Here is a 56,834-nt window from a genome sequence, read left to right as displayed (position 1 = left end):
GCGCGCAATTTGCCGGCGCGGCGCTGGGTTTCGCTGCTGGTGTCGCTGGTCACCATGGCAAGGTTGCTCATGACTTCGTTCAGGCAGGCCAGCAGGGAGCGCGGCATGTCGGCGCGCAGGATCAGCAGCTCGGCCACGCGCTCGGGCTTGATGACGTCGCGGTAGACCTTGCGGTAAACCTCAAAGCCCGAAACGCTGCGCAGGATGGCGCTCCAGTGGTAGAAGTCGTATTCCTGGTCTTTCTCACCGGCCATGCCGAGGAAGTCGTTCTGCACGGCGTGAAACTTCACGTCCACCAGCCGCGCGGTGTTGTCGGCGCGCTCGAGGAAGGTGCCCAGCCGCAGGAAGTGAAAGGCTTCGTCCTGCAGCATGGTGCCCAGGGTCACGCCGCGCGACAGGTGCGAACGGAACTTGACCCATTCAAAGAACTGGCCCGGGTCGCGCTCGAAGTCGCCGCTGCGCAACATGCGGATGACTTCCAGGTAAGTCTGGTTCTGCGTTTCCCATACTTCGGTGGTCAGCGTGCCGCGCACGGCCCGGGCGTTTTCACGGGCGTTCTGCAGGCATGAAATGATGCTGGACGAGTTTTTCTCATCGCGCACCATGAAGTCCATCACATCGCGCGGGTTGATGGTGTCGCCGTACTTGGCGGCAAACGAGGGCTTGAGCTCACTGATGCTGAGCAGGCCCTGCCAGCCGGCCTGTACCAGCGCATCGGACTGCGGCAGCAACGAGGTCTGGTAGTTCACATCCAGCATACGCGCTGTATTCTCCGCCCGCTCGGTATAGCGCGACATCCAGAAGAGGTGGTCTGCAGTGCGTGACAACATGATTACATTCCTCCCCGGGATTGCGACTGCGATTGGGACTGGTACTGCATGGACGAGCCGTCCTGCAATATCCAGGTGTCTTTGGTGCCGCCGCCCTGCGACGAATTGACCACCAGCGAGCCGTCTTTGAGCGCCACGCGCGTGAGGCCGCCCGGCACCATCTGCACTTCCTTGCCGCTCAGCACAAAGGGCCGCAAGTCGATATGGCGCGGTGCAATGCCGCTTTCCACATACGTGGGGCAGGTTGAAAGGCTGAGGGTGGGCTGCGCAATGTAGCCCGACGGATTGGCCAGCAAGGCCGCACGGAACTCTTCGATCTCGGCCTTGGTGGCAGCTGGCCCCACCAGCATGCCGTAGCCGCCGGCGCCGTGCACTTCCTTGACGACCAGGTCTTTCAGGTTGGCCAGGGTGTACTGCAAATCCTCATTGTTGCGGCACATGTAGGTCGGCACGTTTTTCAGGATGGGCTTTTCGCCGAGGTAGAACTCGATCATCTTGGGCACGTAAGGGTAGATCGACTTGTCGTCTGCCACGCCGGTGCCGATGGCGTTGCACAGCGAGACATTGCCGCTGCGGTACACATTGAGCAGGCCCGCGCAGCCCAGGGTGGAATTGGGGCGGAAGGCCAGCGGGTCGAGGAAGTCGTCGTCGACACGGCGGTAGATCACGTCGACGCGTTTGGGGCCGCGCGTGGTGCGCATGTAGACGAAGTTGTCCTTGACGAAGAGGTCTTGCCCCTCGACCAGCTCGACGCCCATTTGCTGCGCCAGGAAGGCGTGTTCAAAATAGGCCGAGTTGTACATGCCGGGCGTCAGCACCACCACCGTGGGCTCGGCCGTGGCCGGCGGCGCCATGCCGCGCAGGGTTTCGAGGAGAAGGTCGGGGTAATGCGCCACGGGCGCAACGCGGTTTTCGCTGAAAAGCTCGGGAAAGAGCCGCATCATCATCTTGCGGTCTTCCAGCATGTAGCTCACGCCGCTGGGCACGCGCAGGTTGTCTTCGAGCACGTAGTACTCGCCATTGCCCTGCGCATCGGGTGCACGGACGATGTCGATGCCGCTGATGTGCGAATAGATATTGCCGGGTACATCAACGCCCATCATTTCGGGGCGGAACTGCGCATTCTGGAAGATCTGCTCGGACGGCACCACGCCGGCCTTGATGATTTCCTGGCCGTGGTACACGTCGTGGATGAAGCGGTTGAGCGCGGTGACGCGTTGTACCAGGCCTTTTTCCATGCTGGCCCATTCGTGGGCGGGGATGATGCGGGGAATCAGGTCAAAGGGAATCAGGCGTTCGGTGCCGGCGCCGTCTTCGTCCTTGGCACCGTAAACCGCAAAAGTGATGCCGACCCGGCGGAAAATCATTTCAGCTTCGGCGCGGCGGGCCTGCATCACGTCGGCAGGCTGCCGGGCCAGCCAACGCTGGTAACCCTGGTAATGCTCACGGACGCTGGACTCCGTGGCGTTCATTTCGTCGAACATCGGTCGGCTCATTGGCTTGATCTCCAGCAAGTTATGCGCATGGCAATTGTTTTAACGTAGCTTAGCAAGTTATGCGCCAAGGCGGTGCGTCCGCCAATATTTTTAGCGTTCAGGCACATGATGCCAGTAGCGCCTGCCCTGCTCCCGCTGGCACAAAATCTCCCCGGGGCGAAGGCTTCGCCAGGTGGCAGCCCCGCACTGCGGCGACTTCACCAGGCGTATGCCGCGCTCCTCATAGCGCGCCACCACGGACTCCACCGGGTGGCCAAAACGGTTTCGGTAACCCGACTGCACCACCGCCCACTGCGGCCTGACGGCATCGAGGAACACCGCGCTGGACGATGTTTTGCTGCCGTGGTGGGGTACCAGCAGAAAGTCAGCCTTGAGGCTGGCCGGAACGCTGGTTGCCAGCCGGAGTTCCTGCGGCGATTCGATGTCGCCGACCAGCAGGGCTGTGCGGCTGCCGCCAGGGACGCTGGTGGAGATGCGCAACACGCAGCTCATGGCATTTGACTTGCTGGCAGCGTCGTAATCGGCGGCCACGGGGTGCAGCACCTCAAATGCCACGCCGTCCCATTCCCAGCGCTGGCCGGCCACGCAGCGGCTGGCTTTGCGCAGCGTTTGCAGCGGATGCGCGTCTTCAATTGAACTCAGCAGGCTGGCTTGCGGCTGCATGGCCAGCACAGCCTGCGCGCCGCCAATGTGGTCAATGTCCCGGTGGCTGATCATGAGCATGTCCAGCCGCTCCCCCAACGCGCGCAGCAGCGGCACCAGCACGCGGTGCCCGGCATCACTTTCGCGCGAAAAGCGCGGGCCGGCGTCATACAGCAGCGTGTGGCTTGCCGTGCGCACCAGCACGGAATTGCCCTGCCCGATGTCCGCGGCCAGCAGCTCGAACTGCCCCGGTGCCACGCGGGCCGGTTGCCACAACAGCACCGGCAGCAACAGCGGAAGGCCCAGCGCTCGAAAATGAAACGGCAGGCGCGTGGCCAACAGGCCGCCGCCCGCCACGCCGGCGACAGCACACCACAGCGGCGCCGCCGCCACGCTGACCGAGGCCAGCGGCCAGCTCGCCAGCCATTGCAAAAATATCGCCAGCCCGCCGACCGACCATGCCGCCAGCGACCACACCGGCGCCCACGCCACGCCCAGCAAAGCCAGCGGCGTGATGACCAGCGTCACCACCGGAATGGCCACGGCATTGGCCAGCAGGCCGACCAGCGAAACCTGGTTGAACAGCAGCAGCGACAGGGGCGTGAGCGCCAGCGTGACGACCCATTGCTCCCGCATGGCGCGGGCAACGCCGTCCAGCCACCTGGGCCGGCGCAGCCACCAGCGCTCGTTCTCAGGCTGATTTTTTGAGTCAAATTGGGCTGCAGCCCTTTCCCCCCGTGCGCGAGCAGCTCCTGAATCTGTAGCAAACAAAACACCCACCGCGACAAAAGATAGCCAGAATCCGGCTTGCATCAACGCCCATGGGTCCAGCGCCACCACCACGGCCATGGCCAGCAGCCAGGTCTGCAGCCAGGGCCATTGCCTGCCGCCTTGCCGAAGCAGGATCACGGTGGCCAGCATCCAGATGGTTCGCTGCGCGGGCACGCCCCAGCCGGAAAACAATGCATACAGGGTGGCAAGCAGCAAGCCGCCCAAAGCACCTGCAGCGGCTGCCGGCAACACCAGGCACAACCGCGGCGTGAAACGCGCTGATCGCCGCCACAGCGCGCCGATCAGCAGTGAGGCAGCCCAGGCAAACATCGTTATATGAAGGCCTGAAATACTCATCAAGTGAGCTACGCCCGTGGCACGAAACACATCCCAGTCGGCACGTTCGATGGCGGCCTGGTCGCCGACCACCAGCGCGGCAATGACGCCTGCCAGCTGCCGGTTTTCAATGCGCCCAAAAATCGCTTCGCGCACGGCTTGCCGGGCCTGCTCAATGGGGTGTTGCCAGCTGCTGGAGAGTTTTGCCGGCGGTGCGTCGCGCGGGCCGGCACGCACATAGCCCGTGGCCTGTATGCCCTGCTCCCACAGCCAGAGTTCGTAGTCAAAACCAAACGGGTTGCTGTTGCCGTGCGGCGCCTTGAGCCGCACCGTCATTTGCCAGCGTTCTCCGGCGCGCAGGGCTTGCGGCTGGCGCTGCAAGGCCAGCGCTATCTCGAATGGGTCGGCGTCCTGCGCCGGCACGGTGGGCTCGCGCCCGGCAAAGCCCGAATACCAGCCCAGCATGATGTGCGGCGGCAAGGCGACTGTGCCGCCATTGAGGCGCGCGGATTCCACGGCAAGGCGGAAACGCAGGCCGTCTTCCCCGGGTTGCGGCATGGCCAGCACCTGGCCTGTGACCTCGATATCGCGGCCCTCCAGCGCCGGATTGAGCGCCGCAGACAGAAAGACGCCGGCACGCCAGCCCGTGAGGCCCACGCCGAGCAAGGCAGCAAGGGCAAAGGCCGAAACCACCCGGCCCCATGAAGGAAGGCCCTGTCTGCCAAAGCGCAGGTACAGGCCAGCCAGGATGCAGGCCAGCAGGGCCATGGCGGCATAAACCTGTTGCGGCCACAAGGCGGACTGCTGCAACTGCAAGGCAACACCCGCAATAAAACCGGCAAACACCGGCCCCGGGCTTGCCGCATACAGCCGTGCCCCGGCCGATACAGGTCGATTCAAACCCCGCCTCCCCTTTGAACTGTTTTTATGCGCTGACCGCTTTGAGCTTAACGGGAAAGCGCGGCAGGTAAACAACAAACAGCGCCAAACAGCCGGTTCACACTCAAGAGACCACGTGGCGCAGCTCTTGCTTTCAGAAATGCCACCAAATCCGGGTAAGCTGTTTACACGGCGTTCCTGAGACCGCAAGATGTGGCGGTCTGTTGAGCGTATTTTCCTGAGGGCGTGATTGCACGCCCTCTCCTTTAAAAGCGAGGTTGCCTTGTCCATCCACGTCGCCCTGAGCCACATCACGCATTACAAATACGACCGCCTGGTCAAACTCGGCCCCCAGGTCGTCCGCCTGCGGCCTGCGCCGCATAGCCGCACACAGGTACTGTCGTATTCCCTCAGGGTTGAGCCCGCCGGCCACTTCATCAACTGGCAGCAGGACCCGTTTGCCAATTACCAGGCCCGGCTGGTGTTTCCCGAGCCGACGCGCGAGTTCAAGGTCACGGTGGACCTGGTGGTGGAAATGGCGGTGTTCAACCCGTTTGACTTCTTCCTGGAACCGGCTGCCGAGGAATTCCCGTTTACCTACAACGCATTGCAGGCCCGCGAACTGGCGCCCTACCTGGCCACCCAGCCGGCCACACCGCTGCTCAAGCGCTACCTCGAAAAAATCGACCGCACGCCCAAGCGCACCATCGACTTCCTGGTGGGCCTGAACCAGGGCCTGCAGTCGGACATCAAATACTCCATTCGCATGGAGCCCGGCGTGCAGACGCCTGAAGAAACCCTGCGCCTGGCCTGCGGCTCCTGCCGCGACACCGGCTGGCTGCTGGTGCAGTTACTGCGGCACATGGGCCTGGCCGCGCGCTTTGTCTCGGGCTATTTGATCCAGCTGAAAGCCGACGTCAAATCCATCGACGGCCCCAGCGGTGCGGAAGCCGATTTCACCGACCTGCACGCCTGGTGCGAGGTGTTTTTGCCCGGCGCCGGCTGGGTCGGCCTGGACCCGACGTCCGGCCTGATGGCCGGCGAAGGCCACATCCCGCTGGCGTGCACGCCCGAGCCATCCAGTGCCGCCCCGGTCGAAGGCGGCGTCGACAAATCCGAAGTCGAGTTCGAGCACCACATGGCGGTGCAGCGCATTTACGAATCGCCGCGCGTGACCAAGCCCTACACCGAGGAGCAATGGCAAGCGGTGCTGGCATTGGGCGAAAAGGTCGATAAAGACCTGGCGGCCGGCGACGTGCGCCTGACCATGGGCGGCGAACCGACCTTTGTGGCCACCACCGACCGAGACGCGGCCGAATGGAACATCGACGCACTGGGCCCGACCAAACGCGGCTATGCGACCGAGCTCGTGCAAAAGCTGCGCGCCGAATATGGCGAAGGCGGCTTCCTGCATTTCGGCCAGGGCAAGTGGTACCCGGGCGAGCAATTGCCGCGCTGGGCACTCAGCATTTTCTGGCGCAAGGATGGCCAGCCGATCTGGCAAAACCCGAGCCTCTTCGCCGACGAGCGCCAGCCCTGCAACTACACCAGCGCCGACGCGCAGCGTTTTGTGCAGACACTAGCGGGCAAGCTGGGCCTGGCCACCACCTACATCACGCCAGGCTATGAAGATACCTGGTACTACCTCTGGCGCGAACGCCGGCTGCCAGTCAATGTCGACCCATTTGATTCGAAGCTGGACGACGCCATGGAGCGCGAACGCCTGCGCCGCGTCTTCATGCAGGGCCTGGATTCCGTCGTGGGCTATGTGCTGCCGCTGCAAACCAAGGAGCAACTCAAGCAACGAAACGCAGGCGCCTCGCCCGCGCTGAGTGGGCCCAAATGGACCACCGGCCCCTGGTTCTTCCGCGAAGAGCGCATGTATCTCATGCCGGGCGATTCGCCCATGGGTTATCGCCTGCCGCTGGATTCGGTGCCCTGGGTGTCCAAGACCGACTACCCTTACATGATCGAGTCCGATCCATTTGCGCCGCGACAGGACCTGCCGGCGGCTTCCTCACTGGCGGCGCGCTACAACGGCAGCTTCAGCGCGCCCAGTGGTGCCATACCGGCAGCCCCTTCGGCAGGCGGCAGCGCCAGTTCGCTGGCGCAATACATGGCGCGCTACATGACGGGCAATACCGCGCTGTCGCAAGCCAGCCGCATCCTGCAGTTCCGTCCGCTGGGAAACAACGGAACGAACGGTACGGACGGGTTGAATGGCAAGCCAGCCGCAGAGGAAACGACGCCTGCCGACGATCGCGCGCCCAAGCCCTTTGAATCGGCCGCCTGGCTCACGCGCACCGCGCTCTGCGTGGAAGTACGAGACCCATCCCGCGCCAATGGCCCCAAAGACAAACCGAAGGCCGACCCGGACAGCAAAGCCAACAAGTCGGGCCGCGGCGAAGTGGGTGCGATCTATGTCTTTATGCCGCCGATGGAGCGGCTGGAAGACTACCTCGATCTGCTGGCCGCAGTGGAAGCCACGGCGCAGTCGCTGCGTGTGAGCATCGTGCTTGAAGGCTACCCGCCGCCACGCGACCCGCGCCTGAAAATGCTGCAGGTCACGCCTGACCCAGGGGTCATCGAAGTCAACATCCACCCAGCCTACAACTGGGGCGAACTGGTGGAACACACCGAGTTTCTCTACCAGATCGCACACGAGACGCGCCTGTCGGCCGAGAAGTTCATGACCGATGGCCGGCACACCGGCACAGGCGGCGGCAACCACTTTGTGCTGGGTGGCGCGACGCCCGCCGACAGCCCCTTCCTGCGCAAGCCCGAGGTGCTGGGCAGCCTGATCGCCTACTGGCACAACCACCCGTCGCTGAGCTATCTGTTCTCGGGCATGTTCATCGGCCCGACCAGCCAGGCACCGCGTGTGGACGAGGCCCGCAACGACCAGCTGTACGAACTGGAAATCGCCCTGCGCGAGATCGAGAACAACCGCAAAAAATACGGCGCCGACATGCCGCCCTGGCTGGTGGACCGCACGCTGCGCAACATCCTGGTCGACGTCACCGGCAACACACACCGCAGCGAGTTCTGCATCGACAAGATGTATTCGCCCGACTCCGCCACCGGGCGCCTGGGCCTGCTGGAGTTGCGCGCGTTTGAAATGCCGCCACATGCGCGCATGAGCATTGCCCAGCAATTGCTGCTGCGCGCGCTGGTATCGCGCTTCTGGAACAAGCCCTACCACGGCCGTGTCACACGCTGGGGCACCGAACTGCACGACCGCTTCCTGCTGCCGGGCTTTATCCGCATGGATTTTGAAGACGTGCTGACCGAGCTGCGCGAAGCCGGCTACGCCTTCGACATGGCCTGGTTCGAACCTCACTTCGAGTTCCGCTTCCCGCTAATCGGGCAGGTCAAGTCCAACAGCATCGAACTCACGCTGCGCAGCGCGCTGGAGCCCTGGCACGTGATGGGCGAAGAAGGCTCGGCCGGTGGCACGGTGCGTTACGTGGATTCATCGCTGGAGCGCGTCGAAGTGCATGTGACGGGCCTGAACGACAACCGCTATGTCGTCACCGTCAACGGCCGGGCATTGCCGCTGCAAAGCACCGGCCGCGTCGGCGAATATGTGGCCGGTGTGCGCTACAAGGCCTGGAACCCGCCGTCGGCCCTGCACCCTTCCATCGGTGTGCATGCACCGCTCACGTTTGACATCGTCGACACCTGGATGGAACGCTCGCTGGGCGGCTGCCAGTACCATGTGGCGCACCCAGGCGGGCGCAGCTACGACACGCTGCCGGTCAATTCGTACGAGGCTGAAAGCCGCCGGCTCACGCGCTTTTTCCGCATGGGCCATACACCCGGCAAGATGCGCGTGGCGCCGGCGCAGCCGAGCCGGGAGTTCCCGTTCACACTCGATCTGCGCTGAATCCGTGCCTGCGGCAGCGGCCCGGGGCTTGAAACCCCGGGCGAAGCGCCTCCCCGTACCGTCAACGGCTGTCTTATGGCTGCAACATTTGCATGCACAGGCGGCATAAATAGCCATTTGGCCGCGCATTGAACCCGCCTTGAGCCTTGCAGGGGATGGGCCGCAGGCATACTTGCACCCACGTGGAAAATAACACCCAGTCACTTTTTGCCGCCCAGTCGCTTGAATCCCCCTGCGCACTGGCTGCCGCGCTGGCGCCTCATGCGGCAGCGGGGCATTTCGATGAGTTGCGGGGCCGTGTGTCCGAAGGCCCCGCGCCCGCTGAAGCGGCCGCGCCGGCACAGCCCGCGCTGCGGGCCGCGGGCAGCCCCCCTGAAACAGCCCCGGCCCGGCCCGAAGCCCCGGCGGCCGGGATGGACGACGCCCTGTCGCCCGACTGGACACGCTTTTTCAATTTCCTCGGCAGCGACGGTTTTTACGACCTGAACCACCGCACCGCCAACCTGCGCCGCCAGATCCGCGACAACGGCGTGACCTACAACGTCTACGCCGACGCCAACGGCCCGCAGCGGCCCTGGTCGCTGGACCTGTTCCCCATGATGGTTTCGCCCGCCGACTGGGCGCAGATCGAGGCCGGTATCCAGCAGCGCGCCCGCCTGCTGGACCGCGTGATGGCCGACATCTACGGCCCGCAGGAGCTGCTCTCCAAGGGCCTGCTGCCCAGCGCGCTGGTGCATGCCCACCCGGGTTACCTGCGCGGCATGCAGGGCGTGCAGCCGGCCGGCGGCACCTATCTGCACATTGCCGCCTTCGACATCGCGCACGGCCCCGACGGCCGCTGGTCGGTGGTGTCGCAGCGCACGCAGGCGCCTTCGGGCCTGGGCTACCTGCTCGAAAACCGCCTGACGATTTCACTGCTGTTCCCCGAAGCCTTCCGCGAAATGAAGGTCGAGCGGCTGGCCGCGTCGTACAAGGCGCTGGTGGATGGCCTCAAGGCCATGAGCCCGACGGACAGCAACGAGGAAAGCCGCGTGGTGCTGCTGACGCCCGGCCCCTACAACGAAACCTATTTCGAGCATGCCTACCTGGCGCGCTTCCTGGGCCTGACACTGGTCGAGGGCAGCGACCTGCTGGTGCGCGATGACAAGCTTTACCTGAAAACCCTGCGCGGCCTGGAGCGTGTGCACGGGCTGCTCAAGCGCCTGGACGACCAATTTCTCGATCCGCTGGAACTGCGCTCGGACTCCACACTGGGCGTGCCCGGCCTGCTACAGGTGATACGCGCGGGCAATGTGCTGGTGGTCAACACGCCGGGCTCGGCCTTCCTCGAATCCAGCGCGCTGCTCGGCTTTCTTCCCGCGCTCTCCGAGCACCTGCTCGGTGAAACGCTGGCCCTGCCCTCGCTGGCCACCTGGTGGTGCGGCGAGCAGGCGGTGATGCAGGACGTGCTGAGCCAGCTCAAGACCTGCGTGATCAAGCCGACCTATCCGGGCACCGGCATGGAATCCGTCATCGGCCATACCCTGTCGCGCCGCGCGCTGGACGAATGGGCCGGCCGCATTGTTCGCCGGGGCGAAGACTTCACCGTGCAGGCCTACCTGCCGCTGCCGCAAACGCCAACCTGGCAGGGCGAGCGGATTTCCCCGCGCTCGGCCATGCTGCGCGTGTTTGCGGTGGCCGACGGCAACGGCTCCTGGCAGGTGCTGCCGGGCGGGCTGGCACGGCTGGCGGGCAAGAACGAAAACATGTCGTCGATGCAGCACGGCGGCAGCAGTGCCGACGTGTGGGTGCTGGGCGACCCCTCGGCAACCAAGGCGGCGGCCGAACACACCACCGCATCGCGCACCGAGCAGCCGGCGCCTGTCTGGGCCGCAGCGCCGCTGCGCCACCGTCCGCCAGTAACCAGCCGCGCGGCCGAAAATCTTTTCTGGCTGGGCCGCTACACCGAGCGTGCCGAAAACTCTACGCGCCTGGCGCAGATCACGCTGCAGTGCCTGGGCGGCGAAGACCAGACGTCGCAGCCGCTGCTGGCCTGGCTGACCAGCATGGCCGTCGGCAATGCGCTGGTGCTGGACACCGTGCCGCCGGCCACGCATGCGCGCCGCGTCTTCGAACGCGCCCTGATCGCCAACCTGGCCGACACCGAACAGGCCGCCAGCGTAGGCTTTAACCTGCGGGCGCTCAAGAGCGCCGCATCTGCCGTGCGCGAACGCCTGTCGCAGGAACAGTGGCACATGATCGTGCGCACCGAGACCGACTTCTTCCAGCGCTGCTCATCGTTCAGCGCCGTGGGCCAGACCCAAAGCCAGGGCGGGCAAAGCCAGAGCCAATCCAGCCAATATCTGCTCGAATACTCTTCCGTCGAGGCGCTGCGGGCGCTGGAATCGGCCAGTGGTTTCCTCTCAGCCATGACGGGTGCACAAACCGACCGCATGACACGCGACGACGGCTGGCGCCTCCTGAGCGTAGGCCGGCTGATTGAACGGCTCAATACCCTGGCCGGCGCGCTGGTGCGCGGTTTCGAAACCGGATCGGTCTTTGAAGAAGGCGGCTTCAACGCCATGGTGGCGCTGTTCGACAGCACCATCACCTTCCACGCGCAGTACCAGCAGCGCCGCGACATCCCGGCCCTGCTCGACCTGCTGGTGCTGGACCGCGACAACCCGCGCTCCCTCGGCTGGGTGGTGCAGACCCTGCGCGGGCGCCTTGCCAAGCTGGCGGGCAGCGCGCCGGGCGACATGCCCGACCTGGCGATGGAACTGCCCGACCCCGGCAGCTGGGCCCTGGCTGATTTGTGCCAGGACGCCCAGGCCAGCACCGGCGATGGCGAAGATGAAAACGGCGGGCAACATGACGGGCGGCTGGTGCAGTTGCTCGAGCAGTGCTGCGATGCCGCGCTGGAGCTGTCAGACACGCTGAGCCGCCGCTACTTCAGCCACGCGGCTTCCGCCAGCCAGAGCCTGGGCGCCTGAGCCCTAGGAGTTTTTCCGTGCTGCTTCACGTCGTTCACGAAACCCGTTACCGCTATGCCCCGGTGGTGGAAAACGCGCACCATGTGGTGCACCTCAAGCCCGCCAGCCGAAATGGCCAGACCCTGCTGGACTATGCGCTGCGGGTTGACCCCGAACCGGTCCAGCTGCGCGAAACCGAAGACGTCTACGGCAACACGCGCACCTACTTTTCCCTGCAGGCGGCGCATGAGAGCCTGACCGTCGTGGCCGACAGCATCGTCTCCACGTCGGCCCTCAACCCGCTGCAATCAGAAGCGACCCTGTCCGCCGGCAAGCCTGCATCCCCCGCCTGGGAGCAGGTGCGCGAACAGTTCCGTTACCGTGCCGGCGCAGCTTACGACAGCGCCTCCGAATTCCTCTTCGCCTCGCCCTATGTGCCGCGCGACGATGCCTTCATTGAATTTGCCCGCCCCAGCTTCCTGCCGGGCAGGCCGCTGCCCGAGGCAGCGCGCGACCTGATGGAACGCATTCACAGCACCATGACCTACGAGAGCGAAAGCACCGAAGTCAACACGCCGGCGCTCGAAGCGCTCAAGCTGGGCAAAGGCGTGTGCCAGGATTTCGCGCACATCATGGTGGCCTGCTGCCGCGCCATGGGCCTGCCGGCGCGTTATGTCAGCGGCTACCTTCTCACCACGCCACCGCCCGGCCAGCCGCGGCTGGTGGGCAGCGACGCTTCGCATGCCTGGGCTTCGGTGTACTGCCCCGGCCTGGGCGCCTGGCTCGACTTCGACCCCACCAACAACCGTGCACCGGGTGAAGATTACGTCACGCTGGCCATCGGCCGCGACTTCCTCGATGTATCGCCCATGCGCGGTGTGATCCGCGGCGGCGCGCAGCACATCCTCGACGTGGCCGTTACGGTGGAGCCGGTGGCAAGCGCCGGCGATTGAGCGGCTTCGGCGGCGCTGGCAGCTCTTCCAGCAGCGAACCCTCCGGCAGGCTGCGTGCCAGGCAGCGCCGGCACAGGCTCACAAATTCCTGCGCGGCGCCCGACTGGGCCTGGCGCGGCTTGAAAGCCAGCAAGGCCCGGAACGACACATCCGCCGCCAGCGGGACGCTGCGCAGGCCCAGCGCTACATATTCACGCGCCACCAGCGGATTGGTAACGGCCAGCCCGGCCCCGGCCAGCACCAGCGAACACTGCGTTGCGCTGTAAGGCGTTTCAATCACAAAGCGAGGTTGCACACCCGCCTGTGCAAACGCGGCTTCCAGCCGGCGCTGGGCGGTATCCGAGGCAGACAGGCCCACCAGCGGCACTTCTGCGAGATCCCCGGGCTGCAGGACCTGCTTGCGAGCCAGTGGGTGGGCTGCAGGCATGATGCACACCGCTGGCACCTGGTAAAAAAGCGAGGACACCAGGCCGCTGGTGTCCGCCTCATCGCCCAGGAAGGCCAAGTCCACAGCGCCCTGGAACAGGGCCTCGCGCAGCACTTTCGAGCTGTCGACCAGCAGCAGGCAACGCGTGCGCGGATAACTGCGCTGGAACTCCGCCAGCGCCCAGGGCATCACGCTGGCCGCCATGGCGTGCAGCGAACCAATGCGCAGCACGGTGTCTTCATGCGACTGCAGGGCCACGATTTTTCGCTGCACGGCTTCCAGGCCTTCGTAGACCCGCTCGACTTCTTCCATCAAAGCGTGCGCCTCCGGTGTGGGCGTGAGCTTGCCTTTGGGCCGGTCAAACAGCTTGAGCCCGGCGCGCGCTTCGAGCTGCTGCAGCAGTTGCGTGACCGCCGGCTGGCTCACGTGCAGCGCTGCAGCCGCGCGGTTGGCGGTGCCCAGCCGCATGACCATGCGGAACACCTCAATCTGACGTGCACTGGCTTCGGCCATGGCAGCCTCCTATAAGTTTTACTTATTTTAAATCGCAAACAAGTGATGCAGAGAAGCCCATGGTCTACCTACCATCTGCCCATGAACCCTGTTTTCCCCGAATCCCTTCCAAACTCTGCGGCATGGAACGCCATCAGCCGCAATCCCCGGCTGACCGGGCTGCGCTGCATCCTCTGCGCCCGTGAATACCCGCTGCAGGATTTGCCCACCGGCTGCCCGCACTGCGCGGCGCAAGGCACGCCCGCCAGCCTGGAAGCCGTTTACACCGGGCTGCCCCAAGCGCTGAAAACTGCCAGCACAGGTTATAAGTGGGGCGACTGGCTGCCTTACACCCATGGCGTGTCTCTGGGTGAGGGCGACACGCCCTGCCTGGACCTGCCGCGCCTGGCGCGCGAGCTTGGCCTGCGCCAGCTCAGCGCCAAGCACGAGGGCATGAACCCCACCGGCTCGCACAAAGACCGCATGTCGGCGCAAGCCGTCAGCCGGGCGCTGGACGCAGGCGCGCAGACGGTGGTGCTGGCCTCCAGCGGCAACGCAGCGGTGTCGGCAGCAGCCTATTGCGCCGCGGCCGGGCTGCCTTGCGAAATCGCCACCTACCGCGACATGCCGGCACCTTTCGCGCGGGCCCTCCATCACCTGGGCGCCCGGCGCGTGATGTTCGACCATGGCTTTGACCGCTGGAGCCATGTACGCCGGCGGGTCGAGCAGGACGGCGCATTTGCGCTCACCAACTACAGCGTGCCCGCGGTCGGCAGCCCGGCCTTTGGCGTGGAAGGCTACCGCGCGGTGGCGCTCGAATTTGTCGCCGGCGGCTGCGTGCCGGACCACGTGCTGGTGCCCACCGCCCGCGGCGACCTGCTCTGGGGCATTTACAGCGCACTGCGTGATTTGCACCAGGCGGGGCTCATCGGGCACATGCCCAGGCTGTGGGCCGTTGAGCCCTTCCCCCGCCTTTCCCGCGTGCTCGAGGGCGCGCCGCTGCAGTCGGAATTCAACGGCCAGACGACGCAGTTTTCGACAGGCGGCAGCACCGTCACGCTGCAACAGCAACTGGCCGTGCGGCAGTCGGGCGGCGGCGCCGTGGTCATTGATGATGCCGGCGCCATTGAGGGCAGCGCCCGACTCGCGGCGCAAGGCCTGTGGGTGGAGCTTTGCGCCGGCGCCTGTCTCAGTGCGCTGGCCCGCCTATGCGCACTTGGCCAGGTGCAGGCATCAGAACACGCGTTGCTCCTGCTCACGGCCAAAGGCGACCGCGACACCTTTAACCCCGTCCCCTGACCACACGCCCCCTTTTTCTTCAGCCCGCAAAGGAATTTTCACCATGAAGACCCGACTGCTCACCGCCCTGCTTCTGACCTGCGCCACCCTCGCAGGAACTGCCCATGCCGCCTACCCCGACAAACCCATCCGCCTGATCGTGCCCTGGGCACCCGGCGGCAGCACCGACGCCATCGCCCGCGCGATTGCCCAGCGCATGGGCGAAACCATGGGGCAAAGCGTGGTGGTCGACAACCGCTCCGGCGCCTCCGGGCGCATCGGCACCGAAGCCGCAGCCAGGGCCGCGCCCGACGGCTACACCTTCGCCATCGTCGAGCTGCCGCATGCGATTGCGCCGGCCGTGTTCAACAAGATGCCTTACGACCTGTTGCGCGACTTCACGCCGGTGTCCATGGTCGGCACCTCTCCGCTGCTGCTGTTTGCCAGCAGCGCACAGTACAAGAATGGCGACATCAAGGGCTTCCTCAAAAACTACCGGAGCAGCAAGGTGCCGCTGGCGCTGGCCCACAGCGGCAACGGTTCAATCAGCCACCTCTCCAGCGAACTATTCTCCAGCGCCACCGGGATCAAGGTCAACGCCATTCCCTATCGCGGCTCCGCGCCCGCGCTCACCGACGTCGCGGCCGGCCAGGTGGACGCACATTTCGCCACGCTGGCCAGCGGCAGTTCGCTGCTGGGCGCGAACAGGATCTCTGCCTTGATGGTGACCGGCAATGCGCGCCTGGCTACCCTGCCCGGCGTGCCGACCGCGCGCGAAACCGGCATTGAGGGCATGCAGTTCAACCAGTGGTGGGCGCTGGTGGCGCCGGCCACCACGCCGATCGAGATCGTCGAACGGCTGCGCAGCGAAGCAGTGGCGGCGCTGGCGCATCCCTCCACACGCGAACGCCTCACCACCCTGGGCATTGACCTGAAAGGCTCGACACGCGACGAACTGCGTGCCTTCATGCGCAACGAAGTGGACCGCTGGGGTGCAGTGGTGCGCAAGGCCGGCATCAAGCCCGAGTGACGCCGGCATGTGGAACGGTGAAAGGGGCGCGGAACAAGCCGCGCGGGCCCTGCGCCGTTCCATCATTTCCTTTCATGACCCCAAAGGCCTCCGGAACCCGGGCACCGTCCTACAATTCCCTGCACTGCCAGCCGGCCGCGCAGCTTTCTTCGCTATCAAAAACATAGCTGCTAGCGCTCGTTCCCATTGGGCTGGAACCATTTTTCTTAACCAAAGGACCACCATGAGCGCCTACGACAAGCTGAAAGCACTGAACATCACCCTGCCAACCGTGGCAACGCCCCTGGCTGCTTACCTGCCCTTCGTGCAGACCGGCAACCTGGTGTTCCTGAGCGGCCATATCGCCAAGAAGGACGGCAAGCCCCTCGTCGGCCAGCTCGGCAAGAACATGACGACAGAAGAAGGCAAGGCCGCCGCACGCTCGGTCGCCATCGACCTGATGGGCACGCTCGAAGCCGCCGTCGGCCTGGGCAAGGTCAAGCGCATCGTCAAGCTCATGAGCCTGGTCAACTCCACCGGTGACTACACCGAACAGCACCTGGTGACCAACGGCGCAAGCGAGCTGTTCGCTGAAATCTTCGGCGACGCCGGCAAGCATGCACGCAGCGCGTTTGGCGTGGCGCAGGTTCCCATGGGCGCCTGTGTGGAGATTGACCTGGTGGCTGAAGTCGAATAAGCCGGCTACACAGCACCCGCAATGACTGTGGGGCCGACGCGCGGGCGACAAGCGCTATCCGGCAGCCCGGCTTAAACTCATAGCGCCCGGCCATTTCGCCGGGCAGCGTTCTCAGGGCGGGGTGAAATTCCCCACCGGCGGTGTTTGCAGGCAACTGCATCAGCCCGCGAGCGTCTGGTTGCCGTGCTTCATACGGCAACCAGGGTCAGCAGATTCGGTTCAACTCCGAAGCCGACGGTCACAGTCCGGATGAAAGAGAGCGCGATGTTTACGGCTGTGCCGTGGGCGACGATGGCTGGTGCGGACTCTCCGCGCGGGCTGTTCGCGCGTCCATGGGCTGGCCGCAGGCTCGTGCGCCCTGATTCTGGTAACACCTAATAAGAGGCTTCCATGAGTCAGACAGATATTTCCCCACCTTCGGCTTCCCGTTCGGGCGGCACACCCACCAAGGCACGTTTCGCCTTTATCCAGTCGTCCTGGCACGAAGACATCGTGGACCAGGGCCGCGGTGCCTTCCTGGCCGAGATGGCCCGGCAAGGCACAGGCCCCGAATCCATCGACACGTTTGAAGTGCCCGGCGCGTTCGAGATTCCGCTCCACGCCAAAAAGCTCGCGCAATCGGGCCGTTATGCAGGTGTCGTCTGCTGCGGGCTGGTCGTGGACGGCGGCATTTACCGCCATGAGTTTGTGGCCGACGCGGTCATCAGCGCGCTGATGGGCATTCAGCTGGAAACCGGCGTGCCGGTGTTTTCAGCGGTGCTGACGCCGCAGCATTTTCATGAACATGAGGAACACCGCAAATTCTTCACGGAACATTTCCTGACCAAGGGCAAGGAAGTGGCGCAAGCCTGCCTGGAGACGGTGGCAAGCCTGAAAAAGCTTGATCTGTTGCTGGCAGCTTGATTGCTGAATAGCTGAATAGCTGGCCAGACCGGCGAGCGCAGCATATTGCTATCAAATCAATAGCTGCTTGCACCCGCCAGTTATGGCTTTCAGTCAGTTTTACTCAACGCGGCTGATGCCGGTGGGTTTGAAACCCAGGTCGGCCGCCTTGCCCTTGCGCGCACGCGCCGCACGGGCATTGTTCAGGCTGCGGATTTCCAGCGTTTCCTCGCGCGCCTTGCCGCCGCGGCCAATACCTTCGATCTTCACACTGCGCGTGTAAGCGGCTGCACCGGCCAAAGTGTCTTTGGCTTCAAGGTCGATCAGCATCAGGCCGCGCCCGCCGGCGGCCTGCATCTTGAGTTCGCCAATCTCGAACGTCAGGATGCGGCCGCCGGTCGAGGCGCAAGCCACATGCGTGGCCGGCACCAAAGGCGCGGCGCCGCTGTTGAAGGCGGCATGCGACGGCCTGCAAATGGTTTCGCCTTCGGCGCAGCTGATAAAGGCCTTGCCGGCTTTGAGGCGCGACGTCATGTTCTCGACCGTGGCGAGGAAGCCGTAGCCGCCGCTGGCGCTCAGCAGCAATGCGGCGTTGGCCGGGCCCGCGAAGTAATGCACCAGCTGCGTGCCGGACTCCAGGTCGATCAGGGTGGTGAGCGGCTGGCCGTCGCCACGCGCGCCGGGCAGCAATGACACCGGCACCGAATAAATGCGGCCGCGTGAGCCGAAGGCCAGCAGCGTGTCGATGGTGCGGCACTCAAAGGTACCGTAAAGCCCGTCGCCCGCCTTGAAGGCGAAGCCCGCCGCGTCGTGGCCGTGGCCGCTGCGCGCACGCACCCAGCCTTTGTCACTGATGACCACCGTCACCGGTTCGTCGAGCACCTTGACTTCGAGTACGGCCTTTTTCTCGGCCTGAATCAGCGTGCGGCGCGCATCGGCGAACTGCTTGGCGTCGGCCTCAATTTCCTTGACCAGCAGGCGGCGTAAGGCGGCCGGGCTGCCGAGGATTTCCTCGAGCTTGCCCTGCTCTTCACGCAGGGTCTTGAGCTCCTGCTCGATCTTGATGGCTTCGAGCCGTGCGAGCTGGCGCAGGCGGATGTCGAGAATGTCATCGGCCTGGATATCGGTGAGCTTGAAGCGCGCAATCAGCGCAGCCTTGGGTTCATCCGACTGGCGGATGATGGCAATCACCTCGTCGATGTTGAGCAGCACCAGCTGCCGGCCTTCCAGGATATGGATGCGGGCCAGCACCTTGTCGAGCCGGTATTGCGAGCGCCGCTGCACCGTCGTCTGGCGAAACTCGATCCACTCGGTCAGCATCTGCCGCAGGTTTTTCTGCGTCGGCCTGCCGTCCAGCCCGACCATGGTCAGGTTGATGGACGAGGAACTTTCCAGGCTGGTGTTGGCCAACAGCGTGTTGATGAGTTCGGACTGGCTGATCTTGCTGGTCTTGGGCTCGAACACCAGGCGCACGGCGGCATCCTTGCTGGATTCGTCGCGCACCACGTCGAGCACGGCCAGGATGGTCTGCTTGAGCTGCACCTGGTCCTGGCTCAGGGCCTTTTTCCCGGTCTTGATCTTGGGATTGGTCAGCTCTTCGATTTCCTCCAGCACGCGCTGGGTGCTGACGCCGGGCGGCAGTTCCTGCACCACCAGTTGCCACTGGCCGCGCGCCAGTTCTTCAATCTTCCAGCGGGCGCGCACCTTGAGCGAACCGCGGCCCGTTTTGTAAGCCGCTGCGATTTCCGCGCTGCTCGAAATAATCTGGCCGCCGCCCGGGTAATCGGGCCCGGCGATCAGCGTGTACAACTCCTCGTCGCTGAGCTTGGGCGTCTTGATGAGTGCCACGCAGGCGTCGGCCACTTCGCGCAGGTTGTGACTGGGGATTTCGGTAGCCAGGCCTACGGCAATGCCGCTGGCACCGTTGAGCAACGCAAACGGCAGGCGTGCCGGCAGCAGCTTGGGTTCCTCCGTCGTGCCGTCATAGTTCGGCATGAAATTGACGGTGCCCTCGTCAATTTCGTCAAGCAGCAGGCGCGCGATCGGACTGAGGCGCGCTTCGGTATAGCGCATGGCGGCCGCACCGTCGCCGTCACGGCTGCCGAAATTTCCCTGGCCGTCGATCAGCGGATAGCGCAGGCTGAAATCCTGCGCCATCCGCACCAGCGCATCGTAAGCAGCAGTATCTCCATGCGGGTGGAAATTGCCCAGCACATCGCCGACCACCTTGGCGCTTTTGCGCGCCTTCGGACCCGCAGGCGCAGCGTTGGTGAACGACAGGCCCATCCGGTGCATCGCGTACAGGATGCGGCGCTGCACCGGCTTCTGGCCGTCGCAAATGTCAGGCAAGGCGCGGCCCTTGACAACGCTGAGCGCATATTCAAGGTAAGCCCGCTGCGCGTACGCAGCCAGCGAATCCTGGTCGGCGGGTTCGGGAATAGGGGCTACGGCGTCCGGTGTAAAGAGATCCATCTTGAGTTTGGCTTGGCGGGTAAGGTGGCGTGACGCATGCCGGCACACGCGGGTGCGGCTGGCACAGGGTTACAAAAGGAATGCCGTTTTTCAGGCTGCCGGGCTGAACACACGGCGCATTGTGACCTCAGTTCTGCTCGGGCTGGGCCTCTGCCGTAGCGGTGGAGACCACAGTGGGCGACACCATGTTGCTGCGGCCGGTTGCGCCGCCCATCATTTCCATGCGGACACGGCCGGACGACGCCATCATGCTGGGAGGCTTGAGGTGGTTATAAAGCTGCATCACGGTTTTGACGTAGTTTTTGGTTTCGGGGTAATTGGGGATCTTGTTGCCGGCACGCTGCACGGCGCCCTCGCCGGCGTTATAGGCCGCGACCGCGAGTTCAAGCTGGCCGGGGAACATGGCAATCAGGTCGCTGAGGTAGCTGGAGCCCGCCCGGATATTGGTCTTGGGGTCGGTGAGCTTTTTGTGGATGGTGGAATCCTTGGTGGCCCGCACGCCGTAGCGCTCCGCTGTCGGCGGAATCAGCTGCATCAGCCCGACCGCGCCCTTGGGCGAAACGGCCTGGGTGTTGAACCCGGATTCGGTGGCGATCAGGGCCTGCAGCAGTTCGTAGTCGATGCCATGCTTGGCAGAAGCCTCGCGGAGCAGGTGCTTGACGGCCTTGTAGTTGGGAGACACATCAAAGTAAGCCAGCAGCTTGGGCGGCGCGTTGGCCACACCGGTGGCCCGGTTGGCGCCGTTACCGACGGCTTTGCCGCTTTTGGCAACATTGTCCCCTGCGCTGAAACTTTCAGCGCCACGAAAGAAAAGTTCATAACGCTCATCCAGCCGCACAGCCGAAAAATGCGCAATGCCGTCTTTGTCCACATAACCCCAGATGTCGGCCCGGGCCGGCGCCGCGAACAGCGTAGCCAGCCCAAGGACGGCCAGGGGCAGGGCCAGCGCGCGTAACAGGCGAGCAAGGCGCGGCAAGGCTGAATACAACGTCAAAAAAGAATCCATCAAATATCTATTTCCACGGCGTCACCGTGCAACTCCATCAGTTCGCGGCGCGCAGCGGCCTCGCCTTTGCCCATCAGCTTGGTGATGAGCGTCTCGGTTTGCAGAAAATCCTGGTTGCCCAGTTGCACGGGCAACAGGCGGCGGGTGTCAGGATTGAGTGTGGTTTCCCATAATTGTTCCGCATTCATCTCGCCCAGGCCCTTGAAGCGGCTGATGCTCCAGGCCCCCTCCTTTACGCCATCCTTGCGTAACTTGTCCAATATGGCGGTCAGTTCGCCTTCATCAAGGGCATACACCTTGGATGCCGGCTTTTTGCCGCGGGCCGGCGCGTCCACCCGGAACAGCGGGGGACGGGCCACATACACATTACCCGATTCGATCAATTTGGGGAAGTGGCGGAAAAAGAGGGTCAACAGCAGCACCTGGATGTGCGAGCCGTCCACATCGGCGTCGCTCAGGATGCAAACCTTGCCGTAGCGCAGGCCGGAGAGGTCGGGCGTGTCGTTCGGGCCGTGCGGATCAACGCCGATAGCGACGGCGATGTCGTGGATTTCGGTGTTGGCGAACAGGCGGTCGCGCTCGACCTCCCAGGTATTAAGCACCTTGCCGCGCAGCGGCAGGATGGCCTGGCTTTCCTTGTCGCGGCCCATCTTGGCGCTGCCGCCGGCCGAATCGCCCTCGACCAGGAAGACTTCGTTGTGCGCCAGGTCCCGGCTTTCGCAGTCGGTGAGCTTGCCGGGCAGCACGGCGACACCGGAGCCCTTGCGTTTTTCGACCTTCTGGCCGGCTTTCTGCCGGGTTTGGGCAGCCTTGATGGCCAGTTCGGCCAGTTTGCGGCCGTAATCGACGTGCTGGTTAAGCCAAAGCTCCAGCGTGGGCCGCACAAAGCTGGACACCAGCCGCACCGCGTCGCGTGAATTGAGGCGCTCCTTGATCTGGCCCTGGAACTGCGGATCCAGCACCTTGGCGCTCAGAACATAGCTGGCGCGGGCAAAAACGTCTTCCGGCAAGAGCTTGACGCCCTTGGGCAGCAGCGAATGCAGGTCGACAAAGCTCTTGACGGCATTGAAGAGGCCATCGCGCAGGCCGCTTTCGTGCGTGCCGCCGGCGCTGGTGGGAATCAGGTTGACGTAGCTTTCGCGCACCGGCTGGCCTTCTTCGGTGAAGGCCACGCACCACTGCGCACCCTCGCCTTCGGCAAAACTCTCGTGCGAGGCATCGGCAAAACCTTCGCCCTCGAACATCGGGATCACCGGGTCGCCGGTCAGCGTCTGCATCAGGTAGTCACGCAGGCCGCCTTTGTACAGCCAGGTTTGGGTGTCTTTGGTTTTCTCGTTGGTCAGCGTCACCGTGACGCCGGGCATCAGCACCGCCTTGCTGCGCAGCAGGTGCGTGAGCTCGGCCATGGGCAGCGCGGCCGATTCAAAGTATTTGGCATCGGGCCAGGCGCGGACGGTAGTGCCCGTCTTGCGGTCGCCCTCGCCGTTTTTGCGCAGGTGCAGCTTTTCAATGACATCGCCGCCCGAGAACACCAGGTGGGCAACCATACCTTCACGATAAGAGGTGACTTCCAGGCGCTTGGACAGCGCATTGGTCACGCTCACGCCGACGCCATGCAGGCCACCCGAGAAGCTGTAGGCGCCGCCTTTGCCTTTGTCGAACTTGCCGCCCGCGTGCAGCCGGGTGTAGACGATCTCGATGACCGGCACCTTTTCTTCCGGGTGCAGGCCGAAAGGAACGCCACGGCCGTCGTCATCCACGCTGACCGAGCCGTCGGTATGCAGCGTGACCTTGATCTTCTTGCCGTAGCCGGCCAGGGCCTCGTCGGCGGAGTTGTCCAGCACTTCCTGGATGATGTGCAAGGGGTTGTCGGTGCGCGTATACATGCCCGGCCGTTGCTTGACGGGCTCCAGGCCCTTGAGCACGCGGATCGAGCCTTCGGAATATTCGGTGGGTAGTTTGTCAGCCATGGCAGATGAAAGAATTGCCGCAATTGTAGTCGGGGCCGGCAAAGTCACTGTATAAACATACAGCCAACCTGGCTTGAGACACGGAACGAAGTGCGGCCCGGGCAGTGTTTTGCCATTTTCGTTACAGTCGACAGACAGCGCGTTTTCCGCTCCAGACCTTTCTTTTTTCGCCGCTTGCGGCGGCCCGTCCATGACCACCGAAACCAAAAAACTCTCCATGCTGCAGGTGCTGATCTGCGGCGCCACCATCGTCACGCTGTCCATGGGCATTCGTCATGGTTTTGGCCTCTGGCTGCAGCCCATCACCCAGGCGCAGGGCTGGACGCGCGAGACTTTTGCCTTTGCGCTGGCGGTGCAAAACCTGTCCTGGGGGGTGTTCGGCATCTTCGCCGGCATGGCCGCCGACCGCTTTGGCGCCTTCCGCGTGATCGTGGGCGGTGCCCTGCTGTACGGGCTGGGCCTGGTGGGCATGGCCTTGTCGCCCACCGGTTTCCTGTTCACCCTGACAGCCGGCGTGCTGATTGGCGCCGCACAGGCCGGAACCACGTATGCCGTGATTTACGGCGTGATCGGGCGCAATATTTCGGCCGACAAACGCTCGTGGGCCATGGGCGTGGCCGCGGCGGCGGGCTCATTCGGCCAGTTCCTGATGGTGCCGACCGAAGGTTTGCTGATCAGCAGCCTGGGCTGGAAAGAGGCTTTGCTGGTGCTGAGCGGCGCGGTGCTGCTGATTGCGCCGCTGGCATTGGGCCTGCGCGAAGGCGGTTTTACCGGCGGGCAGCCTGCCAAACGCGAGCAGACCATTGTCCAGGCGCTGCGCGAAGCCTTCAAGTACCCGAGCTTTCAATTATTGATGGCGGGCTATTTTGTCTGCGGCTTCCAGGTGGTGTTCATCGGCGTGCACATGCCCAGCTACCTCAAGGACAAGGGCCTGTCTCCCCAGGTGGCCAGTTATGCGCTGGCGCTGATCGGCCTCTTTAATGTGTTCGGCACCTATATTGCGGGCTCGCTGGGCCAGAAAATTGCCAAGCGCAAGATCCTGGCGACGATTTATTTATCCCGCGCCATCGTGATCGCCGTGTTCCTGGCGGCGCCGCTCAGCCCCCTGAGCGTTTACATCTTTGCCAGCCTGATGGGCCTGCTGTGGCTGTCGACCATCCCGCCGACCAACGCCGTCGTGGCGCAGATCTTCGGCATCCAGCACTTGTCGATGCTGGGCGGCTTTATCTTCTTCAGCCACCAGATCGGCTCCTTCCTGGGCGTCTGGCTGGGCGGCTACTTATATGACCGCACGGGCAGCTACGACATCGTCTGGTACATCGCGATTGCATTGGGCGTGTTTGCCGCGCTGGTGAACCTGCCGGTGCGTGAATCACCGATTGCACGCGCGGCCGTGCCCCAAGGGGCCTGACATGGCCAAAAGGATCGGCCTGTGGGCGCTCGCAATCATCGCGTCGCTGGGGGTGTTTGCCCTCTACACACGGCCTGATTTCCTGTTCACACTCGCCAACCAGGTCTGGGCCTGCTTCTAGCGCAAGGCCCTGCCCAGGGGTTTTATCTGTGTTTTGGGCTGCGGCCCAATCAGGACGGGCGCAAGCAGCTATGAAAACAATAGTAATTACCGGAGCCTCTGACGGCATAGGCGCTGAAATGGCGCGGCAATTGGCCAAAACCCACGGCGCCGGCGTGGCGCTGGTGCTGGCCGCGCGCAATGAAGCACTGCTCAATGAGGTTGCGGGCCAATGCGTTGCCCATGGGGCGTTGACCCTGGCCGTCAAAACCGATGTATCGCAAGAAGACCAATGCCGCCAGCTGGTGGCCGCCGCCATCGGACGGTTCGGGCAAATCGATGCCTTGATCAACAACGCAGGCATGTCGGCGCAAGCCCTTTTTGAAGACGTCAAGGCCCAGGACCTGGCCTGGTACGAACAGTTGATGCGCATCAACCTCTGGGGCAGCGTCTGGTGCACCCATGCCGCCCTGCCTTACTTAAAAGTGCGCCACGGCAGCATCGTGGCTGTCTCCAGCCTGGCAGGCCTGATCGGCGTGCCGGGCCGCACAGCCTACAGCGCCACCAAATTCGCCATGACGGGCTTCTTCGAGGCATTGCGCGCCGAGCTGAAAACGGCCGGCGTCAGCGTAACAACGGCCTATCCGGGCGTGGTGGCCACCCGCATCCGCTACCGCGGCTTCAACGCGGCCGGTGAGGCAGCCGGTGCCAGCGGCCTGAAAGAAGACGACGCCATGAGCGTGGAAGAATGCGCACGGCTGATCGTGCAGGGTATGGAGCGCCGCGACCGCGAAGTCGTCATGACGGCCAAGGGCAAGCTGGGCCGCTGGCTCAAGCTGATCGCACCCGGCCGGGTTGAAGCGATGGCGCTGGCAGCGCTCAAAGATGACGTAAAACCCTACTGATGGAGAACAATACGCACGGCATGGAACCGCCCTCCGCCTGGGTGCAGCGCTGGTCGCACCTGGTGCCAGAGCGTGGCGTGGTGCTGGACGTGGCCTGCGGCTACGGCCGCCATGCCCGCTGGTTTTATGAACGAAATCACCCTCTGGCCCTTGTGGATCGTGCGCAAGCAGCTATCGAATTTATAGCAACCGCCCTTCCAGCGCGCTCAACCCAAACCGTTGAAGCCGTGGTGGCCGACATTGAGGAAGGCCCCTGGCCCTTTGAAGGACGACAGTTTGAGGCAGTCATCGTCACCAATTACCTGTGGCGGCCGCTCCTGCCCACGCTACTGGCCAGCCTGGCGCCGGGTGGCGTGCTGATTTACGAAACTTTTACGCAGGGCAATGAAACGGTAGGCAAACCCTCGCGCCCCGACTTTTTGCTGCGTCCCGGTGAATTGCTGCAGGTCTGCCAGGGCCTGAAGGTGGTGGCCTTCGAGGAGGGTTTTGAGGAGCGTCCGCCGCGCTTTGTCCAGCGCATCACCGCCGTCCGCGAATCAGCCGCGACTGCGGGTTTATCCGCCCCCCTTCATACCGCAGAGGGGGGTCCACCCCGCTATAGACTGACCTAGGCTCTGGGTAGAATGCAGGATTGGCCTTTTCCGGGGCCGGCTTGAAGCTGTTCAGGCCGGAACACCCCAGATACCTGCATGGCCGCGAACGTTTACAAGCAGAGCATGAAACCCATTACTGGCAGCATCGTTGCATTGGCAACGCCCTTGCACGAAGACGGCAGCGTAGATTACCCCACCCTGCGCAAGCTGGTTGACTGGCACATTGCCGAAGGGACCGACTGCATCGGTGTGGTCGGCACAACCGGCGAATCCCCAACCGTCAATGTCGAAGAACATTGCGAAATCATCCGGGTGTCGGTTGAGCAGGCCAAAAAGCGCGTGCCGATCATGGCCGGCTGCGGCGCCAACTCAACGGCCGAAGCCATTGAGCTTGCCAAATTTGCCAAAGGCGTCGGCGCGGACTGCCAGTTGCAGGTCGTTCCCTATTACAACAAGCCCACCCAGGAAGGCCAGTACCGGCACTTCAAGGCGATTGCGGAAGCGGTTGGCGACCTCCCCACCGTGCTTTACAACGTGCCCGGCCGCACCGTCGCCGATATGGCGCACGCCACCGTGCTGCGCCTGGCCCAGGTGCCCGGCATTGTCGGCATCAAGGAAGCCACCGGCAACATCGAGCGTGCCCAGTGGCTGATCAAGGAAGTGCCCAAGGGCTTTGCCGTGTATTCAGGCGACGACCCGACCGCCGTAGCGCTGATGCTTTGCGGCGGCCAGGGCAATGTCAGCGTGACAGCCAACGTAGCGCCCCGCCTCATGCACGAGCTGTGCGTGGCCGCCGTGGCCGGCGATGCCCGCCGCGCCATGGAGCTGCAACTTAAATTGCTGCCGCTGCATCGAAACCTGTTTGTCGAAGCCAACCCCATTCCCGTCAAGTGGGCCATGGCCCGGATGGGCCTTTGCGGCGGCACACTGCGCCTGCCGATGACGCCGCTGGAAACATCGAACGAAGCCGCCGTGGAAAGCGCCTTGCGCATCTGCGGCCTGGTCTGATTTGCCTGATCTGATTTTTAAGGGAACCCAAGTGAAGATATTGCCAACACATCCTGCATTTTCCAAAGCCCGGAGCGCCGCAACCGTGTCTGCACTGGTTGCCCTCGGTCTGCTCGCCGGCTGCTCCTCCATCAGGGATGTGATGGAAGGCGAACGCGTCGACTACAAAAGCAGCGGCGCCAAAGCTCCTTCCCTGGCGGTCCCTCCCGACCTGACACAACTGAGCCGCGAAACCCGTTATGTGGTGCCCGGCACCGCGGTGTCCGCCAGCAGCTACCAGGTGGGCCAGCCAACCCAGGCCGTGCAGACAGCCGCAGTGACCGTGGGCGACGTTCGCATCGAGCGCGCAGGTACCCAGCGCTGGCTGGTGGTGAACCGGCCGGCAGACAAGCTCTGGACACCCGTGCGTGATTTCTGGCTGGAGAGCGGCTTCCTGCTGTCCCAGGATCAGGAAAACCTCGGCATCATGGAAACCGATTACGCTGAAAACCGCGCCAAGCTCCCGCAGGATTTCATCCGCAACACCATCGGCAAAGTATTCGACAGCCTGTACTCCACCGGTGAGCGCGACAAATTCCGCACACGGCTGGAGCGCCGCGCTGATGGCGGCACGGAAATCTATGTCAGCCACCGCGGCATGGTCGAGGTGCTGACGGGCGTCAAGGCCGGCTCTTCCGGCGGCGACAGCACCATGTGGCAACCCCGCCCTGCCGACCCGGAACTGGAAGCCGAATTCCTGCGCCGCCTGATGGTCAAGCTGGGTGTCACGCAAGAGCAATCGAAGGCCCTGGTGGCCGCCGGTGCGAACAAACAAACCTCGCGGATCGCCACTGTCAACAGCCAGCCCGTCGTGCAGATCGACGAGGGCTTTGAACGTGCATGGCGCCGCGTCGGCCTGGCGCTGGACCGCACCGGCTTCACGGTTGAAGACCGCGACCGCAGCCAGGGGACCTACTTCGTGCGCTACGTCGAGCCTATCGTGAACAAAACCGAGCCCGGCTTCTTCAGCAAGCTGTTCAGCGGCTCGCCAGCCGCTGTGCCGCCGTTGAAGTACCGCATCGCCGTCAAGAGCCAGGGTGAAAGCACCACGGTGTCGGTTCTCAATGCCCAGGGTGCGCCTGAAGCGTCGGCCAATGCCCAGCGCATCATCCAGGTGATTGCCGACGATCTGAGGTAAATCCCGGTTCGTGACCCTGTTCATCCCGACTGACGATTCCATACCGGTGTGTTGAGGTTCAAAAGCCTGGGCAGTGGCAGTTCAGGCAATGCCACACTGGTTGAAGCGTCGGGAATCACGCCGCTTCGCATTCTTGTCGACTGCGGGCTGGGGCTCAAGCACCTGCTCTACAGGCTCGGTGAGGCGGGCCTGCAACCCGAAGACATCCATGCCGTGTTCATCACCCATGAGCACGGTGACCACATCGGCTGCGCCCGGTCACTGTCGCTTCGCTACCGGATCCCGGTCTGGATGAGCCATGGCACCCACGCAGGCATAGGGGCACCGGATTTTGACGGGCTACTGCACAAGGCGCGCGACGGGAAGGCCATTGACCTCGGCGGCATGCAGCTGACGCCTTTTACGGTGCCCCACGACGCCCGGGAACCTCTGCAACTGAGCTGCACCGACGGATCGGCAAAGCTGGGCATCCTCACTGATCTCGGTCATGCCACTTCGCATGTCCTGGAACACCTGGACGGCTGCAATGCCCTGATGCTGGAGTGCAACCACGATTCCGACATGCTCGCCCAATCGTCCTACCCCGCGTTCCTGAAGCGGCGTGTAGGCGGTCAATATGGACATCTCTCCAATACGGCCGCTGCGGATGTCGCCCGCGGCGTCATGCATCACGGGCTACGCCACCTGGTGGCAGCCCATCTCAGCGCGCAAAACAACCGGCCGGAGCTGGTGCAAGAGCTGATAGCCGCAGCCGTGGGTTGGGACGCGGAAGACATCATTGTGGCCAGGCCCGACGTCGGCACACGCTGGATCCATATCTGAAAAAGCGTCGTGGACCCTGCAGCGCGGGTGCATGCCGGCCATGGCGGCAAACAAGCGCCCATAAAAAAAGCCGCCTCACGGCGGCTTTTTTCGACTCGCTGAAGATTTACTTCGCAGCGCTGGCTGGAGCGGCGGTAGCAGCGGCTGCAGCGGCAGCGGCGTCAGCAGCAGGTGCCGATGCTGGTGCGGATGCGGCAGCGGCAGGAGCCGATGCGTCAGCAGCAGGAGCTGGAGCTGGTGCAGCAACTGGAGCTGGTGCCGGTGCTGGAGCTTCTTCTTTCTTGCCGCAAGCAGCCAGAGCAACAGCGGCAACGATAGCTGCCAAAACGAGTGACTTGTTCATTTTTACGATCCTTGATGATATTTAAGAAAACAATTTCCGGAAATTGCCAAAAGAAAACCCAAACCGGAATTCAAGTTATTTTTGACCGGGGAAAGGACTCGAGCTCTTTCTACCCAGCTTTAAATTATATGCCGGATATTACAAATGGGAACGCAAGCCGGAAAACCCTAAGCCAGCCTTTACAGGCCTGTAGCGCCCTCAGACGCAAAAATGCCCGCCTCAAAGCCCCAGCGTAGTGGCGGGGAACGACGGCGAACTTTTCAGCAAACGCTCATTGACTCGCTCCCTCAACGCCACCCGCCTGGCAACCTCAGAGCCGGCAATGCCAGTGCAGCGCTGCACATCCAGCCGCTCAAAGACCCAGCCGGGGCCGAGCAAGGCGCTGGGCATATCGTCCGCTGCGCCCGATGTATTAGCGCGGCATTCCACAATGTGCGCCCAGGTACGCCGCCAGGTGACGAACCGGGCGTGCCGCCTGACCACTTCATCGTAGTTTTTGGCCAGCATCGTGAATTTCCGGCCCGTCATGGACCAATCATTCAGCGCCTGAACGACTGCACGTTCTCCCAGGGGCCAGTCTTCGAAATCGGGATCGCACACGATGATTTCGCGCCAACCCTGTGCGGCTGCCGCTGAAAGCGACTGCCTGATCAACTCTGTGAAATCGCTGCGGCCGGTAAACCGGCCTTCCAGCAAGGCGGGCGGCAGGGCAGAACTGGTTTTTTCCGTATCCATAAAACGTCTCCAGGCTGTTTGGCAAGCAGGTCAGTCGTCTCGTGCAGGCAGCGTCTGCCGCAGCCAGCCCGCGTCATGCCAGTCGCCCAGCAGCGCGATGGCCGATGCGCCAGCCTTGCGCAGCTCCCGGGGGGCCAGGCTGCGCTGATCGGCCAGACGGTGCATCAGGGCAGCATCGGCGCCTTTGGCGCGATAACTTTCGCCATTGATAAACACATGGTCGCTGTCATACATCATCCGCGTGCGTGTGTCGAGATGCACGCCGGCACTCCCCTGCCGCGCCGCATCGGCATCCCACTCGCCCTCCGCCTCGTCGAACCATACCGAGGGCTTGGGTTCGGTCATATATTCGCCCAGAGCGCAAGCCACGGCCAGGGGATCTTTCAACGCGTCCAGAACCGCCTGGCCGGCAAAGGCGGTGAGCTCTACCGGCATGGCCGCCGGCGTGGGGGTGGCCAGCTGGCCCGCATCACGGTACAAGCGGGGCGGAGCCTGGCGGCGGCCCACTTCGCCCGCAGCAGATTCGTCGCCGTCATGGCTGTCGTCCTCCGTGAATTCGGCCAGACGATGCAGCAGTTCCGCGGCCAGCTCGCCCTGCGCAGGCGCCCTGAACCCAATGGAATACGTCATGCAGTCTGCCGGTTTCCCGTCGCCCTGCACCGACGCTTCGGCAATGCCGTCGTGGGCATAGCGCGGAGGCAGGTAGAGCATGTCGCCCGCTTCCAGCACAAACTCTTCTTCAGGAACAAAATTCTGGAGGATTTTCAGCGGTACGCCTTCCTGCAGCATCAGGTCTTTCTGCCGACCGATCTTCCAGCGCCGCCGGCCGCTGGCCTGCAACAGGAACACGTCATAGCTGTCAAAGTGCGGCCCAACGCCGCCGCCGGGCGTGGCAAACGAAATCATCAGGTCGTCGAGCCGGGCGTCGGGCACAAAGCGGAACTTCTGCAACAGCGCATGCGCGCCGGCGTCATGCAGGTCCACCCCCTGCACCAGCAAGGTCCAGGCTTTCTGGCCCAGCGGCGGGAGGCTTCGCGCGGCAAAAGGCCCCTGTTTCATCCGCCATCCCTTGGGCTGCTGGACGATCAGCCGGGACTCGACTTGCTCACGCGCCGCGAGCCTGAACAGTGCTGCGCGGCTGAGCACAGGTTGCAGCCCCGGCAGCGCCTGGCGGATGAGAAGCGGCTTTTTTTGCCAGTGCCGGCGCATGAATTGCGCCGGGCTCAGGCCGGCGAGGAGCTCTAGAGATTGATTTACATCCATGGGACAATTGTCGGATGAAAATCACCCCGCAATGCGTCGTAGCCCTGACATGGACGCTGAAAGACACTCTGGGCGATGTGCTGGACGAGCTGGACGAACCCATCGAGTTTTTACTCGGCGGCGATGACCTCCTCGCGAAGATCGAGGAGGCACTGCAAGGCCATGAAGCCGGAGAGAAGCTTGAGCTGCACCTTGAGCCCGAAAACGCCTTCGGTGACTACGACGAGAACCTGGTTTTCCTCGAACCCCGCAAGATTTTTCCCGCCGAACTGGAAGAAGGCATGACCTTCGACGGCATGGCCCTTCCGCCAGGAAGCAGCGGGCAAGCGCCTCATGATCATATTTACACGGTGACCGAGATCTACCCCGATCACGTCGTACTCGATGGCAACCATCCCCTTGCGGGCATCGCCATCCGGTTGAACCTCAGGGTTGAAGCCGTGCGCGAAGCCAGCGAAGAGGAAATCGGCCAGGGATCGCTTGGCACCGGTTTTTTCAAACTCGAACCGATCACACCGGGAAGCGGCACGCTGCACTGAGACGCGTGCAATTCCAGGCGTAAAAAAGCCGGCCATCCCCTGCGGGAGTAGCCGGCTCTTCAAATGCGGAGGAACCGCAGCTTTACATGATCCGGTTGATCTGGCCGTTTTCAATCTTCACGCGGTCTCCCACGCGAAGGTTGCCGTAACTGGGGACGTCGTAGGCGCGTGAGCTGCCATTGTCCAGTTGCACCGAGACGCGATAGCTCTCACGAATGGTCGCGTTGCGGTTCTTTTCAATGGCGTTACCGGCCACCGCACCGCCCACTGCACCCACCACGGTTGCCGCATCCTTGCCGCTGCCGCCACCGATCTGGTGACCCACCACAGCACCCGCCACACCGCCCAGGACAGCACCGACGCCTGAGCCGCGGCCTTTTTCCGTAGTCTGGATGGCTTCCACATTGATAACCCGTCCGTACTCAACGTAAGCATTCTGCTGATTGGCAGGGTAGGACGAAGAAGCGGGATAGGTTGAAGTGGTGGCCGGGTAGGACGAATCGCCGCTGGGGCTCATGGGCGCGCAAGCAGCCAAGCCCACCAGTGCCAGCACAGCGGAAGCCGAGGAAATAAAGCGGAATGTGTTTTGCATGAGTCTCTCCTGTTAATAAGTTCATGAGATCCCCGGTCTGGCATCGGCTTCTCGCTAACGGGAAGCCGATACCAGGAGCGCGGAGACTCCCATGACCCATTAAGGGCATGCAGCAGCAAATACAGAGTGGGGTTTGAAGCTGTCGCGGCGTGGGAGCCGTGTTGCAAGGGCTGTAGGAAAACACCCTCCCCTGTTCGATTCCGCTACCTGCCAGCGCGGCAGCAGTTTCAGGCTTTTCCCGTGGAGCCGTACCCGCCTTCGCCACGCTCACTGGCGGGAAATTCCGCCACTACATTGAACTGCGCCTGCACCACGGGCACGATCATCAGTTGGGCGATCCGCTCCATCGGCTCAATGGTGAACGGTACGTCGCTGCGGTTCCAGGCACTGACCATCAGTTGCCCCTGGTAATCACTGTCGATCAGGCCCACCAGATTGCCCAGCACGATGCCGTGCTTGTGGCCCAGCCCCGAGCGCGGCAGGATGAGCGCGGCATAGCCGGGGTTGTGCAGGTAAATGGCAATGCCGGTCGGTACCAGTTGCCAGGCGTTGGCGGCCAGCGTGAGCGGCGTGTCGAGACAGGCACGCAGGTCCAGGCCGGCGCTGCCGGGCGTTGCGTAGGCGGGAAGGTTGCCCTGAAGGCGGGGGTCGAGAATTTTGACGTCGATTTGCATGAACTATTTTTTCTTGGGTAGTTGATTTTTCCGGGCTTCTTCGGCTGCTTGCCGGGCGAGCTCACGCAGGCGCTGCACCAGTGCGCCGGATGAATGACGGTTGGCCTGGAAGACCGCCCACGCCCCGTACACCAGCAGCGCGGGCAGAAACAGGAACCCGGCGCCGGGCACCACCTCGGACAGCACCTGCGTTGCGATCCACAGGATGACGACCCATTTGACGTGGGTTAGAAAGGCGGCGCCGGTGGCCACGACGGCCACGGGTTTGGACGGGGGCGTCGCGGTGCTCGCCGAAGACGGGGCGCGGAGCGAAATCTTGTCTTGCGGCTCAAGCCGGTCTTTATGGACGCCTGGCGCGTTCGCGTTTGTCAGGCGTTCCACATAGCTGACGAAATCGCCGTCAGGCGGCGTGTTCGAGGGAAGGTTCATGGTGCAGCCGCTTTCCCGCTGGAGGGCGCCGCCATCCGGGTTGCGATCTCTGCCACCAGCTGGCGCGCCAGCGAGAGCTTGGAGGCCCGGGGCAGCGCGGTGCTGCCCTGCGCATCTACCAGCAACAGCGCATTGTGGTCCTGCCCGAACGTGTCGGGGCCGATGTTTCCGACCAGCAGCGGCACTTTTTTGCGCAGCCTCTTGGCCCCGGCGTTGCCGGCCAGGTCATGGCTTTCAGCCGCAAAGCCCACGCAAAACAGCCGGCCGGCCTGGGCGGCCGGTGATTGCGCGACAGTGGCCAGGATGTCCGTGTTTTCGGTAAACACCAGCTGCGGCGTCTGGCCGGAGCCGTCTTTCTTGATCTTCTGCGTTGAAGGCGCTGCCGGCCGCCAGTCGGCGACGGCCGCCGTTGCTATAAAAATAGTAGCTGCCTGCGCACGTCCTGTAACGGTTTCGAGCATATTTTGTGCGGATTTGACGTCGATGCGAGTGACCCCGCGTGGCGTGGGCAGCCCGACCGGACCCGCAACAAGGGTGACCTCAGCCCCTGCTTCGTGCGCAGCCCGCGCAATGGCAAAACCCATTTTCCCGCTCGACAGGTTGGTGATGCCGCGCACGGGATCTATGGCCTCATAGGTCGGGCCGGCCGTGACCAGCACATGCTGCCCGGCCAGGACCTTGGGCGCAAAGAAGGCAATCAGGTCTTCGAGAATCTGCTCAGGCTCCAGCATGCGTCCGTCGCCGGTCTCGCCGCAAGCCTGGAAACCACTCCCCACGCCCAGCACCGTGGCGCCATCACCGGCCAGCTGCACAAAATTGCGCTGGGTCGCCGGGTGCGCATACATCTCACGGTTCATGGCCGGCGCCACCAGCAACGGAACCTTGTCGATAGGCCGGGCCAGGCACATCAGGCTCAGCAGGTCGTCGGCGCGCCCATGAAGCAGCTTGGCCATGAAATCGGCGCTCATGGGCGCAACCAGGATCGCATCGGATTCGCGCGACAGGTTGATGTGCGCCATGTTGTTCGCTTCACGGCTGTCCCACTGGCTGGTGTAGACCGGCCGTCCGCTCAGGGCCTGCATGGTGACGGGCGTGATGAACTGCTCGGCAGCTTCGGTCATGACCACCTGCACCGTGGCACCCGCCTTGATCAGCGCCCGGCACAGTTCAGCGGCCTTGTAGCAGGCAATGCCGCCCGACAGGCCCAGCACGATGTGTTTGCCGGCCAGGTCCAGGGCTTCATTGCCGTTCGGGCCGCTTCCCATGGAATTCACTTGATTCGTCATGTTCCGCAATGTATCTCAGTTGGAGGAAAGGCCCCCACGCTTTTCGCTTCGCGTAATGCGCTGCCCCCCGAGGGGGCCGCTGCGCCTGCGGCCCGGCAAAGCCGGTTCCGCGGCCCCTGCTTGCTTGGTCAACACCGGCCGGCCTTACGTGGGCTGCGAGCCACCGTGCAAGCCCGAACAGCTTTGGGCTGAAATTCAGTATCCCCTGCAAGAGGTAACCCGGCGGGCAACCCGTATAATCTCCGTTTACCACCTCTACGAACTTGCGGTTCGTACCTGACATGACCAAATTTGTCTTCGTCACCGGCGGTGTGGTGTCTTCCCTGGGCAAGGGAATCGCCTCAGCCTCCTTAGCTGCGATCCTCGAATCGCGAGGCCTCAAAGTCACTTTAATCAAGCTCGATCCCTACCTGAATGTGGATCCGGGCACCATGTCGCCCTTTCAGCATGGCGAGGTTTTTGTCACCGACGACGGCGCCGAAACCGACCTGGATCTCGGCCACTATGAGCGCTTCATCGAAACGCGCATGCGCAAGGCCAACAACTTCACGACCGGCCAGATCTACAAAAGCGTGCTTGAGAAAGAACGCCGTGGCGACTACCTGGGCAAGACCGTGCAGGTCATCCCGCACGTCACCAACGAAATCCAGGAATTCGTCAAGCGCGGCGCCGGCTATGAAACGGCAGACGCGGTCGACGTCGCGATCGTGGAAATCGGCGGTACCGTCGGCGACATCGAGTCCCTGCCCTTCCTGGAAGCCGTGCGCCAGATGAGCCTGCGCCTGGGTGCCAACAACACCGCCTTCGTTCACCTGAGCTATGTGCCCTGGATCGCGGCAGCCGGCGAACTCAAAACCAAGCCGACCCAGCACACCGCCAAGCAATTGCGTGAAATCGGCATCCAGGCCGACGTGCTGCTGTGCCGTGCCGACCGCCGCATTCCCAACGAAGAGCGCGAAAAAATCTCGCTGTTCTCCAACGTTCCCGAGTGGGGCGTGATCTCGATGTGGGACGTCGACACCATTTACAAAGTGCCCCGCATGCTGCACGAACAGGGCCTGGACGGCCTGATCTGCGACAAGCTGCGCCTGAACACGCCACCGGCCAACCTCAAGCGCTGGGACGACCTGGTCTACGAGACCGAGCATCCGCAGACCGAAGTGCATATCGCCATGGTCGGCAAGTACGTCGACCTCTCCGACAGCTACAAGTCGCTCAACGAAGCCCTGCGCCACGCCGGCATGAAAAACCATGCCAAGGTAGTCATCGAATATGTCGACTCCGAAACCATCACGCCGGACAACGTCTCGCGCCTGGCCCGCTTTGACGGCATCCTGGTGCCCGGCGGTTTCGGCATTCGCGGTGTCGAAGGCAAGATCTGCGCGGCCCGCTTCGCCCGTGAGCAAAAGATGCCCTACCTCGGCATCTGCCTGGGCATGCAGGTAGCGACCATCGAATTCGCGCGCCACGTTGCCGGCCTCAAGGATGCCAACAGCACCGAGTTCGACCCCGCCACCCCGCACCCGGTGATCGCGCTGATCACCGAGTGGAAAGACGCCGACGGCACGATCAAGACACGCAATGCCAAATCCGACCTGGGCGGCACCATGCGCCTGGGCGCGCAAAGCTCGGACGTCGCAGCCGGCACGCTGGCCCACAAGATTTATGGTGACGTGGTGACGGAGCGCCATCGCCACCGCTATGAAGCCAACGTCAACTACCTCGACGCCCTGCGTGCGTCGGGCCTGGTCATCTCCGCGCTGACCCAACGCGAGCAACTCACCGAGATCGTCGAGCTGCCGCAGGACGTCCACCCCTGGTTTGTCGGCGTGCAGTTCCACCCCGAGTTCAAGTCCACGCCCTGGGACGGCCACCCGCTGTTCAATGCCTATATCGCGGCCGTACTCAAACAGCGCGCCACGGCAGGCCAGGACCCGAAAGCTGCCGCCAAGCCTCTCAAGGCGGTAGCCTGACCATGAAACTCTGCGGATTTGATATTGGCCTGAACCAACCTTTCTTCCTCATCGCCGGCCCTTGCGTGGTGGAGTCCGAGCAGTTGCAGATGGACACTGCCGGCACGCTGAGGGAAATTACCGCTTCGCTGGGCATTCCCTTCATCTTCAAAAGCAGCTTCGACAAGGCCAATCGCACCAGCGAGACGGCCTTTCGCGGACTGGGCACTGAGAAAGGACTGGAGATTCTGGCCAAGGTCAAAAAAGAAATTGGCGTGCCGGTACTGACCGACATCCACTCCGAAGACCAGATCGCCCAGGTCGCCAAGGTGGTCGATGTGCTGCAAACACCGGCCCTGCTGTGCCGCCAGACCGACTTCATCCACGCCGTCGCGCTGTCCGGTCTGCCGGTCAATATCAAGAAGGGCCAGTTCATGGCCCCGGGCGACATGAAGAACGTCATCACCAAGGCGCGCGCGGCCGTCAAGGCGGCCGGTCTGCCGGAAGACAACTTCATGGCCTGCGAACGCGGCGCCAGCTTTGGCTACAACAACCTGGTCAGCGACATGCGTAGCCTGGCCATCATGCGCGAGACCAACGCGCCGGTCGTGTTTGACGCGACCCACTCGGTGCAGCTGCCCGGCGGCCAGGGCACCAGCAGCGGCGGGGTACGCGAGATGGTGCCGGTGCTGGCGCGTGCCGCGGTGGCCGTCGGCGTCTCTGGCCTGTTCATGGAAACCCACCCGGACCCGGCCAAGGCCTTGTGCGACGGCCCCAACGCCGTGCCGCTCAAGCACATGAAGGCCTTGCTGGAAACGCTGCTCGAACTGGACCGCGTCACCAAGAAAAACGGCTTCCTCGAAAACAGCTTCAGCGCCTGAACCAATACTCAACCACGAACACCAGACAAGCCATGACACCCGCCTACATCATCGTCGACATGAAGATCACCGATCCCGAGCAGTACAAGCAGTACATGGCTGCCGCGCCCGCCACGGTGGCGGCCGCTGGGGGCGAATATCTGGTGCGCGGGGGTAAGTTTGAGACGCTGGAAGGCAACTGGCAACCTGCACGCATCGCCATGCTGCGCTTCCCCAGCTACGAGAAGGCCAAGGCCTTTTACGACGACGAGATGTACCGTGCCGTACGTGCCAAGCGTGCTGGCGCCACCGAGTTTTTCAATATGGTGCTGGTCGAAGGCGTTGCCGCCCCGGTCTGACCCCTCTCTCCACAAAAAAGGAACCTAATGAGCGCAATTGTTGATATCGTCGGCCGCGAAATTCTCGACAGCCGTGGCAACCCTACCGTTGAGTGCGACGTGCTGCTGGAATCCGGCGTCATGGGCCGTGCTGCAGTGCCTTCGGGCGCGTCCACCGGTTCGCGTGAAGCCATCGAGCTGCGCGACGGCGACAAGTCGCGCTACCTCGGCAAGGGCGTGCTCAAGGCCGTCGAACACATCAACACCGAAATCTCCGAAGCCGTGCTGGGCCTGGACGCCAGCGAACAGGCCTTCCTGGACCGCACGCTGATCGACCTGGACGGCACCGACAACAAATCGCGCCTGGGCGCCAACGCCACGCTGGCTGTCAGCATGGCCGTGGCACGCGCGGCGGCTGAAGAAGCCGGCCTGCCCCTGTATCGTTATTTCGGTGGCAGCGGCGCCATGCAGATGCCCGTTCCCATGATGAACGTGGTCAACGGCGGTGCGCACGCCAACAACAACCTGGACCTGCAGGAGCTGATGATCATTCCTGTCGGCGCGCCCAGCTTTCGCGAAGCCGTGCGTTACGGTGCCGAAGTCTTCCATGCCCTCAAGAAAATTCTGCACGACAAGGGCATGAGCGTGGCCGTCGGCGACGAAGGCGGCTTTGCACCCAATGTGGCCAACCACGAATCGGCCATCCAGATGATCCTGGAGGCCATCGACGCCGCTGGTTATGTGGCCGGTGAGCAAATTGCCCTGGGCCTCGATTGCGCAGCGTCGGAGTTCTACAAAGACGGTAAATACGTCCTGGGTGCCGAAGGCCTGAGCCTGGACGCCACCGAATGGACCAACATCCTGGCCACCTGGGTCGACAAATACCCCATCATCAGCATCGAAGACGGCATGGCCGAAGGCGACTGGGACGGCTGGAAGACCCTGACCGAACGCCTGGGTAAAAAAGTGCAACTGGTCGGCGACGACCTGTTTGTCACCAACACCAAGATCCTCAAGGAAGGCATCGACAAGCAGATTGCCAACTCCATCCTGATCAAGATCAACCAGATCGGCACGCTGACCGAGACCTTTGCCGCCATCGAGATGGCCAAACGCGCCGGCTACACCGCCGTCATCAGCCACCGCTCGGGCGAAACCGAAGACTCCACCATCGCCGACATCGCCGTGGGCACCAATGCCGGCCAGATCAAGACGGGCTCGCTCTCGCGTTCGGACCGCATGGCCAAGTACAACCAGCTGCTGCGCATCGAAGAAGACTTGGGCGACATCGCGTCCTACCCAGGCCGCGCGGCCTTTTACAATCTCCGCTAAAGGCCTGCCTGCACGTGGGAACCCGACTCGTCCCCGCCATCCTGATTGCGCTCCTGGCCATATTCCACGCGCAACTCTGGATCGGCCGGGGCAGCATTCCCAGCGTGCGCGACATGCAGCACCGGCTGACCGAACAGCTAGCCAAAAACACCCAGGCACAGGCCGCCAATGACCAGCTTTCAGCAGAAGTCCGGGATCTCAAGGAAGGCCTCGAAATGGTCGAAGAAAAAGCCCGGATCGAGCTCGGAATGGTCAAGCCGAATGAAATCTTCGTGCAGGTGACCAAGTAAGCCCTGGTATCCAGCCTGCGAAAGTGTCCGTGCTGAAAATTGCCGTTACCGGCGCCCCACTTACCGGAAAGAGGCAGCTTGCCGCTGCGCTGGACTGCGCCCTGAAAATCTCGGGGCACGAAGCCACCGTAGCCGTGACCGATGCCGCGTCCCTTCCTGCCGACCTCCCCAGCTTTGGGCTGACGCTGCTCATGGGACTGGAAGAAGCGCAGGCGACCACAACGGCCGATGAACGCCGGCAACATCAACACAGCGCCGACCAGTCGATTCGTGCAGCCCTGTCGCACGCGGGCATTCCCTATCGCGTCATGTACGGAACCGCAGAGCAGCGCCTTGCCCGGGCGCTGGAGGCCGCGCAAAGCCTGCGGCCCCGTGCCCCGACTTTCACCCGAAGCACGCCCGGCGCGACACCAAGCCCCCAAAAAAGCAGGAAGGCCTGGGTGTGGGTCTGCGAAAAGTGCAGCGATCCTGCTTGTGAGCACCGCCTGCTCAGCGACCTGCTGGCGGAGCGCGCTGCAGCAACCGCTTGAGGCATTGCCCTGCCGCAGCGCGGCCCACGAAACTATTGCACGGTGGACGTGGGTGGCTGCTGGTTGGTCTGGCTGGTGAAAAGCTGCGCCGCATCCACCGGGTCAAATTCATACTGTGCGCCGCAAAATTCGCACCCAACCGCGACCTTGCCGCGTTCGGAAATGATGCTTTCGATTTCGTCTGTACCCAGACTGCGCAGCATGTTGCCCACACGGTCGCGCGAACAGCTGCAGGCAAAACTGGGGGTGGCGGGTTCAAACCGGGTGACCTGCTCTTCCCAGAAAAGGCGACGCAGGATCGTGTCGGCATCGAGGGTTAAAAGCTCTTCGCGCTTGAGCGTGCCGGCCAGCATGGCAATACGTTTGTAGTCTTCATTGACGCCGATCTGGTCTTCATTGGCGTCCCGATCAATCTGGCCTTCAAGGTTCCCCTGGCCTTTGACCGGCAGCCGCTGGATCAGCAGGCCGGTAGCCACCTTGCCGTCGGCGGCAAGAATCAGTTTGGTGTCGAGCTGCTCACTTTGCAGCATGTAATGCTCAAGCACTTCCGCCAGGTTCTCAATCTTCTCGCGCTGATCGCCAAAAAGCGGCACCACACCCTGATAAGCCTGCTGTCCCGGCAACTTGTCCTTGGGGTCCAGCGTGATCGCGCAGCGCCCCTGGTTGCTCACGTTGACCAGCTGGCTCAGTGAGCTGCCCGCATCGACCGTACCCGTCACCGTGGCGGTGGCGCGCAAGCTCAGGTCGGGCTGAACCTCGGCCACGGCCAGTTTGACCGGGCCGTCGCCGAAGATTTGGAGAATGAGCGCACCGTTGAACTTGATGTTGCTCTGCATCAGTGCACCTGCGGCGGTCATTTCTCCCAGCAGCTGCATGACCTCGGCCGGGTAGCCGCCGGCCGCCTGTCTGCGCTTGAGGATTTCCTGCCAGGAGTCGGTCAGGCGAACCAGCATGCCGCGCACCGGCAGGCCTTCAAAGATGAATTTATGCAACTCAGACATTAAACAGGCCCCCACGGTCGCTCACTTCGTGTAGCTCCCTGCCCCCCGAGGGGGCCGCTGCGCCTGCGGCCTGGCGAAGCCAGTTCCGCGGCCCCAGCTGGAAGGGGAGCCCTGACGTTAGCGCTCTGCATGTATTGGGTAGTTTGGTCATTCTGGGTGCTCAGGCGATTTTCTTGAGCCCGGCCTTGTAGCGCTGGGCATTGTCTATATAGTGCTTCGCGATCATTTTTAAACCCTCGATCTGCTCGGGGGAAAGCTGCCGCACCGCTTTGGCCGGGCTGCCGATGATCAGGGAGCCATCCGGGAATTCCTTGCCTTCGGTGACCACGGAGCCCGCGCCTACGAGGCAGTTCTTGCCGATCTTTGCGTGATTGAGCACAACCGCCTGAATGCCGATCAGCGAGCCATCGCCGATGGTACAGCCGTGCAGCATGACCTGGTGGCCCACCGTGACATCTTCCCCGAGGGTGAGGGGCACGCCCATGTCGGCATGCAGCACGCTGTTGTCCTGGACATTGGTGCCCCGGCCCACCGTGATGGTTTCAGTGTCGCCCCGGATCACCACGCCAAACCAGACGCTGCAGTCTTCGCCAAGCCGCACATCGCCAATCACCTGGGCGTTGTCAGCCACCCAGGCAGAGGCGGGAACGGTGGGGGTCAGCTTGTCCAATTGGTAAATAGCCATGCGTTCTCACTCAAAATTAAAGCCAAAGGCCACAGGCAGAAAAGAGCGTGGCAGCCGTGCACTGATTGTAAGGAAGCATCCCCCTGCCATCCAGCGCAAGCCGCCGGCAGCCATTCCGGACATCCCCAAGGTATCAACGACAATGGATTCATGACGGACCTACCGGCCCCTGCAGAACTGCGCCAGCAAGCGCTGCAGGCACTGCTCGCCAAAAATCCAGAGCAAAAAGTACACCTGACCCAACAGGTACGGGCGCAAGCAGCTACTATTTTGATAGCATCTGAGCTGCAAATTCCGGCGCTGCCTGGCGTGCCCGGTTGCCCGGAACGGCCCGAGCTGCGGTCCTACCTCGACGTCCCCAAGCGTTCACCTTTCACCCACGAAGGATTGGCGGCTCTGCTCCACGCCGTCACCCATATTGAGTTCAACGCGATCAACCTCGCCCTGGACGCCATCTGGCGTTTTGCCGGCATGCCGCGGGCCTATTACCTTGACTGGCTGCAGGTAGCCGCCGAAGAAGCCCGCCATTTCAGCCTGCTGCGCGCCCATCTAAAGGCCATGGGTTACGACTACGGCGATTTCCCATCGCACACAGGGCTATGGGACATGACCGCCAAAACCGAAGGCGATGTGCTGGCGCGCATGGCGCTGGTGCCGCGCACCCTGGAGGCCCGCGGCCTGGACGCCACCCCGCCCATGCAGGCGAAACTGCGCAAGGTCGGTTCTCCCGAAGCGCTTCGGGCCGTCGACATCCTGGACATCATCCTCGCCGACGAGATCGGCCACGTCGCCATCGGCAACCACTGGTATCGCCACCTGTGCGCCCAGCGGGGGCTGGACCCGGTGGCGACCTATCCGGTGCTGGCCAGGCAGTATGGGGCGCCTCGCCTGAAGGGCCCGCTGAACCTGGACGCCCGCCGGCGGGCTGGTTTTGACGAGGTGGAACTGGCGCTTCTGGTCTAGGAACAGACTCCAGGACGCGGCGAATTCCTACACATACAGTCACGGCAGGGATTTTCGAACAGCGCTAGACTGCAAAACTCTTGAAAAGGAGTTTGCGCATGATCCGGCATCTCGTTCCAGACATCCCTTCGCAAATGCCGGGCTTGCCCGCGGACATCGCCTTGCAGCTGCCGCAGGGCCAGCGTCTCGGAGAGCCTAACGCCCCCGTCAAGCTCGCGTTTTCGCACTGGTCTTCCATCGCCCGCCTCAAGGCCGGCCAGATCGGCGCCTTGGCAGAGGACTACGTCGAAGGCAAACTCCAGCTCGAGGGCGCCATGCGCGACGTGATGCGCGCCGTCACCAAACTGCTCCCCGGCAACCCGGTGCAAAGCGACACCGGCTGGTGGTCCGGCCTGCTGCATCGCGCCAAGTCCCTGGCCGCCCACACCCAAAGCCGGGATGCAGCGCAAATCCAGTTCCACTATGACGTGTCCGACGCCTTCTATGCGCTCTGGCTCGACCCCCGGCGGGTGTATTCATGCGCCTACTACAGCGACAACGCCATGACATTGGCCCAGGCCCAGGAAGCCAAGCTCGACCACATCTGCCGCAAGCTCATGCTCAAGCCCGGCGAACGTTTCCTGGACATAGGTGCCGGCTGGGGCGCGTTGCTGATGTGGGCGGCCGAGCATTACGGCGTCGACGCCACCGGCATCACCCTGTCGAAAAACCAGCACGCGCACGTGCAGCGGCTGATTCAGGAAAAAGGCCTGGAGGGGCGCGTGCGCATGGAGCTGCGCGACTACCGCGACATGCCGGAAGACCAGCCCTTCGACAAGGTATCGTCTGTTGGCATGTTTGAACATGTGGGCCATGCCAACATGACGGGCTACTTCCAGAAGATCATGCGCCTGCTGGCCCCGGGCGGGCTGGTCATGAACCACGGCATCACGGCCGGCGGCCTGGAGAATCGCCAGCTCGGTGCCGGCATGGGCGAATTCATCGAGAAGTACATCTTCCCCGGCGGAGAGCTGATGCATGTCAGCGCCGTACTGGAGCACATGTCACGTGCAGGTCTGGAGATGGTCGACACGGAGAACCTGCGGCCGCACTACGCCCGCACGCTGTGGAACTGGTCGGACGCCCTGGAGGCCAGGCTGGACGATGCGCGCCAGGTACTGGCCACAGACGGCGGAGCCGAACGCGCGGAGAAGACTCTGCGAGCCTACCGCCTATACCTGGCGGGCAGCGCCATGAGCTTTGAACAGGGCTGGATCTCGCTGCACCAGATGCTGGCGGCCAAGCCCTCAGGTGATGTGCACAACACACCGGTCACCGGCGCCCAGTCTAGCTACCCGTTCACTCGGGACTACATGTACACCCCCGTCCAGGCTCACTCTGTGTAGCCTGTTCCCCCCTTGCAGGGGGCGGCGCCTGGGGTCTGGCAAAGCCGAAAAATCGGCACACCCCTATCGGGCTCACTTCGTGTAGCCCTTTTCCCCTTGCAGGGGACGGCGCCTGGGGCCGGCAAAGCCGGACCCTCGGCCCCTGCTGGCGAATATATCCATCGCTCGTCGTACCCACAGAATTCTTCAACCAAGCATGAGCCGCGGAACTGGCTTTGCCAGGCCGCAGGCGGGCGGCCTCCGAGGGGCTGGAGCCCGCGGCTCCAAGCCTGCCTGCGCAGGCTTGGACGGGCGACAGAGGCGAAGCGTCTCGCGAGCCGCGGCCTGCAAGGCCTCGGGAGCCACACGAAGTGAGCGACCGTGGGGGCCACATCTCTAGCCTCTCGGGTGATGTTGCGCATGCAAGGCTTTGAGCCGCTCGCGCGCCACATGGGTGTAAATCGTTGTGGTGGAAATATCGGCATGCCCCAAAAGCATCTGCACCGCGCGCAGGTCGGCGCCGTGGTTCAGCAAATGCGTGGCAAATGCATGGCGCAAGGTGTGCGGAGACAGCGGCGAGTTGATGCCGGCAAGCCGCGCATATTTTTTCACCAGCATCCAGAACATCACGCGGCTCATGCCCTTGCCGTGGCCGGTGACAAACAGGTCGTCGGTCTGCTGCCCGCCCAGAATCGCCGGCCGGGCGTCCGCCAGGTATTTCACAATCCATTCCCGCGCCACCTGGCCAAAGGGCACCAGCCGTTCCTTGCTGCCTTTGCCCATGACGCGAAGCACCCCTTCGTTCAGTCCCACATGAAATGTCTTGAGGCCCACCAGCTCGCTCACACGCAGGCCACTGGCGTACAACAGTTCCAGCATGGCGCGATCGCGCTGGCCCAGCGGCGTGCCGTCGTCGGGTGCGGCCAGCAATGCTTCAACCTGGGCTTCGCTCATGACTTTGGGCACCCGAAGCGCCTCCTTTGCCGACTGGAGTTTGAGCGTCGGGTCTGCAGCAATCAGGTGCTCGCGTAATGCCCAGCGAAAATAGCGCTTGAACACCGTCAGGCGCCGGTTGGCGGATGTTGCCTTGGTCGCAGCGTGCCGGGCCGAAAAGTAGCGGTTGAGATCGGCCTCCGCCGTCTCGTCAAGTTTTCGCCCTCCCTGCTCCCTGGCAGCCAGCCATCCGGCGTAGAGCGACAAGTCGCGGCGGTAAGCCGCCAGGGTGTTTTTGGACAGCCCGTCTTCCAGCCACAAGGCGTCAATAAACCCATCAATACTGGACTGGCTTTCTGGCTGCATGGGGTGACCATAACAAAAAAGCCGCCGCACATTTGAATGCGCGGCGGCTTACGCGTAGCTTCGCTTCCGGCCGTGCCGGATTCCCAGCCTTATTCGAGCTTGAGCTTGGCCGAATCGACCACTTTTCTATAGACATCAAATTCGGCCTTGATCTGCGCCGTGAACTGCTCGGGCGTATTCGCAATGATCAGGGAACCGGTGTCTTCGATCCGTTTGCGTATCGCCGGATCTTCCAGCGATTTCTTCACCCCGGCGCTGACCTTGTCGACCACGTCCTTTGGCAAGCCTTTCGGGCCGATGATGCCGTAATAGGCCATGCGGTTCACAGGCTCCAGGCCGACTTCCTTGAAAGTGGGTACATCCGGCAGCACAGCCAGGCGCTGGGGCGCGGCCACCACAATGGGGATCAGACGCTTTTGCTGGATGAACGGCAGGGCCGATGGAAGGTTGTCAAAAATCATGGGCACCTGCCCGGCCACGGTGTCGTTCAGGGCCGGACCTGCACCGCGGTAGGGAATGTGCGTCACGAAGGTACCCGACATGCTCTTGAAGAGCTCCATCTGCAGGTGACCGATGCCGCCGGTGCCCGAGGATGAATAGGAATACTTGCCGGGGTTCTTTTTGAGCTCAGCTACAAACTCCTTGTAGTTGCGCGCCGGAAAGCTCGGGTGAACCGCAATGATGTTGGGCGTTGCGGCGATGTTGATGATGGGCGTGAAGTCCGTCAGCGTGTTGTACGGAATTTTGGGGTTGATGGCCGGATTGGCCGCGGTGGTGGACACCGTGGCCACACCCAACGCATAGCCATCGGGAACGGCGCGCGATGTCTCGAGTGCGCCCACCACGCCGCCGCCGCCGGCCCGGTTTTCGACGATCACGCTCTGGCCCAAGGCCTTGCCCAGGGGCTCGGAGATGACGCGGGCGACGATATCAGTGGTGCCGCCGGGCGCGAAGGGCACCACCAGCTTGACCACCTTGTTGGGATAACCCTGTGCCGATGCGGGGCCTGCGGCGGCGCCCAGCGCAAGCGCGGACACCACGGAATAGGCAAACAGATAACGACGTTGCATGTTCAGTCCTTCAATAAAAACAGCAGAAATGGTAATCGCAACATTCATGCCCCGCAGTTGTGGATTACGCATAAGGGCAAACCCGGGGGGATTGCGGTTATTCTCGGCGAGTGAACTACGCGCAGCTTCTTTTTCCCGACTTTTCCCTCATTGTTTGCGGCTACCTCGTCTGCCGCTACACCGCCCTCAACCGCACCGTATGGGAGCAGGTGGAGAGCCTGGTTTATTACTTTTTGTTTCCAGTCCTGCTTTTTCATTCGATCGTCAAAAGCCCGCTGGACCTGGGCGCCGCATCCAGCCTCATCAGCGCCGGCATCCTGCTGGGGATTGCCGGTATTGCGATGGCCTACAGCCTGCCGCACCTGCCTTGGCTGGGCAGGCACATCGACTCGCGTGAGCACGCCGCCAGCGCGCAGGTGGCATTTCGCTTCAACTCCTTCATTGCGCTGGCTCTGGCCGACCGGCTGGCGGGCAGCCAGGGCCTGCAGCTGATCGCCGTGCTGATCGGCGTGTGTGTTCCCCTCTTCAACGTGGCGGCGGTATGGCCCATGGCGCGGCATGCCCAGCGCGGTTTCATGGGCGAGCTGGTGCGCAATCCGCTGATCCTGGCCACGGCCACAGGCCTGGCGGCCAACCTGCTCGGCTTTACCCTGCCTGTCTGGCTCGAACCTACGGTGACGCGCATTGGAGCCGCCTCGCTGGCCCTGGGCCTGATGGCGGCGGGCGCCGGCATGCAGTTCGGCCACCTGTCGCAAGCCAAAACGCTGGCAGTGGCCGTGCTGTCGATACGGCATCTGTTGATGCCGGTCGTGGCCCTGGGCCTGTGCAAAGCCTTCGGGCTGTCGCCCGTACAAAGCACCATCCTGCTGGCGTTTTCCGCCTTGCCGACCGCTTCCAGCGCGTACGTGCTGGCGGCACGCATGGGCTACAACGGGGGTTACGTGGCGGGGCTGGTGACCTTGTCCACCATGCTGGGCGTAGTCAGCCTGCCGTTTGCCCTGGGTGTGCTGCGTTAGGGAGAAGCTGGCTACTTGCTATTGATTTAATAGCTGCTCGCGCACGTCCTTAAAGGGTTGCAGGCCAATTTCATTCAAATTTACTGATCAAGGGCCCAGGCCACGTGTTCCCGCACCAGCTCGCTGGGAGAGGCGGCATGCATTTGCAGGGCCTCGCGCAGGGGCTGTCCCGCCTCAGGATCGATTACACGCAGGGCATTGCCCATGGCCACCGCAATGTTGCGCAGCCAGCGTTCATGGCCAATACGGCGTATCGGGCTGCCTTCGGTGAATCGCAAAAACGCTGCTTCCGTCCAGCTGAACAGCGTGACCAGTTGCTGCCCGGTCAAGCCGCTGCGCTCGTCAAAGTCGGGCAAGGCGCTACGCTGGGCGAACTTGTTCCACGGGCAGACCAGCTGGCAGTCGTCGCAGCCATAAATCCGGTTACCCATCAGCGGACGAAGCTCCAGTGGGATCGGGCCCGCGTGTTCGATGGTGAGGTAAGAGATGCAACGCCGCGCATCAAGTTTGTGGGGTGCGATGATCGCCCGCGTCGGGCACACGTCAATGCAGGCCTGGCAGGTGCCGCAGTGCGGCGTCACCGGCTCGCTGGGCGGCAGGGCAATGTCGACGTAGATTTCCCCCAGGAAGAACATGGAGCCCGCTTCCCGGTTAAGCAGCAAGGTGTGCTTGCCACGCCAGCCCTGGCCGCTGCGGGCTGCCAGCTCGGCCTCCAGCACAGGCGCGGAGTCGGTGAAGGCCCGATGGCCGAGCTGGCCGACGCGGCCGGAGATGCGTTCGCTGAGTTTTTGCAGGCGCGCGCGCATGATCTTGTGATAGTCGCGGCCGCGCGCATACACCGACACAATGCCTTCCGCCGGCCGCTCAAGCCGGCTGAATTCAAGGGCCTGCCATTCGCCCGGGGCGGCAGCCGTCGATGCGGGCAGGTAGTCCATGCGTGCCGTGATGACGCTGACGGTGCCCGGTATCAGTTCGGCCGGCCGGGCCCGTTTGAGCCCGTGCGCTGCCATGTAATGCATGTCACCATGGAAGCCTGCGGCCAGCCAGGCTGATAATCCGGGCTCGGCCGACGATAAATCCACACCGGCCACGCCAATTTGCGAAAATCCAAGCTCGCGCGCCCAAGTTTGAATTTGAGAAACGAATTGATGACTGTTCAAAGAATTGCTGGCGGGCACCCGCTGATTGTAAAAAACATTCCCTGGCCCGACGAAGCGGCCACGGCGGCATTCGCGCAAACACTGGCGGGTCATCCCGCCATTGGCCGCGCGCTCATTGAGCTTCAGGGCGACCTTGGCGCCGGCAAGACCACCTTTGTGCGCCACCTGCTCAAGAGTTTGGGCGTCGAAGGCCGCATCAAAAGTCCCACGTATGCAGTGGTCGAGCCCTACACTTTGCCGAAGATGAATATCTGGCATTTTGACTTCTACCGCTTTAACGATCCGCGCGAGTGGGAAGAGGCGGGGTTACGCGACATCTTTGCCAGCACCGGGCTCAAGCTGGTCGAATGGCCGGAAAAAGCAGGCCCGCATCTGCCGCAACCTGATCTGCGGCTCCGCCTGGAAGTCCTGCCGGACGATACCCGCGCAGTTACCCTGACGGCTCACACGCCCACAGGCGCGGAATTGCTGGCATGAAGCGGCAGCCCGTCACCCGCCGCAGCGCCCTGCAACTGGGCAGCGTAGTACTTCTGCTGGGCGTGCAGCACATCGCGCGCGGGGCGACCATCGTGGCCGTACGTGTCTGGCCGTCCAAAGACTACACGCGGCTCACCATCGAGTCGGACGGCGAGATCAAGGCAAAACAATTTTTCATCGCCGACCCGCCGCGCCTTGCCGTCGACATGGAAGGCATAGACCTGATTCCCGCGCTGCGCGAACTGGTCGCCAAGGTGAAATCCGACGACCCGAATATCTCGGGCATACGCGTGGGGCAAAACGCCCCTGGCGTGGTGCGGCTGGTGATAGATCTCAAGCAGCCCATCCAGCCGCAGGTGTTCACCTTGCCGCCTGTGGCGGCCTACCAGTACCGGCTGGTGTTTGACTTGTACCCGACGCAGGTCGCCGACCCGCTCGAAGCACTGATTGCCGAGAAGCTCGCCGACAGGCAACCGGGCGCCACACCCGCGCCCGCCAACGACCCTATCGCCGACCTGATCGCACGGCAGTCCGGCAAGCAGGCCGATGGGAAGCCGCCCCCGGCAACTGTCGCGGAGAAGGACAAGGACAAGACCCACGGACCAACCACCAGCCCCGCCAGCCCGGGCGGAGCCAAGACCTCGCCCGAAGCAGCCATCATTGCGAAGAACAAGACCGACCGCCTCGTCATCGTCGCGCTGGACCCGGGCCATGGAGGGGAAGATCCCGGCGCCGTCGGCCCCGGCGGCACGCGCGAGAAAGACGTGGTGCTGCAGATCGCGCATCGCCTGCGCGACCGTATCAACCAGCAGCCCAATATGCGCGCCTACCTCACGCGCGATGCCGACTTCTTTGTGCCGCTGCATGTGCGCGTGCAAAAAGCGCGGCGCGTGCAGGCCGACCTCTTTATCAGCATCCATGCCGACGCATTTTTTACGGCGCGTCCACAGGGCGCCAGCGTCTTCGCGCTCAGTGAAAAAGGTGCCTCCAGCAGCGCGGCGCGCTGGATCGCCGATAAAGAAAACTCCGCCGACCTGGTGGGCGGCATCAACGTCAAGGCCAAGGACGCCCAGGTACAGAAAGCCCTGCTCGACATGAGCACCACGGCGCAGATCAACGACAGCCTCAAGCTCGGCAGCGCCATGTTGGGCGAGATCGGCAATGTCGGCAAGCTGCACAAACCGAAGGTCGAGCAAGCCGGATTCGCTGTCCTGAAAGCGCCTGACATTCCCAGTGTGCTGGTGGAGACCGCCTTCATCAGCAACCCCGACGAAGAAGCCAAACTGCGCAGCGACGAATACCAGGTACAGCTGGCCGACGCCTTGATGCGCGGCATCACGCGCTACTTCGCGCGCAACCCGCCGCTGGCACGCAACCGCGCCGTTTAAGCACCGCGTCGGCGCACACGGATGCGCCGAAATTACCACCCGGGACCGCAGCAAGCCGACACGCCGCGGCAGCCTTCTCCTACAACCGCCACCGACCCGCCCCTCCTACAGTGAAGTCACAGGCAAGGTCGGGGCTTCACGATGTGAACACCCGCAGCAAGCCTGAAACTTTGAGCAAAGGCGGACAAGATGAATACGAAATTGATGATGTCAGCGGTAGCAGCGGCGGCACTGATAGGCCTGGGTGGTTGCAGCACCAGCCCGACCAATGCACAGATAGGCACCGGCGTAGGCGCCGTGGCTGGTGGCCTGGTCGGTAATGCCGTATTCGGCAGCACCCTGGGTACCGTGGGCGGCGCAGCGGCGGGTGCCCTGATCGGTAATGAGGTGGGCAAGAAGCGCTGATCTCCTCCGGCGCGCAAAGGCCTGATCGGAAACTCGCCTAACGTGGCTTAGCGGGTTGCCACGGTGCTTAATAAAAAAAAGCGGTTTCTGCACTGATGCAAAAACCGCTTTTTTTGATTTGCCCCCGTAAGAATGAAGTTGTTAAAGCAGACTTTATGAATCCCAAGCTATCTCCTTTAAGTCCCACGCACTTTCGAACCTTGATCTGCTCACAATTTTGTTAGGCACGTTGCTTGAGATATCGCGAGAGTAGTCAGAAACCCAGACATAACGTTCTTGGGACCAAGTCAAGATTAATTCTGCGTGAATCCAATACAACTTGGAAAGTAGAGATTCGAACTCTCCGAGCCAATCTGTATTCAGGCTATAAAAATCTTTATATCCTGCAGCAAAGTGAATATGGCTGCCGTAGTAGGCATGCCCTCTGCTATATGGCACAAAAGAGAAGAGTTCTTTGGTCAACTGACAACCAGACTCTGGCAGCGCCTGCAGCTGCAATTGGTTATGAGTGTCTTGAGCACTACTATCCCTGGAATTGGAGCCCTCAATAAAGCCATAGACTCTTACCGACATATTTTTTTAGCGAACAATTGCTGACATGGCGCGGCAACTATAGCGCGTCAGAAACAGGTTATCCAGTACCGGACTTGGTCCGGGTCGCCAACGTCGGGACGTCTGCTCAAGTGGGACCGCGCACGTGAATGCGCACGCTGCGCGGGTCACTTTACCCGGTAGACTAACTCGCCGCTGCGTCAGCCGACACCTCAAACCGGATAGATAAGCGAGTTGAGGATCATCTCGCTGTCATACACACAAAGACGGCTCCTGAATTTCAGGACGCCGTCTTTTTTGATGAGCTCGTCGATATAACGCCCGACGTTGTAGACCTCGCTCACCCCACCCGGCTTGGTGCGGAATACCGCGTAGTTGGCCTCGGCCTTGACGACATCGCCTTCCTCCGAGAGGATGCGCGCCGGGCTGACGATGTGGCGCATGTAATAAGGTCCGTGATAGATCGTCTGCGTGACGCCATACACCCGATCCTTCATCATGCCCCGGCTTTCCAACGCCATCAGGGCCAGCGGCAGGCCGCGGTCAAAATTCTCGCGGGCCTGCACCTTGTAGCGGCCTTCCTCCACAAAAAATTCCGGCCACGCTTCAAAACGTTTTTCGTCCAGCGCCGCCGCGTAGGCTGCGTTGAGCTGGTCCACCTCCAGTTGCAGCATCAGGCGCTGCAGTCGCTGTTCACTCGCCGTCATAGACCCATGACTTTCTTCCAGTAGGCATACATGCTGCGGATCAGGGTTTCGGTGACCATGTGCTCCGTCATCTCGGTGCCAGTGCCGCCCAGCTCGCACAGTGTTGAGCCGGTGTCGCCAGCCTGTGCAAAGCCGGCCTGGCTGAACTCGATCACTTCACCGTCGTCCGCACTGACAAAACCGGCCGGGCCGAACAGGTTGGCCTGGCGCAGGCGGCGCTGCGTCATTTCGGGTGTGTCGTCGGCAAAGCCGAAGTGCGTCCAGATGAAATCAAACTCACCCTCCCCACGCGGCACGATGTGGCGCGTGCTCAGCGAATTGACCTGCTGCTGGATGATCAGGCTGGGGAACAGCGTGATCATGGTCACGGTCGGCGTGATGTCACTGCCCGGGCTGGATGGGTCGGGCATCTTCCACCAGGGCTCGGGCACCACGTCCAGCAGGCGGTCATCATGCAGGGCCATGTTGGCTTTGAACGAGGTCACGCCTTCGGTCACGGCGTCGTTCTGCCCACCCTCGTTGCGGCGCGAAATCATCACGGCATGGCGGCCCTCGCCGTCCATCACCATGCGGCTTTTCTGGTCGGCACGCCAAAGGCCGAAGGTCACAAACCACGTGTGCAGCAGGCCGGGGTGGTAAGGGTCCTTGATGTTTTCCATCATCAGCTTCCAGTTGCCCGGAATGCGCTGGCGGTTGTAGCCCAGCAGCGTCAGCTTGCGCGCTCCGTCGGGGCCTTTGAAGATGCGGTCCAGCCACGGCGTGATCTGCGGGCCGAGATAGTCTTCCAGCGGTTCGGTGTCGTTGCTGAAAGTGGCAAACACCAGGCCGTGCAGCACTGCAACACGCAACTTGGTCAGCCCATGGTCCTTGAGATCGAACCCTTCGGGCATGCCGCCGTTGACGCAATCACCCTCTTTCACGCCGTCCTTGAAAGGCAGCCCCGCCAGGTCGCCGTTGAGTTTGTAGGTCCACTGGTGATACGGGCAGACAAAGCTGCGCGCATTGCCCTGCGGGTTCTGGCAAAAGCGCACGCCACGGTGGGCACAACGGTTTTCAACAACGCGTATGCCGTGGTCGGTGGCACGGTCCTTGGGCGCAATACGGTCCCGCACCATCAGCACCTGGCGTTCACCGACATGGCTGAGTTTGTAGTCGCCCACATTGGGAATCTCGGCCTCCAGGCCCACATAGCACCAGTGCGCCCCATAAAAGATTTTGTCCAGCTCGCGCTGGTACAGCTGCGCATCGGTGTAGGCCCAGAAGGGCACGCGACTGGAGCCGGGGTCGCTCCAGCGTGACAGAGTATGGGGTGCGTTCATCTGAGTGTCTCCGGGTCCTGCAGCATACCTGTGCACAGGATTTCGGACAGATAATACGCTTACTTACGATCTCCGACTTCTTTCCCTGATCTTTTCAGTAAGGCATCGGTAGCGGCCGTCAGTCAAATACGCAGGTTGCCTTTTCAATCCTGGCCTGCACTTCCGCCCCGGTCGGAGGCACACAGCCACGCTGCATGACACACAAGCTGGCGCTGGCCACAGCATGGGCTAGCAAACTGCGCCCCACATCGTCGGGCAGCGTTAGCAGGGCGCCAGCGCCGCTCACAGCGGTTTTCCGCGCGAGCAAGGCAGCCATGAAGCCGGCGAGGAAACAGTCACCCGCCCCCACGGTATCCACCACCGCCAACGGCCGGGATTCGCGGGCGCGCCACTGCCGGCCATCGCGTGTCAACAGACAGGCTCCGTGCGGCCCCAGGGTCAGAACCAGCAAGTCGGCACCGCTCGTGCCGAGCAGATGCTGCGCCCGCGCAAATACATCAGCGCCAGGTATCTCCAGGCTTTCCAGGTCTTCATCGCTGACCTTGACGACGTCGGCGTGTTGCAGCGCAGCGTGCACATTGCGCCTGTAGGCCAGCAGGTCCGGCATGACCGACGGCCGCAGGTTGGCATCCACTACCACCACGCTGCCCGCCTGATGCTGGGCACGCAGCCATGGCAGGTAGCGGCCCGCATCCTCGGGCGCGAGTGCCAGGGCACCGGTGTATACCATCTCGAGCGCGGGGACGCGTTGACACGACTGGATCAGGCTGTCCGCCGTGACCGCACGGTCCGCCACATCCTGCCGGTAAAAAACGTAGTCGGGATGGCCTGCATCATCCAACCCCACTACGGCCAGTGAGGTGCTTTGTGCCACAGGCTGTGGACAGGCCAGCCGCACACCATCGCCAGCCAACGCTGCAGCCAGCTGGCGGCCAAAGCGATCGCGCGACAAAGGGTTGAGGTACAGGGTGCTGACGCCCTGCCGGGCCAGCGCACGCGTCAGGTTGAAAACAGCGCCACCCGGGCAGGGTTCATAACGTCCGTCCGGTTGAACGATCAGGTCAATCAACGCTTCACCAGCGGTTGCAACTTGCACCAATTTCCCAGGGTTTTCCATGATCTCAGGGTAATCCATAACTAAAACAACTTGATTTAATAACTCAAGCGCCACTATAGTTCACCAACGCCCAGCACTCATGGGTACTTTCCCTCGAACCCCAGTGCCTGGCGGCCTGGAATGTCGATTCAACAAGGAGACAATTTGATGAAAAAGACCACCACTCTCTTGGCACTGTCCAGCCTCGCGCTGGCCGCCACATCAGCCTTTGCAGCGGGCGAACCTGTGATCGGCCTGATTACCAAAACCGAAACCAACCCTTTCTTCGTCAAGATGAAGGAAGGCGCTGAAGCCGAGGCCAAAAAACTCGGCGCCAAGCTGCTGACCGCCGCCGGCAAATCCGACGGCGACACAGCAGGCCAGATCACCGCACTGGAAAACATGGCTGCCGGCGGCGCCAAAACCATTTTGATCACCGCCAGCGGCGATGCCATCGCACCCACTGTCAAAAAACTGCAGGCCAAGGGCGTGCAGGTCATTGCACTGGACAGCCCTTTTGCGGGAGCTGACGCGCTGTTTGCCACCGACAACTACAAGGCCGGTGTGCTGATTGGCCAGTACGCCAAGGCGGCCCTGGCCGGCAAGCCCGCCAAAATCGCCACGCTCGATTTGTTCCCCGGTCACCCCGTGGGCGCACAGCGTCACAACGGTTTCATGAAGGGTTTCGGCCTGGCAGCGGCCGATGCCAAATCCAACGAGTTATCCAAAGACCCCGCCGTGGTCTGCATGGCCGATAGTTTTGGTGACCAGGCCAAAGGCCAGACCGCCATGGAAAACTGCCTGCAAAAAAATCCCGACATCAACGTGGTCTACACCATCAACGAACCCGCGGCCGCCGGCGCATTCAATGCACTGAAAAAGGCCGGCAAGGAAAAAGGCGTGACCATTCTCTCTGTCGATGGCGGCTGCCAGGGCATCAAGGACACGGCAGCCGGCATGATCACCGCAACGTCGCAGCAATACCCCCTGACTATGGCGGCGCTGGGCGTGGCAGCGGGTGTCAGCTACGCAAAGGGCGGCAAAAAGGCTTCGGGTTACACCGACACCGGGGTGACCCTGATCTCGGCCAAAGCCCTCCCGGGTGTAGACAGTAAGGACACCAAAACGGGCCTGGACCTTTGCTGGGGTGCGAAGTAATCGGCCAAACGCTTGCCGCCCGTCATCCCGCACCGGACCTGGTGCAGGATGACAACATCATTTTCCTCATCCTGGGCCCTTACCGATGAACCTGTCTTCGCGCCACATCCCCTGGGGAGCCCTCGGCCCCTGGCTGGCCCTGCTGGCCACCTGCATCTTTTTTACCACCCAGTCCGACCGCTTCCTGACGGGTGAAAACCTGTCCCTGGTGCTGCAGCAGGTGATGGTCGTCGGTGTCCTGGCCATTGGTCAGACCCTGATCATCCTGACGGCTGGCATCGATCTGTCCTGCGGCATGGTGATGGCACTGGGCGGCATGGTGATGACCAAGTTCGCCGTGAATTACGGCATCAACCCCTATCTGGCCATTGCCTGCGGCCTGGCGGTCACGACCGGCTTCGGCCTTCTCAATGGCCTGCTGGTCACCCGTATCAAATTGCCCCCTTTCATCGTGACGCTGGGCACCCTGAACATCGCATTTGCGATCACCCAGATCTACTCCAACGCGCAAATCGTTCCCAACCTCCCGGCGGAATTGACCGCGCTGGGCAACACCTTCGATGTGGGCAGCACCGAAGTCAGCCTGGGAACCGTCACCATGATTGGCCTGTATCTGCTGGCGTGGTTTGTCTTGCGGGACACCGCGCCGGGCCGGCACCTGTATGCCGTGGGCAACAACGCCGAAGCCGCAAGGTTGACCGGCATCCGGGTCGACCGCGTGCTGGTGGCCGTCTATGCACTGGCCGGCCTCTTTTACGGCATCGCCGCGCTCCTGTCGGTGGCGCGTACCGGCGTCGGCGATCCGAATGCCGGGCAAACGGAAAACCTGGATGCCATCACGGCCGTGGTGCTGGGCGGCACCAGCCTGTTTGGCGGGCGCGGCATCATCCTTGGCACACTCGTGGGCGCGGTGATTGTGGGCGTGTTTCGCAACGGTCTCACCCTGATGGGCGTTGCCTCCGTCTACCAGACACTGATTACCGGCATTCTGGTGATCCTGGCGGTCGCGGCCGATCAGA

At 62.9% G+C, this 56,834-nt stretch carries 50 protein-coding genes and 1 riboswitch (2 of these 51 running past the window's edge); of the genes, 28 read left to right on the top strand and 22 right to left on the bottom strand.

All coding sequences use genetic code 11. The features are described from left to right. The 3 genes from AC1DYQ_RS10840 to AC1DYQ_RS10830 form a co-directional block, all read right to left on the bottom strand. Nucleotides 1-830 carry the 5' portion of an alpha-E domain-containing protein gene (locus AC1DYQ_RS10840; protein ID WP_457278908.1) on the bottom strand. 133 nt of this gene lie to the left of the window's left edge, so the window shows 830 of its 963 coding nt (coding positions 1-830); it begins with the start codon at nt 828-830; the stop codon falls past the left edge of the window. A gap of 2 nt (nt 831-832) precedes the next feature. Then, entirely contained in the window at nt 833-2,326 is a 1,494-nt protein-coding gene (locus AC1DYQ_RS10835; RefSeq protein WP_457278909.1) for a circularly permuted type 2 ATP-grasp protein, read from the bottom strand. Nucleotides 2,327-2,416: 90 nt separating this feature from the next. Continuing rightward, nucleotides 2,417-4,975 carry a DNA internalization-related competence protein ComEC/Rec2 gene (locus AC1DYQ_RS10830; RefSeq protein WP_477686795.1) on the bottom strand — a complete coding sequence of 853 codons (2,559 nt, stop codon included), beginning with the start codon at nt 4,973-4,975 and terminating at the stop codon, nt 2,417-2,419. A 262-nt stretch (nt 4,976-5,237) separates the two neighbouring features. Here AC1DYQ_RS10830 and AC1DYQ_RS10825 point away from each other — a divergent pair, with 262 nt between their 5' ends. The 3 genes from AC1DYQ_RS10825 (at nt 5,238) to AC1DYQ_RS10815 (ending at nt 12,744) form a co-directional block, all read left to right on the top strand. Next, the gene (locus AC1DYQ_RS10825) at nt 5,238-8,840 is read left to right on the top strand and encodes a transglutaminase family protein (RefSeq protein ID WP_477686794.1); all 3,603 of its coding nucleotides are present in this window, start codon (nt 5,238-5,240) and stop codon (nt 8,838-8,840) included. A 182-nt stretch (nt 8,841-9,022) separates the two neighbouring features. Beyond that, nucleotides 9,023-11,812, top strand: a complete 2,790-nt coding sequence (locus tag AC1DYQ_RS10820; protein ID WP_477686793.1) for a circularly permuted type 2 ATP-grasp protein — start codon at nt 9,023-9,025, stop codon at nt 11,810-11,812. Nucleotides 11,813-11,829: 17 nt separating this feature from the next. Then, nucleotides 11,830-12,744 carry a transglutaminase family protein gene (locus AC1DYQ_RS10815; RefSeq protein ID WP_477686792.1) on the top strand — a complete coding sequence of 305 codons (915 nt, stop codon included), beginning with the start codon at nt 11,830-11,832 and terminating at the stop codon, nt 12,742-12,744. Here AC1DYQ_RS10815 and AC1DYQ_RS10810 read toward each other — a convergent pair. Continuing rightward, entirely contained in the window at nt 12,710-13,684 is a 975-nt protein-coding gene (locus AC1DYQ_RS10810) for a LysR substrate-binding domain-containing protein (RefSeq protein WP_477686791.1), read from the bottom strand. The genes AC1DYQ_RS10815 and AC1DYQ_RS10810 overlap by 35 nt on opposite strands. An 81-nt stretch (nt 13,685-13,765) precedes the next feature. Here AC1DYQ_RS10810 and AC1DYQ_RS10805 point away from each other — a divergent pair, with 81 nt between their 5' ends. The 4 genes from AC1DYQ_RS10805 to AC1DYQ_RS10790 all read left to right on the top strand — a co-directional run bounded on the left by AC1DYQ_RS10805 (nt 13,766) and on the right by AC1DYQ_RS10790 (nt 17,550). Next, on the top strand, nt 13,766-14,962 hold the full coding sequence (locus AC1DYQ_RS10805; protein WP_477686790.1) for a pyridoxal-phosphate dependent enzyme: 1,197 nt from the start codon (nt 13,766-13,768) through the stop codon (nt 14,960-14,962). A gap of 43 nt (nt 14,963-15,005) precedes the next feature. Then, nucleotides 15,006-15,971 (top strand): tripartite tricarboxylate transporter substrate binding protein, encoded by a 966-nt coding sequence (locus AC1DYQ_RS10800; protein WP_477686789.1) that lies wholly within the window; start codon nt 15,006-15,008, stop codon nt 15,969-15,971. 223 nt (nt 15,972-16,194) lie between these two features. After that, nucleotides 16,195-16,647, top strand: coding sequence for a RidA family protein (locus AC1DYQ_RS10795; RefSeq protein ID WP_477657712.1), 453 nt, complete (start codon nt 16,195-16,197; stop codon nt 16,645-16,647). 103 nt (nt 16,648-16,750) lie between these two features. Beyond that, nucleotides 16,751-16,912, top strand: a riboswitch (FMN riboswitch). A gap of 125 nt (nt 16,913-17,037) precedes the next feature. Further along, the gene (locus AC1DYQ_RS10790) at nt 17,038-17,550 is read left to right on the top strand and encodes a 6,7-dimethyl-8-ribityllumazine synthase (RefSeq protein WP_477686788.1); all 513 of its coding nucleotides are present in this window, start codon (nt 17,038-17,040) and stop codon (nt 17,548-17,550) included. A 99-nt stretch (nt 17,551-17,649) separates the two neighbouring features. Here AC1DYQ_RS10790 and parC read toward each other — a convergent pair whose 3' ends face one another. The 3 genes from parC to AC1DYQ_RS10775 all read right to left on the bottom strand — a co-directional run bounded on the left by parC (nt 17,650) and on the right by AC1DYQ_RS10775 (nt 22,977). Beyond that, on the bottom strand, nt 17,650-20,001 hold the full coding sequence (parC, locus tag AC1DYQ_RS10785; RefSeq protein ID WP_477686787.1) for a DNA topoisomerase IV subunit A: 2,352 nt from the start codon (nt 19,999-20,001) through the stop codon (nt 17,650-17,652). A gap of 127 nt (nt 20,002-20,128) precedes the next feature. Next, on the bottom strand, nt 20,129-21,007 hold the full coding sequence (locus tag AC1DYQ_RS10780; RefSeq protein ID WP_477686786.1) for a lytic transglycosylase domain-containing protein: 879 nt from the start codon (nt 21,005-21,007) through the stop codon (nt 20,129-20,131). After that, entirely contained in the window at nt 21,007-22,977 is a 1,971-nt protein-coding gene (locus AC1DYQ_RS10775) for a DNA topoisomerase IV subunit B (RefSeq protein WP_477686785.1), read from the bottom strand. Before AC1DYQ_RS10775 ends, AC1DYQ_RS10780 begins: the two co-directional genes overlap by 1 nt. 190 nt (nt 22,978-23,167) lie before the next feature. Between AC1DYQ_RS10775 and AC1DYQ_RS10770 the strand changes: the two genes are divergently transcribed. The 6 genes from AC1DYQ_RS10770 to AC1DYQ_RS10745 all read left to right on the top strand — a co-directional run bounded on the left by AC1DYQ_RS10770 (nt 23,168) and on the right by AC1DYQ_RS10745 (nt 28,992). Beyond that, nucleotides 23,168-24,388 (top strand): MFS transporter, encoded by a 1,221-nt coding sequence (locus tag AC1DYQ_RS10770; protein ID WP_477686784.1) that lies wholly within the window; start codon nt 23,168-23,170, stop codon nt 24,386-24,388. 191 nt (nt 24,389-24,579) lie between these two features. Further along, nucleotides 24,580-25,392, top strand: a complete 813-nt coding sequence (locus AC1DYQ_RS10765) for an SDR family oxidoreductase (protein WP_477686783.1) — start codon at nt 24,580-24,582, stop codon at nt 25,390-25,392. After that, entirely contained in the window at nt 25,392-26,003 is a 612-nt protein-coding gene (locus AC1DYQ_RS10760) for a class I SAM-dependent methyltransferase (RefSeq protein WP_477686782.1), read from the top strand. The genes AC1DYQ_RS10765 and AC1DYQ_RS10760 overlap by 1 nt, the downstream gene beginning before the upstream one ends. Before the next feature lie 105 nt (nt 26,004-26,108). Beyond that, nucleotides 26,109-26,993, top strand: a complete 885-nt coding sequence (gene dapA / locus AC1DYQ_RS10755; protein WP_457278927.1) for a 4-hydroxy-tetrahydrodipicolinate synthase — start codon at nt 26,109-26,111, stop codon at nt 26,991-26,993. Nucleotides 26,994-27,024: 31 nt separating this feature from the next. Then, complete coding sequence (gene bamC / locus AC1DYQ_RS10750) at nt 27,025-28,170, top strand: outer membrane protein assembly factor BamC (protein ID WP_477686781.1); 1,146 nt, start codon at nt 27,025-27,027, stop codon at nt 28,168-28,170. 48 nt (nt 28,171-28,218) lie between these two features. Next, a complete protein-coding gene (locus AC1DYQ_RS10745; protein ID WP_477686780.1) occupies nt 28,219-28,992 on the top strand; it encodes an MBL fold metallo-hydrolase in 774 nt (257 codons plus the stop codon). A 106-nt stretch (nt 28,993-29,098) separates the two neighbouring features. Here the strand turns inward: AC1DYQ_RS10745 and AC1DYQ_RS10740 are convergent, their stop codons facing one another. The 3 genes from AC1DYQ_RS10740 to AC1DYQ_RS10730 all read right to left on the bottom strand — a co-directional run bounded on the left by AC1DYQ_RS10740 (nt 29,099) and on the right by AC1DYQ_RS10730 (nt 31,333). Then, nucleotides 29,099-29,335 (bottom strand): hypothetical protein, encoded by a 237-nt coding sequence (locus AC1DYQ_RS10740; RefSeq protein ID WP_477646831.1) that lies wholly within the window; start codon nt 29,333-29,335, stop codon nt 29,099-29,101. 219 nt (nt 29,336-29,554) lie between these two features. Beyond that, on the bottom strand, nt 29,555-30,070 hold the full coding sequence (locus tag AC1DYQ_RS10735; RefSeq protein WP_477686779.1) for a hypothetical protein: 516 nt from the start codon (nt 30,068-30,070) through the stop codon (nt 29,555-29,557). Nucleotides 30,071-30,100: 30 nt separating this feature from the next. Beyond that, nucleotides 30,101-31,333 (bottom strand): JmjC domain-containing protein, encoded by a 1,233-nt coding sequence (locus tag AC1DYQ_RS10730; protein WP_477686778.1) that lies wholly within the window; start codon nt 31,331-31,333, stop codon nt 30,101-30,103. A 14-nt stretch (nt 31,334-31,347) separates the two neighbouring features. Between AC1DYQ_RS10730 and AC1DYQ_RS10725 the strand changes: the two genes are divergently transcribed. Next, a complete protein-coding gene (locus tag AC1DYQ_RS10725) occupies nt 31,348-31,872 on the top strand; it encodes an FKBP-type peptidyl-prolyl cis-trans isomerase (RefSeq protein WP_477686777.1) in 525 nt (174 codons plus the stop codon). An 82-nt stretch (nt 31,873-31,954) separates the two neighbouring features. Here AC1DYQ_RS10725 and AC1DYQ_RS10720 read toward each other — a convergent pair whose 3' ends face one another. The 4 genes from AC1DYQ_RS10720 to coaBC all read right to left on the bottom strand — a co-directional run bounded on the left by AC1DYQ_RS10720 (nt 31,955) and on the right by coaBC (nt 34,853). Continuing rightward, complete coding sequence (locus AC1DYQ_RS10720; RefSeq protein WP_477646834.1) at nt 31,955-32,464, bottom strand: outer membrane lipoprotein; 510 nt, start codon at nt 32,462-32,464, stop codon at nt 31,955-31,957. A 227-nt stretch (nt 32,465-32,691) separates the two neighbouring features. Further along, nucleotides 32,692-33,138, bottom strand: a complete 447-nt coding sequence (gene dut, locus AC1DYQ_RS10715; protein ID WP_477686776.1) for a dUTP diphosphatase — start codon at nt 33,136-33,138, stop codon at nt 32,692-32,694. A gap of 3 nt (nt 33,139-33,141) precedes the next feature. Further along, nucleotides 33,142-33,567 carry a hypothetical protein gene (locus tag AC1DYQ_RS10710; protein WP_477686775.1) on the bottom strand — a complete coding sequence of 142 codons (426 nt, stop codon included), beginning with the start codon at nt 33,565-33,567 and terminating at the stop codon, nt 33,142-33,144. Beyond that, the gene (coaBC, locus tag AC1DYQ_RS10705; RefSeq protein WP_477686774.1) at nt 33,564-34,853 is read right to left on the bottom strand and encodes a bifunctional phosphopantothenoylcysteine decarboxylase/phosphopantothenate--cysteine ligase CoaBC; all 1,290 of its coding nucleotides are present in this window, start codon (nt 34,851-34,853) and stop codon (nt 33,564-33,566) included. Before coaBC ends, AC1DYQ_RS10710 begins: the two co-directional genes overlap by 4 nt. 281 nt (nt 34,854-35,134) lie before the next feature. Here coaBC and AC1DYQ_RS10700 point away from each other — a divergent pair, with 281 nt between their 5' ends. From AC1DYQ_RS10700 to AC1DYQ_RS10675, 6 genes are read left to right on the top strand one after another with little or no spacing between them, the layout of a single operon-like run. Continuing rightward, nucleotides 35,135-36,826: a CTP synthase gene (locus AC1DYQ_RS10700; protein WP_477686773.1), complete on the top strand. Its 1,692-nt coding sequence runs from the start codon at nt 35,135-35,137 to the stop codon at nt 36,824-36,826. Nucleotides 36,827-36,828: 2 nt separating this feature from the next. Beyond that, nucleotides 36,829-37,686, top strand: a complete 858-nt coding sequence (gene kdsA / locus AC1DYQ_RS10695; protein ID WP_477686772.1) for a 3-deoxy-8-phosphooctulonate synthase — start codon at nt 36,829-36,831, stop codon at nt 37,684-37,686. 32 nt (nt 37,687-37,718) lie between these two features. Further along, on the top strand, nt 37,719-38,024 hold the full coding sequence (locus AC1DYQ_RS10690) for a DUF1330 domain-containing protein (RefSeq protein ID WP_431097123.1): 306 nt from the start codon (nt 37,719-37,721) through the stop codon (nt 38,022-38,024). A gap of 27 nt (nt 38,025-38,051) precedes the next feature. Continuing rightward, complete coding sequence (gene eno / locus AC1DYQ_RS10685; protein WP_477646840.1) at nt 38,052-39,335, top strand: phosphopyruvate hydratase; 1,284 nt, start codon at nt 38,052-38,054, stop codon at nt 39,333-39,335. A 14-nt stretch (nt 39,336-39,349) separates the two neighbouring features. Beyond that, entirely contained in the window at nt 39,350-39,625 is a 276-nt protein-coding gene (locus AC1DYQ_RS10680) for a septum formation initiator family protein (RefSeq protein ID WP_477686771.1), read from the top strand. Nucleotides 39,626-39,648: 23 nt separating this feature from the next. Further along, entirely contained in the window at nt 39,649-40,155 is a 507-nt protein-coding gene (locus tag AC1DYQ_RS10675; RefSeq protein WP_477686770.1) for a hypothetical protein, read from the top strand. A gap of 32 nt (nt 40,156-40,187) precedes the next feature. Here the strand turns inward: AC1DYQ_RS10675 and hslO are convergent, their stop codons facing one another. Next, the gene (hslO, locus tag AC1DYQ_RS10670; protein ID WP_477646843.1) at nt 40,188-41,156 is read right to left on the bottom strand and encodes an Hsp33 family molecular chaperone HslO; all 969 of its coding nucleotides are present in this window, start codon (nt 41,154-41,156) and stop codon (nt 40,188-40,190) included. Between the two features lie 160 nt (nt 41,157-41,316). Beyond that, nucleotides 41,317-41,841 (bottom strand): gamma carbonic anhydrase family protein, encoded by a 525-nt coding sequence (locus AC1DYQ_RS10665; protein ID WP_477686769.1) that lies wholly within the window; start codon nt 41,839-41,841, stop codon nt 41,317-41,319. Nucleotides 41,842-41,991: 150 nt separating this feature from the next. Here AC1DYQ_RS10665 and AC1DYQ_RS10660 point away from each other — a divergent pair, with 150 nt between their 5' ends. Both AC1DYQ_RS10660 and AC1DYQ_RS10655 read left to right on the top strand, forming a co-directional pair. Continuing rightward, nucleotides 41,992-42,804 carry a ferritin-like domain-containing protein gene (locus AC1DYQ_RS10660; RefSeq protein WP_477686768.1) on the top strand — a complete coding sequence of 271 codons (813 nt, stop codon included), beginning with the start codon at nt 41,992-41,994 and terminating at the stop codon, nt 42,802-42,804. 98 nt (nt 42,805-42,902) lie between these two features. After that, complete coding sequence (locus AC1DYQ_RS10655) at nt 42,903-44,189, top strand: class I SAM-dependent methyltransferase (protein ID WP_477686767.1); 1,287 nt, start codon at nt 42,903-42,905, stop codon at nt 44,187-44,189. A 375-nt stretch (nt 44,190-44,564) separates the two neighbouring features. On the opposite strand, the gene xerD is transcribed toward AC1DYQ_RS10655, so the two are convergent. Both xerD and AC1DYQ_RS10645 read right to left on the bottom strand, forming a co-directional pair. Continuing rightward, on the bottom strand, nt 44,565-45,467 hold the full coding sequence (gene xerD / locus AC1DYQ_RS10650) for a site-specific tyrosine recombinase XerD (protein ID WP_477686766.1): 903 nt from the start codon (nt 45,465-45,467) through the stop codon (nt 44,565-44,567). 89 nt (nt 45,468-45,556) lie between these two features. Continuing rightward, nucleotides 45,557-46,537, bottom strand: a complete 981-nt coding sequence (locus AC1DYQ_RS10645; protein WP_477686765.1) for a tripartite tricarboxylate transporter substrate binding protein BugE — start codon at nt 46,535-46,537, stop codon at nt 45,557-45,559. Between the two features lie 110 nt (nt 46,538-46,647). On the opposite strand from AC1DYQ_RS10645, the gene AC1DYQ_RS10640 reads away from it, so the two are divergent. Continuing rightward, a complete protein-coding gene (locus AC1DYQ_RS10640) occupies nt 46,648-47,553 on the top strand; it encodes an AEC family transporter (protein WP_477686764.1) in 906 nt (301 codons plus the stop codon). Nucleotides 47,554-47,633: 80 nt separating this feature from the next. On the opposite strand, the gene queG is transcribed toward AC1DYQ_RS10640, so the two are convergent. Next, on the bottom strand, nt 47,634-48,686 hold the full coding sequence (gene queG, locus AC1DYQ_RS10635) for a tRNA epoxyqueuosine(34) reductase QueG (RefSeq protein WP_477686917.1): 1,053 nt from the start codon (nt 48,684-48,686) through the stop codon (nt 47,634-47,636). A gap of 15 nt (nt 48,687-48,701) precedes the next feature. On the opposite strand from queG, the gene tsaE reads away from it, so the two are divergent. From tsaE to AC1DYQ_RS10620, 3 genes are all read left to right on the top strand, one after another. Next, nucleotides 48,702-49,190: a tRNA (adenosine(37)-N6)-threonylcarbamoyltransferase complex ATPase subunit type 1 TsaE gene (gene tsaE / locus AC1DYQ_RS10630; RefSeq protein WP_477686763.1), complete on the top strand. Its 489-nt coding sequence runs from the start codon at nt 48,702-48,704 to the stop codon at nt 49,188-49,190. Continuing rightward, nucleotides 49,187-50,578, top strand: coding sequence for an N-acetylmuramoyl-L-alanine amidase (locus AC1DYQ_RS10625; protein WP_477686762.1), 1,392 nt, complete (start codon nt 49,187-49,189; stop codon nt 50,576-50,578). The genes tsaE and AC1DYQ_RS10625 overlap by 4 nt, the downstream gene beginning before the upstream one ends. 189 nt (nt 50,579-50,767) lie before the next feature. Beyond that, nucleotides 50,768-50,983 carry a glycine zipper 2TM domain-containing protein gene (locus tag AC1DYQ_RS10620; RefSeq protein ID WP_477686761.1) on the top strand — a complete coding sequence of 72 codons (216 nt, stop codon included), beginning with the start codon at nt 50,768-50,770 and terminating at the stop codon, nt 50,981-50,983. Between the two features lie 764 nt (nt 50,984-51,747). Here AC1DYQ_RS10620 and AC1DYQ_RS10615 read toward each other — a convergent pair. From AC1DYQ_RS10615 to AC1DYQ_RS10605, 3 genes are all read right to left on the bottom strand, one after another. After that, nucleotides 51,748-52,209, bottom strand: a complete 462-nt coding sequence (locus AC1DYQ_RS10615) for an aromatic-ring-hydroxylating dioxygenase subunit beta (protein WP_477686916.1) — start codon at nt 52,207-52,209, stop codon at nt 51,748-51,750. 29 nt (nt 52,210-52,238) lie between these two features. Next, nucleotides 52,239-53,561, bottom strand: a complete 1,323-nt coding sequence (locus AC1DYQ_RS10610) for an SRPBCC family protein (RefSeq protein WP_477686760.1) — start codon at nt 53,559-53,561, stop codon at nt 52,239-52,241. A gap of 118 nt (nt 53,562-53,679) precedes the next feature. After that, complete coding sequence (locus AC1DYQ_RS10605) at nt 53,680-54,696, bottom strand: PfkB family carbohydrate kinase (protein ID WP_477686759.1); 1,017 nt, start codon at nt 54,694-54,696, stop codon at nt 53,680-53,682. Between the two features lie 129 nt (nt 54,697-54,825). Between AC1DYQ_RS10605 and AC1DYQ_RS10600 the strand changes: the two genes are divergently transcribed. Then, the gene (locus AC1DYQ_RS10600; RefSeq protein ID WP_477686758.1) at nt 54,826-55,815 is read left to right on the top strand and encodes a substrate-binding domain-containing protein; all 990 of its coding nucleotides are present in this window, start codon (nt 54,826-54,828) and stop codon (nt 55,813-55,815) included. Between the two features lie 85 nt (nt 55,816-55,900). Next, on the top strand, nt 55,901-56,834 hold the 5' portion of the coding sequence (locus tag AC1DYQ_RS10595) for an ABC transporter permease (RefSeq protein ID WP_477686757.1). It continues 23 nt past the right edge of the window; 934 of the gene's 957 nt are visible here — the first part of the coding sequence; its start codon is at nt 55,901-55,903; the stop codon falls past the right edge of the window.

It is taken from the genome of Polaromonas sp. P1_F4 (assembly GCF_056405675.1).
This window is presented reverse-complemented; position numbering and strand designations above follow the sequence as displayed.

Bases quoted from the DNA above. Each gene is read 5' to 3' on its own strand.
- AC1DYQ_RS10835 (WP_457278909.1), bottom strand. From the start codon at position 2,326: ATGAGCCGACCGATGTTCGACGAAATGAACGCCACGGAGTCCAGCGTC.
- AC1DYQ_RS10810 (WP_477686791.1), bottom strand. From the start codon at position 13,684: ATGGCCGAAGCCAGTGCACGTCAGATTGAGGTGTTCCGCATGGTCATG.
- AC1DYQ_RS10805 (WP_477686790.1), top strand. From the start codon at position 13,766: ATGAACCCTGTTTTCCCCGAATCCCTTCCAAACTCTGCGGCATGGAAC.
- AC1DYQ_RS10800 (WP_477686789.1), top strand. From the start codon at position 15,006: ATGAAGACCCGACTGCTCACCGCCCTGCTTCTGACCTGCGCCACCCTC.
- AC1DYQ_RS10795 (WP_477657712.1), top strand. From the start codon at position 16,195: ATGAGCGCCTACGACAAGCTGAAAGCACTGAACATCACCCTGCCAACC.
- AC1DYQ_RS10790 (WP_477686788.1), top strand. From the start codon at position 17,038: ATGAGTCAGACAGATATTTCCCCACCTTCGGCTTCCCGTTCGGGCGGC.
- parC (WP_477686787.1), bottom strand. From the start codon at position 20,001: ATGGATCTCTTTACACCGGACGCCGTAGCCCCTATTCCCGAACCCGCC.
- AC1DYQ_RS10780 (WP_477686786.1), bottom strand. From the start codon at position 21,007: ATGGATTCTTTTTTGACGTTGTATTCAGCCTTGCCGCGCCTTGCTCGC.
- AC1DYQ_RS10775 (WP_477686785.1), bottom strand. From the start codon at position 22,977: ATGGCTGACAAACTACCCACCGAATATTCCGAAGGCTCGATCCGCGTG.
- AC1DYQ_RS10770 (WP_477686784.1), top strand. From the start codon at position 23,168: ATGACCACCGAAACCAAAAAACTCTCCATGCTGCAGGTGCTGATCTGC.
- AC1DYQ_RS10765 (WP_477686783.1), top strand. From the start codon at position 24,580: ATGAAAACAATAGTAATTACCGGAGCCTCTGACGGCATAGGCGCTGAA.
- AC1DYQ_RS10760 (WP_477686782.1), top strand. From the start codon at position 25,392: ATGGAGAACAATACGCACGGCATGGAACCGCCCTCCGCCTGGGTGCAG.
- dapA (WP_457278927.1), top strand. From the start codon at position 26,109: ATGAAACCCATTACTGGCAGCATCGTTGCATTGGCAACGCCCTTGCAC.
- AC1DYQ_RS10740 (WP_477646831.1), bottom strand. From the start codon at position 29,335: ATGAACAAGTCACTCGTTTTGGCAGCTATCGTTGCCGCTGTTGCTCTG.
- AC1DYQ_RS10735 (WP_477686779.1), bottom strand. From the start codon at position 30,070: ATGGATACGGAAAAAACCAGTTCTGCCCTGCCGCCCGCCTTGCTGGAA.
- AC1DYQ_RS10730 (WP_477686778.1), bottom strand. From the start codon at position 31,333: ATGGATGTAAATCAATCTCTAGAGCTCCTCGCCGGCCTGAGCCCGGCG.
- AC1DYQ_RS10725 (WP_477686777.1), top strand. From the start codon at position 31,348: ATGAAAATCACCCCGCAATGCGTCGTAGCCCTGACATGGACGCTGAAA.
- AC1DYQ_RS10720 (WP_477646834.1), bottom strand. From the start codon at position 32,464: ATGCAAAACACATTCCGCTTTATTTCCTCGGCTTCCGCTGTGCTGGCA.
- dut (WP_477686776.1), bottom strand. From the start codon at position 33,138: ATGCAAATCGACGTCAAAATTCTCGACCCCCGCCTTCAGGGCAACCTT.
- AC1DYQ_RS10710 (WP_477686775.1), bottom strand. From the start codon at position 33,567: ATGAACCTTCCCTCGAACACGCCGCCTGACGGCGATTTCGTCAGCTAT.
- coaBC (WP_477686774.1), bottom strand. From the start codon at position 34,853: ATGACGAATCAAGTGAATTCCATGGGAAGCGGCCCGAACGGCAATGAA.
- AC1DYQ_RS10700 (WP_477686773.1), top strand. From the start codon at position 35,135: ATGACCAAATTTGTCTTCGTCACCGGCGGTGTGGTGTCTTCCCTGGGC.
- kdsA (WP_477686772.1), top strand. From the start codon at position 36,829: ATGAAACTCTGCGGATTTGATATTGGCCTGAACCAACCTTTCTTCCTC.
- AC1DYQ_RS10690 (WP_431097123.1), top strand. From the start codon at position 37,719: ATGACACCCGCCTACATCATCGTCGACATGAAGATCACCGATCCCGAG.
- eno (WP_477646840.1), top strand. From the start codon at position 38,052: ATGAGCGCAATTGTTGATATCGTCGGCCGCGAAATTCTCGACAGCCGT.
- hslO (WP_477646843.1), bottom strand. From the start codon at position 41,156: ATGTCTGAGTTGCATAAATTCATCTTTGAAGGCCTGCCGGTGCGCGGC.
- AC1DYQ_RS10665 (WP_477686769.1), bottom strand. From the start codon at position 41,841: ATGGCTATTTACCAATTGGACAAGCTGACCCCCACCGTTCCCGCCTCT.
- AC1DYQ_RS10660 (WP_477686768.1), top strand. From the start codon at position 41,992: ATGACGGACCTACCGGCCCCTGCAGAACTGCGCCAGCAAGCGCTGCAG.
- AC1DYQ_RS10655 (WP_477686767.1), top strand. From the start codon at position 42,903: ATGATCCGGCATCTCGTTCCAGACATCCCTTCGCAAATGCCGGGCTTG.
- xerD (WP_477686766.1), bottom strand. From the start codon at position 45,467: ATGCAGCCAGAAAGCCAGTCCAGTATTGATGGGTTTATTGACGCCTTG.
- AC1DYQ_RS10645 (WP_477686765.1), bottom strand. From the start codon at position 46,537: ATGCAACGTCGTTATCTGTTTGCCTATTCCGTGGTGTCCGCGCTTGCG.
- tsaE (WP_477686763.1), top strand. From the start codon at position 48,702: ATGACTGTTCAAAGAATTGCTGGCGGGCACCCGCTGATTGTAAAAAAC.
- AC1DYQ_RS10625 (WP_477686762.1), top strand. From the start codon at position 49,187: ATGAAGCGGCAGCCCGTCACCCGCCGCAGCGCCCTGCAACTGGGCAGC.
- AC1DYQ_RS10620 (WP_477686761.1), top strand. From the start codon at position 50,768: ATGAATACGAAATTGATGATGTCAGCGGTAGCAGCGGCGGCACTGATA.
- AC1DYQ_RS10615 (WP_477686916.1), bottom strand. From the start codon at position 52,209: ATGCTGCAACTGGAGGTGGACCAGCTCAACGCAGCCTACGCGGCGGCG.
- AC1DYQ_RS10610 (WP_477686760.1), bottom strand. From the start codon at position 53,561: ATGAACGCACCCCATACTCTGTCACGCTGGAGCGACCCCGGCTCCAGT.
- AC1DYQ_RS10605 (WP_477686759.1), bottom strand. From the start codon at position 54,696: ATGGATTACCCTGAGATCATGGAAAACCCTGGGAAATTGGTGCAAGTT.
- AC1DYQ_RS10600 (WP_477686758.1), top strand. From the start codon at position 54,826: ATGAAAAAGACCACCACTCTCTTGGCACTGTCCAGCCTCGCGCTGGCC.